The organism is Stenotrophomonas sp. NPDC077420 (assembly GCF_044543385.1).
Lineage (GTDB): Bacteria > Pseudomonadota > Gammaproteobacteria > Xanthomonadales > Xanthomonadaceae > Stenotrophomonas.
In genome coordinates this window covers 1-55,859 of sequence record NZ_JBITVZ010000022.1, presented here as the reverse complement: position 1 = coordinate 55,859, position 55,859 = coordinate 1, and the positions used below count along the sequence as shown (strand labels likewise).

Below are 55,859 nucleotides of genomic sequence, written 5' to 3'. Positions count from 1 at the left end.
CAGATCGGCCAGACCCAAGTTGTATGCCGCCAGTCGAGCGCTGTCGGGGTAGATGCCGTATTCCTTGACGTACCCACCCACCGTATCAACACCGGCCAGGCCGGGGCTGGAGCGCATCTGTGGTGCGATGATCCAGTCCTGGACAGTACGCAGGTACGTTGCGCGCTCCTGGGCGGTTCCAAGACGATCGCCCTCTGGTGTCAGGTAGACCTCACCCTCTTGCCAGCCAGCCTGGCCGGGCTTGGCCAGCTTCTTGGGGTCGAATGGCTTGAAGTCCACCGTCCACATGAGAACCTCGCCCAGCCCGGTTGTAACCGGGGAGAGCATGGGGGACACGCCCTCGGGCAGATCTCCGGCAGCCTCCCGCATCCGCTCTGCCACCTGCTGGCGGGCGAAATAGATGTCGGTCTGATCAGTGAAGATCGCGGTGACCTGAGAGAAGCCATTGCGTGATAGGGAGCGAGTGGTGTTCAGACCTGGGATGCCGGCCAAGGCCGTCTCCAGAGGATAGGTGACCTGGCGTTCAATCTGCTCCGGAGTAAGGGCAGGTGCGATGGTATTGATCTGAACCTGGCGGTTGGTGATATCTGGTACAGCATCGACTGGCAGCTTGCTCAGTTGGAACAAGCCAAAGCAGGCAATCGAAGCAGCCAGAAACACCACGAGCCAACGGAACTTGACCGCTGCTTCAATGATGATCTTGAACATGGTGTATGAGTTCCCTTAGTGGCCGTGCTCGGCTTCGCCCTTGGCCAGTTCGGCTTTGAGCAGGAAGGCATTGGCGCCTACGAGGCGCTCACTACCTGTCAGGCCGTTAAGGATTTCGATTCGATTACCTGCACGACGACCAGCGAGTACCGGCGTAGCCTGGAAACCACCCTGGACGGCAACGAAGACAACACTTCTGCCATCAACGCTTTGGACCGCATCCGCCGGCACACTCATACCTTCAGCGGCACTATCGGCGATGATGACGGCCGAAACGGGGGAGCCGGCCGGTGGCAACTTCTCCGAAATTGGTTTGGCGCGAATGGTCGCGGTGCCTCCCTGCTGCATCACATTCGCAGCGGCGGCAATCACCTCAGCTTCGAAGCTTCCGCCCGGGCCAGTCACTTCCAGCTTCATTCCGGGCACCGCGAGAGTGGCCAGTGCTGGCGGTGCAGTGAATACGAGTTCATTCATGTCCGGATTGGAAACCTCCGCAACAAGCGTTCCAGCTGAGACGACACCACCGGGCGTCACTTGGACGTTGCCAACCACGCCAGCGACAGGACTGGAGATTGTCACCCGGCCGGAACTGTCCGGAGATCCACTGGCCGCTACCTGTGCACGTGCAGCACTAGCGGCGGCATCAGCGGCCAAAGAGCGCGCGCGCGAGGCCTCCAGCTCCTGGCGAGCCACTACGCCCTGCTCGACAAGAGACTTGTCGCGGCCGTAGGCCAGGCGAATGGCTTCGGCCTCCGCCGCAGCGGCAGTGGCGGCGGCTTTGAAGGTCGCAGCTTCTCCACTGACAATGATCACCAGGGGCTGGTTGCTCTTGACGGCTGTACCCGGCGCAACAAGCACGCGCTCAACGCGGCCGGTGACCGTTGAGGCGATGGCAGCACGCCCCCCGATGGCCGGCTCGACGCGACCTGCAAGGCGGGTCGATGCGCCACCGCCGCGGCCGACAGCCACCACGCCGATGCCAGATGCCTTGATCTGGTCAGGCGTCAGCTTGACTACACCTTCCTCGGACTCCTCTTCGCCATGTTCGCCATCACCATCACCTTCACTGTGCGCCTCGGCGGAGCCCGGCTTTGCGTCAGCTGCGTGATCGTCGTGACCATCATCCTTTCCAGCCGGCTTTTCTGCCTCCGTACCGGTGGATTTGGCATCCTCCTGCGCCCCGCCACTGCATGAGGTCAGCGCGCCGGTCATCATCAAGGTAGCCAGCAGCGTCGCTCCGATGAGCGTCTTGTTTCCGTACTTGTTCATTTTGCCTCCACAAACGGTGCGCGCCCTTCAAGGCGGGCGAGGTCGATTTCTGCTGCCACCCGGCTAAGACGGGCATCCACAGCACTGCCACGCGCAGCGATCAGGGTTGATCGCGTGCTGCGCAGCTCCAATTGCGATATACGACCTGCCTCAAATCCGATGCGGGCCAGCCGATAGGCTTCATCTGCGGCCTGTACGCTTTCATCCGCTGCTCGTGCGCGGCTGTTGGATGCCTTGAGACTCGCTACCGCTCCCAAACGGGCCGCCTCACTGTCACGCCTCTGAGCCTCCAGAACCGCTTCGGCAGCACGTTGTTCCGCATAGGCCGCCTGGATCGCACCGCGGTTACGATCGAATAGGGGGATCGAAAGGCTGATGCCCACGTTGTAAGCTTGGTCGCCCGCTTGGCGGAAGCGCGTCTGAGCCACGGATGCACTCAGTTGTGGCAACGCACGCTTGCGCTCAACATCGATAAGGCGGCCGGAGGCGTCCGCTTCGGCTTGGGCGATACGAACGGCAAGCGGGGCGGCCTCATTGTCAATTGGGTGAGAGGGCACTCGGTCAAGCAGGCTTTCGCCGATGTCGGTCAGCGGGCTGTCCACTAAGGACACCCCGGCTAGGCGAGCAAGCGCCGCATCCCGGTAGGCCTCGGCCTCATCTAGGCTGGCCTTTGCATTGGCGACCTCGCTCCGTGCCTGCACACCGCGCAGGTTGGGCTCACGTCCCTCGCTGACCATCGCAGCTACCGCCTTGGCGTCCTGTTCAATCAAGGCCAATGCCTCGCTGGCCAACTCATATCGGCGCAGCGCAGCCTCTGCTTCGGCGTATGTCGCAGCCAGGCGACCCGCTGCGTCACTGCGCATCAGATCACCCCGCAAGCCTGCAGCCCCAGCCTCCGCACGCGCGGCGCGCACTCGGGCCCCTCGTTGACCCCAAATCTCCAGCGGCTGGGAGAGGGTGACAATGCTGTCAGCGTTTGAGAAACCTTTGTAGGGACCAGTGCCGTAGGCGTTCTCCGCTTCGATGGAGACCGTCGGATTGGGCAGTGCCCGAGCCTGTTGTACCCGCGCCTCGGCTGCCTCAGCCAGCGCGACGCCTTGGACCGTCGCAGGCATCTGGTTCAAGCGAGAAAGCAACGATTCGTAAGATGGTGCAGTTTGAGCAGCTACATGCCCGGTTGGCACCAACGCCAGCAGAACAGCGACAGCCAACCCGGTCGCTGAAAGCGACCGACCCGTCAAAATCGACATAAAAACTCCCGTAAATTATCTGAGCGAACTACCCGCAAATGCGGGGCAGAGCCAGATCAGATACGGGGGGGGCGCATGGGTCCGTCGAGTCGGAGGGCGTAGACGTCCCCGTGCTCGGTACTGTGCAGCGAAATCCGGCCATCGGCGAACAGATCGTCGTGACCGGCAGCTGGGAGGCTTGCCGTTGAATGGTGGCAATGCCCATGGCCACAGGCATCGGCACTGGACGAATCCTTGCTCTTGCTCGACTCGGAGTCTGAATCACTTTGCAAGGCGTGCACATCGCCCACGCTGACCGTCGCTTCTTGCGCGCACGCCAATGCCTCGGCCACAGGCACGACCACGAACGCCGCCAAAAGCAGCAGCATCAGGTATATACGAATAGCAGGCAGAGAGCGACGCATTGGGAAAGGTTAGCAACCTCTTTTGGACGGATACAATTACATAAAAACACTACGGTGGCTGTGCTTGAACGCACCCTAGCCCCGTTCAGGTCGGGACCCAGGGAATCAACCCACAAGGATAACGGCCCATGTGAGGGCGACATTGCAAAGAGCCACGAACACCGCAGCCGACCCCATGTCCTTCGCACGACCAGCCAGCTCATGGATTTCTGGGCCATACCGTTCGATCACTGCCTCGATAGCGGAGTTCAGCAGCTCGAATGCCAAAACGAACAGTACGCTCCCCATGAGAAGCACTCGCTCTACCCCTGAGTTGCCGAAAAAGATAGCTGTAGGTAATGCCACCGCGGCCATAACAACTTCCAACCGAAACGACGATTCATGCAGCCAAGCTGATCTCAGCCCCTGGAGAGACCAGCGAAGCGCCTCAAAGACGCGCGCAATGCTCCGCGGACGATGACCGTACATATCTGCCACTTCGATGTTTCCTTCTTTTGGGCCCAAGAGACGCTCACGGGTCTTCCAACAGCGATACTCGCCGTGGTCGGCTATAGGCTGTGACCGGCGTTGCTGGTACAGCCTGAGAACAGATTTAGGCTCTCGTCTAGCACCGTCGTCCTAACCTGCATCAGGCCAAGCACAGAATGGAAGAGGTTGTCGTGGCTGGACGGCTGCTTTGATCGGTCCCGGACACATTGAAGGTCCAGGTTGTTGCTGCTCTTCATACCATCAGACATCCACATCACCATCGGCACCTTGATCTGAGTATCAGGGGCGATAGCGTAGGGGAGCCCGTGAAGATAGACGTTCGCCTCCCCTAATGACTCGCCGTGGTCGGAGACATAGATCAGCCCGGTATCGTGACTCTTGTCCTGTTCAAGCATGCGAATTGTCTTTGCAAGGAAGTCATCTGTCGCAAGGACCGCGTTGTCATACGCATTGACGATTTCACCGCGTGTGCACTTGCCCAAGTCTGCGTTTCGGCAGTCGGGAGTAAATTTCGTCAGATCTTCCGGGTATCGCTTGAAGTAGCTGGGTCCGTGGTTCCCCAGCTGATGTAGAACGACAACGACATCACCAGGGTTGTCCTCGATCGAGTCATGCAGACCTTGCAGCATAATCTCGTCACGGCATGCTTGGTCGTCGCACAGAACATCCTTGACCGGCACGCGATAGGATTCAAATGCCAGATCAGAGCAGACGCCCTTGCATCCAGTCTGGTTGTCACGCCATAGGGTCCTGACCCCGGCACGCTCCAAAACATGCAGAAGCGACTCCGAACCTTTGATCTTGTCTCGATCGTAGTCTCGCCTCCCGTACGCAGAGAACATACAGGGCACCGACACTTCGGTGTTTGACCCGCAGGCGGTCACGTCTGAGAAATTGACGACGTCCAACGCTGCCAACTGTGGCGTTGTCTGTCTGCCGTATCCATTCAAACCCCAGTTCTGCGCACGAACCGTCTCACCTACAACGATGACCAAGAAGTGGGGCTTCGCGCCTGGCGGATGAGGCGTCATCATGGCATCGGGGCCAACCACTTGGATCGGACCGCGCTCCGCACGGGTGTCTTCTCGCACAACCTTCGCAATGGAAGCGATGTAGTTTCCAGGGTTTGCAAGGTATCTGACTTGCTTGTGATTGCGTATGAGTGATGAGAGGTCGTCGAATGACGCAATTGCCGCGCCAACGATTACAACAACCGCCATGCCAAGTAGAAGCACTCTTGCAAGTATCGCCCGCGTCACATTGGAAGAACGTTGGAGCCTTACCATGCATACCGCGATAGCTGGCACGACGCCTTTAATTAGTACCGCAAGAAAGAAGCCCCAGGTCAGCAACTCTCCGGCTTCAGCGCCGTCGGTCTTCAGCACATTTCGTACCATGCTGGCGTCGAAGTAGACGCTGTAATTGTCTGAATAGTAGGCAGCAGTAGCGGACACGACGAGAAGCAATGCAAGAACCGGCTTCACCGTCCATCGAACGCATAGCAATCCGAGAATGAGCACATTCAAGGCAGTGAGGATCGCTCCCGTAGAGATAACAAGTAGCGCACGAGCTGCTCCGTCCGCACCACTCTTCGCAATTACTTCTGCGAAGAACGCGCTGTTGAGAAAGAACGTGAAGTACATCGCCACGATGATAATCAACGTGTTGACGCCCAGCTGCGGGCCGCAGATGGGCTTGCCAAGACGGCCCAGTGGATCTGAGCCTAGGCCCCCGCGCGAACTGCCTCGGTTGAATTCTGTTTTCACGTAATGCATTGGTGATTCCTTTTTATTGACCACCGCGCGCGCCCCTAGCGCACACGGCCGCCATTGCGCGTTCCTAGATGGAAAGCCATCCACACATATGCAACGCCTGACACCAGCGAAGGGGCCAGGACCGCGGTCCGCAGGTTTTGGGTCAGTGACAGCAGTGCAGCCGAGATCCACATGAAGAGACGCTTGTCTGGGTGCAGCTCCGCTCCCCGACGCGGGAACAGCGAGCTTCCGGTTGCCACCATTTGGGTGGCAACCAAGGCAAATCTCGGTTCGTCGACAGGCCCAAAATCGCGCACACCAAGAGATGCGCCGATGGCAAGCACGGAGGTTGCCATCAGTAGTGCCGCTCGATCGCGTGCAGTTCGGAGATTGGTAGATGTTGAGAAGGGCATTCAGGTCGCCTTCTTCAAGGCGGCGCAGTACTGGCCGGCGACTGCACGTGCAGCCACGCGTCGGCCGAGCGCACGGAGCGCCCAGCAACAAGATGTGTTCATGGAAAGACCTACACAAAGGTGATCGCAGAAGGACTGACAGGCGCGTTGCGCCTGTTATGCGATCAAAGCCTGGGAGGTCTAATCAGCGTGTCCGGGATGTGGGACGTCATGGGCTGTTCGTAGAACGTGTGCCCGCCTTCATTTCTTGCGGCTTCGGCACTGGTGAAACCGTTGGACGCCACAAAAGTGCTGCTGTGGTGGCAGTGACCGTGACCACAAGCGGCATGCGCCTTATCGGGGTGGCCATCGCCTGGCCCTGCCACTTCCTGGTGTGACTGCTCCTCAGAGAAGCAGACCGAAGCATCAACGACAGGCACGATGATCATCACTGCGAGCAGCAGTGCCAGAGCGTAGCGCTTGGCATGGATGACAATGGAAGGCACGTGTGGCTAGGACTGATACATTTGAGGCCGGAAAGATACCTTGGGTCCCGCTCATCAGCAAGCTGACGCTTATTCATCAATCTCGCGGGCTCGAGTGGCCTCTGCGAGTCAGGTGGCCAGGCAAAAGCTGGCGCGGGAAATTGACGGAATCCGGCATCCGAAGAACAGAAAGTTAACGTTTTGCCTGAGCTTCCGCACGGTCACGCAGATTGAGCTGCGACGGATTAGGTCGGGGGCCAGCTGCGCCACGTGACAGTGCCGGGTTCAAGCGCAGCCGCCAGAGTCCGAGCTCAGTCGGCCAAGCCTGGTCATGCAGCCGTCTTGCGCGCGTCGGCACCTGCCCGGCGGGCATCACCTAAAATCTCGAAGGCTTCCTTGATCACATACAGGCCGATCAGGGCGCCGATCACGAAATCCGGGTACGGGCTGGCCAGCCACCACACCAACAGACCGGCCAGGATCACCCCAACATTGGCGACCACATCGGCCCGCGTGAACAGCCACGTCGCTCGCAGATGCACTTCGCCGGACTTTAGCGGTGCCAGCATGCGCAGCACCGCCATATTGACCGCCAGCGACAGCAGGGCGGTGCCAATCATCCAGCCGCTGACCGGCTCGGCGCCGTACATCACCCGGCGGCCCACCTCAACCAACACGCCCACACCCAGCACAAGCAGCACGCTGCCGCTGACCCAAGCGGCATTGGCCTTGAAGCGCGCCGTGCGCCCGATAGCGACCAGGCCAATGGCATAGGCGGTGGCATCGGACAGCATGTCCAGAGCGTCGGCCAGCAGGCCAGTGGAATGGGCAATCCAGCCGGCGATGCCGCCGATCACGGCCATCGCCGCGTTCAACGCTAGGGCGATCCAGAGGACGCGCCGCTCCTGCGCATTCTTGGCCTCGTGGTGGCAGCCGCAATCACTCATCGGAACATCTCCAGTCGCAGGGAAGCCGGGCCCGGGCGGGTCGCTGGCATGACACAGCAGGTGAGTGTAAAGTCCGTAGCTACTACGGAGTCAAGCGTACTACGAATGAAAATCAGTGAGGCTGCCGACGCCAGTGGATGCCACCTGGAGACGATCCGCTATTACGAGCGGATCGGCCTGTTGCCGCGCCCGGGGCGCTCGGGCAATGGCTACCGGGTCTATGGCCCGGCCGACATCGAGCGGCTGCGCTTCATTGCGCGCGGCCGGGACCTAGGCTTCAGCCTGGAGGAGGTCCGCAGCCTGCTGCAGCTGGCCGGCGATGAGGAGCTTTCGTGCGGGGACGTGGACCGGCTGGCACGCAGCCATCTGACCGACGTGCGGGCGCGCATGGCCGACCTGGAGCGCATGGCCACCGAGTTGGAACGGGTGATTGCCAGTTGCCACGGTGGGCAGCGGGCTGAATGCACCATCCTGTCGACCCTGCGGCAGCCGGTCGCTGTGGAGGCCACGCGTCAGTGACCGAACTGGACCGCTACCTCGATGCAGCCACGCGCCAGAACACGGTGCGCAGCTATGCGTCGGCGCTGCGGCACTTCGAGGTTGAATGGCAAGGCCACCTCCCAGCGACACCGGACAGCGTGGCGCGGTACCTGGCCGCGTATGCGCAGACCCTAGCCGCCAGCACGCTTCGCCACCGGCTGGCCGCCATTGCCTCTTGGCACCGCGACCACGGCTTTGTCGACCCGACCCGGTCGCCGCTGGTGCGCAAGGTGCTCAAAGGCATCCAGACCCTGCACCCGGGCCAGGTCAAGCAAGCCGCGCCGCTGCAGATTCGGCGGCTGGTCGAGCTCGATGACTGGTTGGCTGCCGCGATCGCGGCGGCGCATGCCCGGGGCGACGGAGCGGCGGCGCTGCGCCATCAACGCGACCGAGCGTTGGTGCTGCTCGGATTCTGGCGGGGCTTCCGTGGCGATGAACTGCTGCGTCTGGACGTGGCCCATCTCACGCTGGTGCCGGGACAGGGGATGACCTGTTTCCTGCCGCGCAGCAAGGGCGACCGCCAGGCCGCCGGCGTCACCTACAAGGTGCCGGCGTTGTCGCGGTTGTGCCCGGTGGAGGCGACCCAGGTGTGGCTGCAGGCGGCCGACCTGCACGAAGGGCCGGTGTTTCGGGCGGTTAACCAATGGGGCCAGGTGAGCGCCGAGGGCCTGCATCCCAACAGCTTGGTGCGCCTGCTACGCGAGTTGCTGACCAGTGCCGGCTTTGCCGATGCGGGGCTCCACAGCAGCCATTCGTTGCGCCGCGGCTTTGCCAGCTGGGCCAACGACCAAGGCTGGGACATGAAGGCGCTGATGGAGTACGTGGGCTGGCGCGATGTGCAGTCGGCCATGCGCTATCTGGACGGGCGTGACCCCTTTGCCCGTGACCGCATTGAAGCAAGCCTGCCCAGTCCAACCGCGCCGGTACCGGCGATGGCACTGCCGGCGCCCGAGGGCAAACCGGCCTTGCAGCTGCGCCTGCGCATGGTGCTGACCCCGTTTGCCCGCACGGGCCGCGGCGCGGCCAAGGCCCGAGGCCGGATCGAAGAGATCTGCTTGGCCCCGTTCCAGGCTGTGCGCCTGAACACTGCCAGCAGCGAGTACCAGTTGACTGTTCCCACCGATCCCGACCGGGATCTGGATGAAATCCTGGCCACGTTGCTCGATGACATGCACCGCATGGCCGATACGCACCAGTGTTTCCTGGAAGCGTCTCTCAATACAGACGACGGCCGGCACTGGGATTGATCCCCTCATAACCTCCGGATCCAATGGCTACCCTTCACGAGACCGCCTACCCGCGACTGAAGCCTGATCCCACCGCCAAGGAACTGGAGGAGATCTATACCCCCACCGCCGCTGAGATTGCATTCGCCAAGCAGCTGACCACCCAGCCGGGACCGCAGCTGGCGGTACTGATTCATCTCAAGCTCTTCCAGCGCCTGGGTTACTTCACGGTGTTAGCCGAAGTGCCCGAGCGGATCCGGAAGCACATCGCCAAGGCCGCCCGACTCGGGCGCGTATTGGACACCGACCAGCTCGAACGTTACGACGCTTCCGGTAGCCAGCGCCGCCATATGCCGCAGCTTCGGCAGTTCATCGGGGTACATCCCCTGGACAAATCAGGCTTGGCCTGGCTGGACACGGTGGCCACCGGAGCAGCCCAGACCAAGCACACCATCCCGGACATCGTGAACGTCCTGCTCGAAGAGCTGGTGCACCACCGCTACGAACTGCCAGGCTTCCGCACCCTGGAGCTGGCCGCCATCGGCGCACGTGAGCGGGTCAATCTGGGCTACTACCGCAGCATCAGTCACGCGCTGACGCCTGCCACGCGCACGCTCATTGACGAATTGCTGCGCGCACCGGAAGGCTCCAGATTTACTGGCTGGCAATCGCTCAAGCGCGAGCCTGGCCGACCGACCAACAAGGAGGTCCGGTTCTATCTGCAGCACATCCGCATGCTGCAGCAGTTGGCCGAGCAGCTGCCTCCCATCGATGTGCCGGTGCCCAAGCTCAAGCAATTCCGTGCAATGGCTCGCGCCTATGACGCCAGCGAGTTAGCCGAACTGGCTCCGGACAAGCGCTATGCGTTGGCCACCATCTTCATTCGCGCCCAGCATGCCAAGACGCTGGATGACGCAGCCGAGCTGTTCATCAAGCAGGTGCGCGGGCTGGAGAACACGGCCCAGCAAAAGCTGCTGGCCTACCAGCTCGAACATGCCAAGCGGGCCGACTTCCTGATCGGCCAGCTCAAGGAAATCCTGCAGGCCTATCAGCTCGACGGCAGCGATAGTCAGCGCGTGGATGCCATCGATAACAGTCTGGAAGCGGAAGTGTCGACCTTGTTGGCCGAATGCGAAGAACATATGGCATACGCAGGAAAGAACTATCTGCCTTTTATGCTGCAACCCTACGGCGCGGTCAGGCCGCTGCTGTTCAATGGGCTGGAGCTGATGAACTTGCGGGCAACCAGCCACGATGCCGGCATGGAGCCGTTGATTGCAGCGGTGCTGTCGCTGCGCAACCAACGCCGTGAGCTGATCGAGGTCGCATCCCTCGGCCTGGACCCGGAAAAGGACTTCGATTGGATGTCCAAGCTCTGGCGTCAGCACGTGTTTGGCAAGCGGGCCAGCGCGGCAGGCGCCGGCTGGATGCACCGTAAGTACTTCGAGCTGGCCGTGCTGGTGCAGGTCAAGGACGAACTGAAGTCGGGAGATCTCTTCATCCCGAGCAGCGAACGATTTGACGACTACCGCGAGCAGCTGGTCGATGAAGCCACCTTGGCCCAGGAACTGGAAGCCTATGGCCAGGTGTCAGGCTTGCCCACCGACGCTGCGACTTTCGTGGCCGGGTTGCGCGCACAACTGACCGACTTGGCCGACGAAGTTGACGAGCGTTTCCCCGAGAATGTTCATGCGGACATTCTGGAAGGACGCCTGGTACTGCGGAAGGGGCAACGCGCCGAGGTCTCAAGCGCCATTGCCACCGTGGACCGCCTCATCGCCGAACGGCTCCCGGAGTCCAGCATCGTCGATGTCCTGATCGACGCCAGCCAATGGCTGGATCTGCACCGATTCTTCCGTCCGATCGCCGGCACCGAGAGCCAGGTTGAAGATCTCCCTCGACGGGTGATCACCACGCTGTTTTGCTATGGCTGCAACTTGGGTCCGACGCAGACGGCGCGGTCGATCAAGGGCTTCAGCCGTCGCCAGGTCGCTTGGCTCAACCTCAAATACGTGACCGAAGATGTCCTTGAGAAGGCCATCGTGGAGGTCATCAATACCTACAACAAATTTGACCTGCCGGGCTATTGGGGCAGCGGCAAGAGCGCGTCAGCAGATGGCACCAAGTGGAGCGTGTACGAGGACAACCTGCTGTCGGAGTACCACATCCGCTACGGCGGCTACGGCGGCTACGGCGGCATCGGCTACTACCATGTGTCCGACAAATACGTGGCGCTGTTCAGCCACTTCATTCCCTGTGGCGTGCACGAGGGCATCTACATCCTCGATGGCCTGCTGGCCAACACGTCCGACATCCAGCCCGAGATCGTCCATGGCGACACGCAGGCCCAAAGCTATCCGGTCTTCGGTTTGGCCCACATGCTGGGCATCCAGCTGATGCCCAGGATACGAAACATCAAGGATCTCACATTCTTCCGGCCTGAACCTGGCAGGACCTATAAGAACATCCAGGCACTGTTCGGAGACAGCATCGACTGGCAACTGATCGCCACCCATCTCCACGACATGCTGCGGGTAGTGATCTCGATCCGATTGGGGAAGATCACCGCGTCCTCGATCCTGCGCCGGCTGGGCACCTACAGCCGGAAGAACAAGCTGTACTTCGCCTTCCGGGAACTTGGCAAGGCCGTCCGAACGCTGTTCTTGCTGCGCTACATCGATGACAACGAGATTCGGAAAACGATCCATGCTGCGACCAACAAGAGCGAGGAGTACAACGGCTTCGTAAAATGGGTGTTCTTTGGCAGCCAGGGGATCATTGCTGAGAACGTCCAACACGAGCAGCGCAAGATCATCAAGTACAGCCAGCTGGTCGCTAACATGATCATCCTCCACAACGTAGAAGGCATGAGCCGGACCTTGGCTGAGATGCGGAAGGAGGGAGTTGAACTGACGCCCGAGATCCTGGCCGGACTGTCGCCGTTTCGGACCAGCCACATCAACCGCTTCGGCGACTACCATCTCGACCTTGATAGGGAAGTGGCGCCGCTGAGCTATACAGCGAAAGTCCTTGAACAGGCCCCATAGACGGGGAGATGCGCTATCGGGACAAGGCAATTATCATTGCGTTTCAATCGCTTAGGTGGTTTTTGGCCCTGTACGTAACGATTCCCTGCCGACCCTCAAAATAGGAATGTTCTGAACAGTCCGCCCCGGACCCTGAACCCCCGGTCCCAAGCGGACCGTTTTAGAGCATCCTGAAGCGCGCGATTTTGACGGCAGATCGCGGAGGTGTAAATTTATCGATTACTAGGAATCCATTAGATTGCATGGGTTTACGAGACCCATTGATGACAGAGTGGGAATGAGTTGAATCGAAAGCGCGTCGCAAGGCGCCCGTGTCTTGAGCGCTCGGGGTGCCAACGTCACTCCGGCCAATGCCTGGCCAGATCGAATGAGAGCTGCTGGTGGTGGCGTAGCGAGAGGAAGTACACGGTGCCTTCGATCAACGCATACAGCAGCAAATAATCCTTCATCAGATACTCGCGTACTTCAGCACCTGCTGCAGCGCGAGCCAGCTCTGCACTCAATCGTGCGGTTGCCTGTGCGGTTTCAACCGAGCGGGTAGGGTGGGCGAGGAAGGATCGGCCCATCTTTGGGAACCGTTCGAGGTTGGGCACCACCAAGTCGGTAAGTTCTTCGAGCAACGTGTCGAATGCAGCCGATGCATCGCGCTCGCGGAATTGGATCTGGACTTCATCCAGATTGCGTTCGAAGTTCGGCGTCAGCTTGACAGTGCACAACTCGGTCATGATACCTGCCGCCCCTCTAGCCGGTTTCTTCAGCACGACGACGTTTGCGCGCGTCGAGAGCGCTGCGCGCGTCGTTTACGTTGCCCGCAGCCACATCGGCGAGCCCCTTCACGGCACCGTCGATCAGCAATAGATGGATACGCTCGCGCTCCAACTGGTGGTAGTAGTCCAGTCGTTGCGCATCGATGATCGCTACGTAGCTTTCGCCATTTTTGGTGACGATTTTTTCGGCGCCGGCCTTGACCTGATCGGCGAGGTCCGAAAGGTTGGCCCGTGCTTGCGATAGCGGGATAACGTCACGCGCTGAGACGGCCATGGCAACTCCAGGCTGAGGAATGATGTACGAAATAGTGTACAGAAAATGCGCTTCGCTGCGTCAACTCAATAGTTGACTGAATCCCTACTTACTAGTAGAGTGATGGCGTGAAGTCTGACCTCTCCCCCAAAGCCGCTGAAATCGTCGCCCATGCCCGGACGCTGCTGGAGGCCGGCGGCTACAACGGCTTCAGCTATGCCGATATCTCGGCCAGGGTGAACATCAGCAAGGCCAGCATCCATCACCATTTCCCCAGCAAGGCCGAGCTGGTTCGCACGGTGGTGGCGCTGTACCGCGCCGAGGCGCGGGCGGGCCTGGCCATGCTGGACCGGCAGCTGGGTGATCCGCTGAAAGAGCTCAATGCCTACGTCGACTACTGGTCCAGCTGTATCGCCGGTGGCACGGCCTCGTTCTGCATCTGCGCCATGCTGGCGGCGGAGTCGCCGATGATTCCGCCGGAAATCGCCGAAGAAGTGCGCGGACATTTCGAAGATCTCAGTGGCTGGCTGACCGCCACCTTGGAGAAGGGGGTAGCGCAGGGGCAGTTCCAACTGCAGGGCGCCCCGCCGGACGAGGCCAGGGCCTTCATGGCCTCCGTGCATGGGGCGATGCTCGCCGCGCGTGGGTTCGGCGACGCGCAGACGTTCGCCGCCCTGGCGCGGCTGTCGGTTGCGCGGGTGACTGCACAGCGTTGAACTATTTTTCGTAAGCCCGCCTTGTGCGGGCTTTTCCATGACCAGCACGTCTACCTACTAGTAGGTTTAATTGAGGATTGCTCCGATGACACACCCGCTCTCCGCACTCGGTGCACTGCATACCGCCATCAGCCTCATCCCGGTGCTCGCCGGCATCTACGGCTTCGTGCGCCATCGGAAAATCGACCTCGCCACCGGGGCCGGAAAGCTCTATCTGGTCGGCCTGGTGCTTGCCGTGGCGAGCTCTTTTACTGTCTCCAGCACCGGTGGCCTCAACCCTGGCCACGCCTTCGGTATCGTGGTGCTGCTGGTGGCGTTCGGCGGGGTGCTGGTGAACCGGATCGGCTTCCTTGGGCGACTGCGACCGTACCTGTCCGCGTTCGCGCTGTCCTTCAGTTTCCTGCTCGGGTTGGTGCCTGCCGTCAATGAATCGCTGACCCGACTGCCGGTGTCGCATCCGCTGGCCGCCGCACCGATGGCGCCGATAGTGCTGCAGACCCTGCTGGGTTGCTTTGTCGTGTTCCTCATCGGCATCGCCGCGCAGGGCTGGATGATCCATGCGCGCAACAGGCGCATGGAGTGACATGCACCCGGGGGGGCCGGCGCTACCAGACGGCTTCCAGCGTCCGGAACGGCTTGCTGATCAGAACCCCTTTCGCATCAAAGTCCTGCACATCCCGCCCATCCACCCGCACCAGGCTGGGCCGCGTGCGCGAAGGCCACCAGACCCGGACCGCAGCGTCCTTCCGCAGCCCCTTGCCCAACGTCACCTTGAGCGTGTTGCCACGCTGCACCGCATCCATCTGCAGCGTTCCGAACGCCGTTGGCAACCGCTCCACGGCCAACCCGTCGCCGGCCAGCCACGACGGCGGCGTACCCGGCAGCAGCGACAGCGCATCGTCGTCCTCGCGCATCAACATGCCGAACAACGTGCGCCCGTACTCGGCACCGATCCACGTGTGCGGCATGTCGCCCAGGTAGCGCGGGAAGCGCAGCCGCGAGTGCACGACTTCCGCCAGCACCTGCCATTCCAGCGGCCGGCGGTCGCGCAGCAGGCCCTGCAGCAGTTCGTCTGCGGCTTCGGGCTGGTCCAGGTGCACGTAGCTGAGCACGTTGCGGATTTCATACGGGGTGTAGGCATACAACGCGCCGGGTTGGTTGCGCTTGCGCACGTCTTCCAGATAGCGCGCGAAGGTGGTGCGCAGGGCCTGTTCGGGCAGCACGTCCTGCGCGCCGGTGGGGTCCAGCGCGATCGAAACGCCGGTAGGGTCGCCATCGCCCAGGTCGGCGGAGGAGGGGATGAAGTCGATGCCCTTCCACGCCATGGTGGCGCGGATCGAAGCGGCCAGCGCGTCGTGCAGCAAGCGGTACTGTTCACGCGCCCACGCGGCGGTTTCGTGATCACCCAGCGACTCGGCCAGCCACGCGCCGTCATGCCAGCCCTTCAGGCCCCAGTAGTCGTCCCAGTAACTGTGGGTCGGCGAAGGGTAGCCTTCGTGACTGATCGACGGTGCCAGGATGCCGGCGAACCGCTCCGGCGAGGGCTGGCTGGCCATGTAGCCGGGCACCAGCGTTCGCTCGCGCAGCTCCTGCAGGAAGCGCAGGGCTGCTTTCACCTTCGGCAGGTAGGCGCGCACCGATTCCGGGCCACCGTCCAGCCGCGCGACATCGGCCACCAACGCAACGTACTGGCCCTGGCTGTCGTATTCGATGTCCGACCCGAAGCCGGTGTTGACGCTGCCGTCGTTGTTGAGGATCGGCGAAACCAGGCCGTTGGCGTGCACGCCGTGCTCGGTGTACCACGCCAGGTAATCGCGCGCGATCTTCGACTCGCCCATGCGCAGCAGCACTGCCGAGGTGGCCATGCCGTCGCGGATGAAGGAGCGGTTGTAGTTGCGCGGTCCAGGCTGCATCGCCGGGCCGGTCTGGTTGATCAGCATGTACGCCGCCTGCGCGCGCAGCATGTCCACCAGCGACGGATCCGGCAGGCGCAGTCCGACCTGGCCGAGGCGGGCCTGCCAGTCGTTCGCGGCGACCGTGGCCAGGCGCTCGAAGGTGGCGTCGGCGTCGCGGCCGGCGAGTTCAAGCGCGGGCGGTTCGGGCAGCACGCCCTGGGTGTCGGCTGCGGCGTTGCCCAGCGGGAAGGCCACCACGACCGACTGCGTGGCGCCCGGTGCGAGCTGGATGGGGTAATCCAGCGCAGCGGCAGCCAAGCCGTCCGGATCCTCCGCATGCTGCGCGGGTGGCAACGTGCCCTCTGCGACGGATGCGGTGATTTCCGTGCTGCCATCGGGACCGAACGGGGCCGCGCCTGCGCGGCCGACCGGCGTCAGCGAGTGCAGCAGCGTGCGGCCGTTGACGCGCACCGTGCCGGCGTCCACCGCGATGCGGCGGATTGGCGAAAGGCCACCGTTCTGCCAGGGCGGATTCATCTGCATGGGACGCACCACCAGCGCAAGGCTGCCGGCTATCGGTGCGCTGCCGGTATTGCGCAGGCGATGACGTACGAAGGTCACCGGTTGCCCGTCCATCTCCACCGCGAACGCTTCGCTTTTCAGCTCCAGCCCGGGGTGCGGCTGCCACGTGGCGGACGGCATCGGCTTCCAGCCATCGCGCAGTGCATGCTGCACGCGCTGGTCGGCCGCACCTGCCGCTGCGCCGTCGGCACCGCGCCAGATCGGCTGCACCAGCGGTGCGCCCTTGAATGCTTCGATGTTGCCGTGTTCGTCGAAGATCGACTTCTGCAGGCCACCGTGGACGCCCACGGCGGTCCAGTAGGTCTGCTGCATGTGCAGCGAGGCCGGGAACAGCGCCTCGTGCGCGCCGCTGGCAGCGATCTGGTAGCGCTTCATCGGCGTCATCACGGCAGCCGGTCCGAGCAGGCGCAGGCGCGCGATCTGCGGCGCGTCGCCGTCCACCTGCAGGCGCAGGGCGTGCGCGGTTACTGGCTGGGTGCCGGCGAGCCAGCTCTGCGCGTGGCTCCCTGCCTGGGGATCGGTGGCCAGGTCGCTCCAGCGACCGGTTGCATCATGCACCTGCAATCGCGCTGCACCGTGCGCGCCGGCCCAGTCCACCGCCAGGCCGGTGGTGGAAACGGCCCGGGGAAGCGCGATCTCAAGCGTGTGCCTGTTCTGCGTGTCCGCCGGCATCGCGACCTTGCTGCCGCCCTGCCAGAGCGCTGCCGCCTGGCGTTCATCGAGGCCGGCAATGCGCGGGCCGGTGCGCGCGTCCAGCGGCTCCAGCTCGAAGATGGAGACGCCCCAGTCCGAGGTGCGTTCGGGACTGGCCAGACGCAGGTAGCGGGCCGGGCGGGGCGCGAAGGGCAGGGTTTCGATACCGCCAAGCGAATCGCGCATAGTATAGGCGGTCTGCCAGTGCGCACCGTCCAGCGAGGTCTGCAGGCTGTAGCCTTCGGGGTTGGACACGTCCCAGGTGATGCGTGCACCGGACAACGTGGACGGTTTGCCCAGATCGATCTGGAACCAGTGCCCGGGGCTGAAGGCGCCACCGGTGACCGTCTTCGGATCGCCATCGATCAGGTGCGAAACGGCCATCGCGGGAACCTGCTGCGATGAGCTGCTGGCCTTCCATTCACTGCGGGGCGGCATGCTCTGGGCGAAACCGGTTGTGGCCAGTACCAGGCCAAGTGTGGTGGCCAGCACCGCGCGCCGTTCGGCAAAGGCGAACATCAATGAGCTCCCTCGTCTTCAGAACGCCCCAGCGTTGAGGCCGGTAGCAACGCTACCAAGGGTTGTAAGCGTTTACATGCGGCGCCGCAGTATTTCCCGGAGGGTCGGCAAAACCCTCCACCCAGTCGGGGTCGAGTCTGATGGCCGAGAACTGCGGTGGGGTACAGGATTGAGGCTTGGTCGGACGTTGATTTTGTGTAGGTTGTCACTTGACAACCTTTTCGGTGTTTCTACAATGGAGACACTTCGTGGCTCGACCCAAGCACCCGAAACGCGAGGTAGAGGCGGCGCTTACCCATGCGGAGTGGATGGGTTGGCGCGTTGCGGTCGGCGGAAGTCACGCTTGGGGCCGGATTTACTGCCCTTGCAACGATAGCGAATGTCGATGTGGTGAGTTCTGCATTGTCAGTGTCTGGAGTACACCCAGAAGCCCAGGCAACCATGCCGACGCACTGCGGCGAGTGGTGGACAACTGCGTCCGGCGCAGGTGAATGGCTTGAGGAGGCAAACCATGAAATACATATTCACGTTGAAGTATCAGCTGGCCAACGCAGAAGAAGACATGCACGAGGTCGTCGAGCGTCTGGGGGCAACCGGCTGCGACGATGCAGTGGTCGGCATTGGATTGCCCGGACGCCTGGCACTCGAGTTCACACGCGAAGCAGGCAGCGCGTCCGCAGCCGTGCGCAGCGCACTGGGCGATGTCCATCGTGCCGTGCCCGACGCAACCTTGATCGAGGTCAGCCCGGATCTGGTGGGTTTGACCGACATTGCCGCCCTGGTCGGTGTGTCGCGTCAGAACATGCGCAAGCTGATGCTGGCCCATCCCGGAACGTTTCCCGCGCCTGTACACGATGGCAGTATCTCAATCTGGCACCTTGCAGATGTTCTGGGCTGGCTCCAGGCCAAGGGCGGATATGCGCTGACCGCTGAACTGCTGGACGTTGCGGGCGCGGCACTCGAGGCGAACCTCGCCAAGGAGGCGCGCAGGCGCTCGCACTGCCGTCCACTGCAGACGTCCACAATGCCTGCTTGACGAATCGTCAAGCATCGCCTGGCCCGGGTTGACAGGATGCCCGTTCAAGCGCCGCAGGCCTTTCCCCACACTGGTTCCCGAGGTCGCGGCCACCTGGCTGCCGACACCGTCGCACCATTACCGGGGAAACCAGATGATCAGCATTCCTGTTTCAGATTCGTCGCATGACCGACTGTCCCGCGCCTCGCGCTGGCTGTGCAGCATCGGCTACGCCGTGCTTGCCGTGTTCTTCGCGTGGTCCGCGCTGAGCGGGCACCGTGAGGCCGAAGCCATCCTCAAGGACGCGGTGACCGTGCAGGCGCCGGTCCAGGTCGACCACATCGAGGAAAAGCGCCGCAGGGGGCGGGTGTCCTACCAGTACCACTTCCGTTACGACTTCGAGGCCAACGGCGTTACCCACACCGGTCACTTCGCCACCTCCGAGGACAATGCCGCGCCGTACCTGGAAGAAGCACCGCAGGTGACCGTGGCCTATTCGCGGGCCTATCCCGCCCGGTTCGAGCGGCTGGAGCGGTTGCAAGGCCAGAAGAGCCTGGGGTCGGTGCTGGGGCGGGTGGTGGTTGCGCTGGGGATGCTGGCGATCCTGGCGTTCGTGGTCCACCTGCTGCTGACCCGCAAGCTGTTCGTGCGGCAGACGCCTGCGGCGGCGGCGGGCTGAGCCGGGAGCCCACCGTGACCGATGCGTACATGGTTGACAGTCCAAGCGGTCACGGTAGGGTGTGCGGCTCCCTCCCTTTCTGGTCGTTTCCCATGCCTGCGCTGGACTTCGCGGACCTGCTGTCCCGGCACATGCGGCGGATCCGGGCCAGCGCTGGGGGAGTGGCCGCGGAGATCGGCATCAGCCGCGAGGCGGTCAACAACTGGCGCGCCGGCACCTCGCGCCCCAGCCGCCGCCATCGCGACCGCGTCCTGGCCTGCGCCAATTACCTGCGGCTGACCGAGGTTGAGTGCAACGCACTGCTGCAGTCGGCCGGGTTCGAGCCGGAGTTCCCGGTCGAGGCGCCGACGGGTGAGCCCGTTGCGGGGCAGGCAGCACCGCCGACGCTAATACCGCCCACGGTCACCCGTCTGTTCGACCGCCTGCAGGCGTCGCGCCCGTACCCGGTCAGCCTGCTGCTGACCCAGGCGCATTGGGGCCAGCCGCCGGAGCGCGCCGCGATCCTCGCCGAGGCCGATGCGCGCTATGGCAGTGGGCGCGTCCTGCACCTGCAGCCGCCGTTCCGTGCCGGCGCAGGCGATCAGGACTACTTCGCGCTGCTCGCGGCGCAATGCGGGCTTGAAGGGGTGTCGTCGGACGCGGGGTTCGAAATGGCGCTGGCGCGACTGCTGCAGCAGCCCGGGCCGTTGTTCTGCCTGGTCAGCCGCTTCGAACAGGGGGCGCCGGAACCGCGCGACGTGCTGGCCGGGATCCTGCGCAGCCTCAGCGAAATGTACAGCGGCAAGCTGCACCTGCTGATCTGTGGCGGCGCGGCGCTGGCCGACCTCAAATACCAGGGCGGCGACCTGTCGCTGCTCAACATCGCGGCCACCGAGAGCTGGCCGGAGCTGGACGTGGATGACCTGCGACGCGGTGCCGGTGCCGGTGCGCTGCCGGATGCCACGCTGGCGCGTGCGCTGCACCTGTCCGGTGGCCATCCGCTGCTGGCCCAGGCCGCGTTGTCGCTGCTGGCCGACGCCTGCCTGGATGACGAGGCGGTCACCGAAACGCTCTCCACCCATCCGCGGTTGTGGGAGGCGCTGGTACCGCTGCTGCGCAATGCGGCGGCCCGCACCGCCGTCGAAGACTGGCTGCTGCGACCGACCCTGGGACCGGCGCGTCCTTACCTGGCCGACCCGCTGCTGCGCCAGCTGTACTGGGCCAACCTGCTGACGGCGCGGCCGCAACCGCAGGGCGCCTGCCTGGAATGGCGCTGCGACGCGATCCGGCGTGCCGTGAAGCAGGTGATCGACAGCCTGCAGGCGCAGCCGGCATGATCGCGCTGACACGCGGTCGGCTCGGGCTTGGCCTGCCGCTGTTGCTGGTGGTCGGATTGACCTGGTTCGTGGGCAGCTACCTGTTCGTCCCGTGGCTCAATCCGGTGCAGCTGTGGCGCATGCAGCGCGACGGCGAAAGCATGATGCTCATGCAGCGCGCCAACATCGACATGATGTTCCTGCGCGAGGAAGCGCTGTCGTACTGGCTGCAGCATGAAACGTGGCCTCGGCAGGTCGATGTCCCCGGCGTGCACGATCCCGCCGAGACGCTGGTGGACGCCGAACTTCCGCGGCCGTGGGTGCTGCGGCTGCGCTTTACCGACCGTTTCCCGGCCGCCAGTGGTCTGCGTGGCGCGGTGATCGAGCAGACCCTGGAACCCCAGACCCAGTACTGGCGATGCCGCCCGGGTACGCCCGCGCCGCCTGCGCGCTGGCTGCCGGCCAACTGCCGCGCGGAGACGCCGTGGACGCTGGTGCAGTGGTTGTCGCTGCTGCTCGGTGGGGCGGTGCTGGGCGTCGCCGGGTTGGGGCTGCTCTGGTACTGGGTGCGGCCGGCGGTGGCCGGGATCGTGGCCGAGCCGGTCCTCCTGTTCTCGCAGCCGTTGCAGGCGCTGCCGGCGATCGACCGGCAGCTGGGGTGGCTGCGCCTGCGCGGCCGGGTGCTGGCAGGCGCCGGTATTGCCAGCGTGCGCTGGCGCGATGCGCTGCGCCAGGTGCAGGCCGGTCCGGCCACCCGCGCGCAGCAGCTGGCAACACGGATCGGCGCGGGCGATGCGCCGGCGCCCGGGTGGGCACTGGCCGGATTGGTGCGTGAGTGGACGTTGCCGGACACGCTTCCACTGGCACTGGAGCGGCTGTGGCTGTACCAGCCGGACCCGGCCCTGGGGGCGGACGCGATCGTGCAGGCGCTGCGTGGCATGCCAAACGGCCAGGACGTGGTCCTGGTGGTCAGCCCGTCGCTGGCCGTGGAAGCCGAGCTGGTGGCGTATGCCAACGATCCGGGCAACCTGTGCGTGTGCCTGGAGCAGGCCGCGCAGACCCGCTGGCTGCTGCAGCCGGGTGCGCTGGACGGCCTGGTCGACCTGCTCGCGCGGCAGCTGCGGGTCACCCGCATTTCGCCCTACCAGACCCACGGTGGCATCACCCGCCCGGGTGCGTTCTTCGGGCGCGAGTCGGTGCTGGCGCGGGTGCTCAACCGCGAGCCGGGCAACTACCTGCTGGTGGGCGGCCGCCAGCTCGGCAAGACCAGCCTGATGAAGGCCATCGAACGCCGTTTCGTGGGCCATCCCTGCGTGCACTGCGTGTACCTGTCGCTGCGCGACCACCGCCTGACGATGCGCCTGGCGCTGGAGCTGGGCATGGCCGAAGACACCGGCATCGACGCGCTGGTAGCCGGGCTGTCGGCGCGCGCGGCTGGACGCGGCCTGTTGCTGCTGATCGACGAAACCGACCTGTTCCTGCGTGTCGAGGCTGCCCAGGGCTATCCGCAACTGGGCGCGCTGCGTGCGTTGAGCGAGGAAGGGCGCTGCCACTTCATGCTGGCCGGGTTCTGGGACCTGTACGAAGCGGTCACCCTGGATTTCGCTTCGCCGCTGCGCAATTTTGGCGAGGTCATCCATGTGGGCAGCCTGGAAGAGGACGCCTGCCGGGCCCTGGCCACCGAACCGATGGCGCGCCTGGGCGTGCATTTCGCCAACCCCGACCTGCCGCGGCGGCTGGTGGCCGCGTGCGGGCGGCGCGCCAACCTGGTGGCCCTGGCCTGCCAGCACCTGCTCGGCCAGCTGGACCGCGGCCAGCGCGTGCTGGATGCGGCGCAGGTGCATGCCGCGCTGGTGAGCGAGCCGGTGCTCGACGCACTCGCCGGCTGGGCACGCCTCAGCCCCGACGCGGTCGCGTGCCGGATCGACCGCATCGTGGTCTACCAGGTCGCGGCGGCGCAGCTTGCCGGCAGCGGCGAACGCGGCATTGCCCTGGTCGACCTGCTGGCCACCTTCGACGCCGCCGGCGTGCGGGTCGACCCCGAACAGCTGCGGCAGTCACTGGCGCGTCTGCAACTGGCCTACGTGATCCGGCGCGAGGCCGACGGGCTGCCGTTCGTGTTCGCGGTGCCGGTGTTCGCAACCCAGTTCCAGCGCGACGAAGTGCTGGCATTGCTGCAGCGGGAACTGCAGGCAATGTGTGCCGATGATGCGTCTGTGTGACGCGTTTGGCTGGGAGGTCGGCCGCTGTTCTGCAATAGTGACGCGACTTCCGCGTGCCATGGCTGAGTGATGCTGCATCCCCAGGAATTGTCGCCGTCGCAGATCGGTGCCGTGCTCTCACAGGCGTATGGCGTGCAGGTCGAGCATGTCATGCAGCGGCCCGCCGGCGCCGACGCCGGCGCGACGGTGTACCAGGTGACCGGCGTGGACGGTGCGCGCTGGTGGTTGAAATGCCGCCGCTACGCGGTGGCCGACGGGGTCTGGAACGTGCTGCGGCATCTGCGCGCTTCGCTTGGGCTGGAGGAGGTGGTCGCTCCGCAACCGGCGGTGGACGGTGCACCGGCAGTGCTGGCCGAGGGACTGCAGTGGACCCTGTTTGCCTACGTCGATGGCCATTCCGGGTTCGAAGGCGCGTTGTCGCAGGCGCAGTGGCAGCGGCTGGGGCAGGTGCTGCGCCGGGTACACGATGCGGTCCTGCCCGCCGGGCTGGCGGCGGGACTGGCACGGCCCGGCTTCGATGACGACACCGCGGTGGAGCGGGTCGGGGCGTGGCTGCAACGGGGCGACGCGCGCTGGCCGATGCCCGATGTACTGGCCCAGGACTACCGTCGTGCATGGCGGCAGCACCGCGAGCAGATCGACGGCATCTGGCAGCGTTGCGGCACCCTGCGGGAGCGGCTGGCCGATCAGCGCTGGTCGCGGGTGCTGTGTCACGGCGATCTGCATGCGGGCAACCTGTTGCTGCGTAGCGACGATGGGCTGGCCCTGATCGACTGGGACGACATGGTGCTGGCGCCGCGTGAGCGTGACCTGATGTTCGTCGGCGCCGGTGTCGGCGGGCGCTGGGGCCGCGACGATCCGCCGGGTTTCCAGGCCGGGTACGGGGCGGTGGTGCTGGATCCGGTGCGGCTGGCGTACTACCGCCACTGGCGCGTGCTGCACGACCTGCAGGAATTCCACGACCTGCTGCTGGAGCCCGGCGCCGCATCGCGTCCACCGAGCCAGCGGCGCCAGGCGCTGCGCTACATGGACGAACAGTTCGCGCCGGGCAACGTGGTGGACGCTGCCGCACGCAGCTGGTCGGTGGCGGCGCGTGCGTCCTGAGCCGTCGGCGGCCGGCTACTCGCCCGGCTTGGCCGCAGCGGTGGCAGCCTCGGAGGCCGCGCGCCGCACCAGCACCGCCTCGCGGTGGGCGATGTAGGCATTGGCGGCCAGGATGATGCCGGCGCCGATCACCGTCCAGCGGTCGAGGGTTTCATTGAACAGCAGCCAGCCCAGCAGGCTGACGAGTGGCAGCTGCATGAAGCTGATCGGGGTCAACGCCGACACTTCTCCGAGGCGCAGGGCGCGTGTCCACAGCAGCTGTCCCAGCGTGCCCAGCAGGCCGGTGGCGGCCAGCCAGGCCCAGCCGGTCGCACTCGGCCAGACCCACCCGAACAGTGCCGGGACCAGCGACATCGGGACCCAGAACACGTAGGTGTAGAACACCACGGTGTCGGCCCCGTCCACCCGGCTGAGCTGCTTGATCTGGATCGCGACCAGCGAACTCAGTACCGCGGCCAGCACCGCCACCAGCAGGCCGGGACTGAACGAGGCGGCGCCCGGGCGCACGATGATCAGTACGCCGATGAAACCAAAGATCACCGCGGCCCAGCGGCGCATGCGCACGGTTTCGCCCAGGAACAGCACGGCGGCGATGGTGACGAACAGCGGCGTGGAGTACGACAGCGAGATCGCCTGCGAGATCGGCAGGTGGCCGATGGCCCAGAACGCGCACAGCATCGAGGCCAGCCCGATCAGGCTGCGCACGAAGTAGCGCGGCAGCTGCCGGGTGCGGAACGGCGAGCTGCCCGGGCGCAGCAGGAACGGCAGCAGCGCCAGCAGGCCGAACGCGTTGCGGAAGAACGCCACTTCCTGGGTGGGCACATGGCCGGAGGCGTAGCGGATCGCGATCGCCATCAGCCCGAACGCCATCGTGCTGCCCAGCATCAACAGCGCCGCACGCATCGGCGTCGGCGCGGGCAGGGCAAGCGGCGGGGTCACCACTGCGCGCCGATCAGGCGCGGCTCCGGTTCGATCGGCACGCCGAACGTCTCCAGCACCGACGCGGAAATGCGCCGCGCCAGCGCCAGCAGCTCGGCGCCCGTGGCCGACCCGTGGTTGACCAGTACCAGGGCATGCTGCGCGGACACGCCCGCATCGCCTTCACGGAACCCCTTCCAGCCGCAGGCTTCGATCATCCACGCGGCCGACAGCTTGCGCCGGTCGTCGCGGTCGGCCGGGTACACCGGCAGCTCGGGGAACTGCTGCAGCAGCACCTCCACCTGTTCCAGCGGCAACACCGGATTCTTGAAGAAACTGCCGGCATTGCCCAGCACATCCGGGTCTGGCAGCTTGCGCCGGCGGATCGCGATGACCGCATTGGCAACATCTGCGGCCACCGGCAGTTCCACGCCCATGGCCTGCATTTCCTCGGCGATGCCGGCGTAGCCCAGGCGCAGGTCGTGCAGCAGCGGCAGGCGCAGTTCGATCGCGGTGATCAGGTAGCGGTCCGGCTCGCGCTTGAACACGCTGTCGCGGTAACCGAACGCGCAGGCTTCGTTGTCCAGGCGGACCCACTGGTTGGTGGCACGGTCCCACGCATCCACGGCCTGGATGAACTCATCGACCTGCACGCCATAGGCCCCGATGTTCTGGATCGGCGAGGCCCCGACGGTACCGGGAATGAGCGCCAGGTTTTCCAGGCCCGACAGACCGTTCTGCAACGACCACATCACCAACCCGTGCCAGTTCACGCCGGCCCCTGCGCGCACCACCGTGTGGTCTGCGCGATGTTCCAGTTCCTCGATGCTGCGGTTGGCAAACACCAGCACCGTACCGGGCACGTTGTCGGCCAGCAGCACGTTGCTGCCACTGCCCAGCACCAGCAGCGGCGTGCCGGCGACCTGTGGCAGGGCCAGCACGTCGGGCAGCAGGGTGGGGTCGTGCAGTTCCAGCAGCTGTTCGGCGCTGGCATCGACGCGGAAGGTGTTGAGGGCCTTCAGCGAGGCGTTTTCGGTCAGTGACCAGGCAGGCATTGCAGTACTCATAGGGGGGCCACGGCGCCGCGGCTGGGCGCTTCGCGGCGGCGGCGGATGGCCTCGACGCAGTCATGCACCAGCGCCGGGCCCTGGAAGATCAGGCCGCTGTAGCACTGCACCAGGGCCGCGCCAGCGGCCATCTTGGCCACCGCATCGGCACCGGACTGGATGCCACCGACGCCGATCAGCGGCATGGATTCGGGCAGGCGCGCGCGCAGGCGGCGCAGCACCAGGGTGGATTGGCCGAGCAGCGGCGCACCGGACAGGCCGCCGGCTTCGCTGGCGCGAGGATCACCCGCGACCGCGCTGCGGTCGATGGTGGTGTTGGTGGCGATCACGCCGTCGACCTGCAGTTCCCCCAGCACGCGCGCGGCCGCGTCGATGTCGCGGTCGCTCAGGTCGGGCGCGACCTTGACCAGCATCGGCACGCGCTTGCCATGCTGGGCCGCCAACGCTTCCTGGCTGTCGCGCAGCTGCGAGACCAGCTGGCGCAGCGCGGTTTCTTCCTGCAGCTCACGCAGCCCGGCGGTATTGGGCGAGGAGATGTTGACGGTGATGTAATCGGCCAGCGGATACACCTTCTGCAGGCAATGCTGGTAATCGTCGAACGCCTGCTCGTTGGGGGTGTCCTTGTTCTTGCCGATGTTGATGCCGAGCAGGCCGTTGCGGCGCTGCGCGCGCTCGACATTGCGTACCAGCGCATCCACGCCCAGGTTGTTGAACCCCATGCGATTGATGATGGCCTGGTGGGCCGGCAGGCGGAACAGGCGCGGCTTCGGATTGCCTTCCTGCGCGCGTGGGGTGATGGTGCCGATTTCCACGAAACCAAAGCCCAGCGCGAACAGCGCATCGATGTGCTCGCCGTTCTTGTCCAGGCCGGCGGCCAGGCCGACCGGGTTGGGGAAGCGCAGCCCCAGCGCGGTGGTCGGCAACGGCGCAGGGCGGCGCGCCAGCAGCGGCGTGGTGCCGGAACGGTAGGCGAGCTCCAGCGCACTCAGGCCCAGGCCGTGGGCGCGCTCGGCGTCCAGGGAAAACAGGAAGGGTCGGGCAAGCGAGTACATGGCGTCCAGTCAGTCCAGCGTGCCGACGAAGGCACGGGTGTGATATTCAAAAGCGATCCTGCCGTCCACCGCGTGCGCGTCGAACAGCTGCTGCAGCGCCTCCAGCATCGGTGCATGCCGGGGATGGCCCGCTGGCGGCGCGTACGAGGACGAAAGCAGTCGGCCGCGCAGGCCCTCGGCGTCCATGTACTGCGTGTTGGGGAACTGCGCGACACCCTTCAGGCCATTGCCGAACCAGGCCCGCATGGTGTCGTCGTCCTGGTAGCGTTCGGCGACCTCGGTGTAGTCGGTGCCGAATTCCAGCAGCAACTGCTCGTAGCCCACCAGGAACGGCGAGGCATCGAGCAGGCGCGAATTCCAGAACACCAGTGCCAGCCCGCCCGGGTGCAGGATGCGCGCCCATTCGCGGCGCACCGCCGTGGTGTCGAACCAGTGGAAGGCCTGCGCGGCACTGACCAGGCCAACGCTGTCGTCGGCCAGGGTCGTGGCCTCGGCGGTGCCGTCCACCAGCTTGAGGCGCAGGTACTCCTGGCCCAGCAGCGCTTCGGCCGCTTCACGCATCGGCGCATTCGGTTCCACCGCGATCACCGGGTGGCCACTGGCCAGGAACAGCCGGGTGGAAATGCCGGTGCCGGCGCCGATGTCGGCTACCAGCGTCTCGGTGGGTACACCGATCTCGCGGTGCAGCCAATCCAGCAGCGCCGGGGGGTAATCGGGCCGGTAGCGCACGTAATCGGCTACGCGGTTGCTGAAACGTCCGGTCGGGTCCGATCCGCTCATGGGCACCTCACGACTGCAGGGAAACGAACCAGGCCAGGCCGCCGAAGAAGAGCAGGATGGCCAGCAATGCCAGCAGGCTGCCGATCACCACGACCCAGCCCATGATCAGGCCGGCCAGCGCCAGCCCGTCGCCTTCCAGTTCCAGCGGGCGGCGGCGGATCTCGGCACGGGCCATGTGCCCGGTGATGATCGCCACCACGCTGCCGATGAAGGGCAGGGCGGTCCAGCCCAGGATCCCGGCGATCAGGCTGATCAGCGCCATCGGGCTGGTTTGACGGGGCGGAAGGCTCATGTGGCTCCGGGGGACGGGGGAGGACAGGTGCATGATAGGGCCAGCGCCGGGTTTATCCCATCAGGACCTGGCCGCCGTCGACGTTCAAGGTGTGGCCGGTGATCCAGCGGGCCAGCGGCGAGCACAGGAACAGGGCCGCGTCGGCGACTTCCTGCGGCTGCCCGAAGCGCCCGAACGGAATCCTGGCCAGGGTCCCGTGGTACAGCGCGGGGTCTTCGCTGCGGCGGCGGGCCCAGAGGCCGTCCTCGAATTCGATCGAGCCCGGGGCGATGGCGTTGACCCGGATCCGGTGCGGGGCCAGGGCCAGCGCCTGCGAGGTGGTGTAGTGCATCAGCGCGGCCTTGGCCGCGCCGTAGGGGGCCGCGCCCGGACGCGGCTGCTGCGCGGCAATCGAGGCCAGGTTGAGGATGCAGGCATCGGCGGACTGCTGCAGCCAGGGCAGCGCCAGCCGCGACGCCCGCACCGCCGCCATCAGGTCCACGCCGAGACTGGCGTTCCAGCCGTCCTCGTCGTCGGACATGCCGTAACCGGTGGCGTTGTTGACCAGGATGTCGATCCCGCCCAGCGCCTCGGCGGCGCTGGCCAGCCAGCGGGCGATGTCGTCCGGCTGCGAGAGATCGGCCACCGCGGTATGCACGTCACGTCCGAGCGCGGCGGCGTCACCACGCAACGCCGCCAGCCCGGCTTCACCACGGGCGCAGACCGAGACCGCGGCACCGGCCTGGGCAAAGGCCAGCGCCATGGCGCGGCCGATGCCCTTGCTGCCGCCAGCCACCAGCACCCGACGCCCCGAAAAGTCCAGGACGCGGCGGCCATCGGCCGTCTCCGGCAGGTGCCGACCGCTGGTCGGCACGCTCTGGCTCGCGCCCGTCACAGGTCGAACTTGATGCCCTGGGCCAGCGGCAGCGAGTCGGAGTAGTTGATGGTGTTGGTCTGGCGGCGCATGTAGACCTTCCATGCATCCGAACCCGACTCGCGACCACCGCCGGTGTCCTTCTCACCACCGAACGCACCACCGATTTCCGCACCGGAGGTGCCGATGTTGACGTTGGCGATGCCGCAGTCCGAACCAGCCGCCGACAGGAAACGCTCGGCCGCCTTCAGGTTCTGGGTGAAGATCGACGAGGACAGGCCCTGCGGTACGCCGTTCTGCATGTCGATGGCCTCGTCCAGGGTGCTGTACTTCATCACGTACAGGATCGGCGCGAAGGTCTCGTGCTGCACCACTTCATCGCTGTTCTTCAGCCCGGTCACGATGGCCGGCAGTACGAAGTTGCCGGCGCGGTCGATGCGGGTGCCGCCGGTTTCGACGGTGCCACCGCTGGCCTTGGCTTTCTCGATGGAGGCCAGGAACTGCTGCACGGCGCCGTCGCTGTTGAGCGGGCCCATCAGGTTGGCCGCATCGGTCGGGTCGCCGATCTTGCCTTCCACCTGCTTGTAGGCCTTGACCAGCGTGGCCAGCACGTTGTCGTAGATGGATTCATGCACGATCAGCCGGCGCGTGGTGGTGCAGCGCTGGCCGGCGGTACCCACCGCACCGAACACGATGCCGGGGATGGCCAGCTTCAGGTCGGCGGTTTCGTCGAGGATGATCGCGTTGTTGCCACCCAGCTCCAGCAGGCAGCGACCCAGGCGGTGCGCGACTTTTTCGGCGACCGTGCGGCCAACCTGGGTGGAGCCGGTGAAGCTGATCAGCGGCACGCGCTTGTCGGCCACCATCTTTTCCGACAGCGCCGTGCCGGCATCGTTGATCAGGAAGAAGATGTCCGGGAAACCCGCGCCGCGCAGCGCGTCGTTGCAGATCTTCATCGAGGCGATCGCGGTCAGCGGCGTCTTGTTGGACGGCTTCCACAGGCACACGTCGCCGCAGATCGCGGCCAGGAACGAATTCCACGCCCACACCGCGACCGGGAAGTTGAATGCGCTGATGATGCCGACCAGGCCCAGCGGCTGGTACTGCTCGTACATGCGGTGGCCGGGGCGCTCCGAATGCATGGTGTAGCCGTACAGCATGCGGCTCTGGCCCACGGCAAAGTCGGCGATGTCGATCATTTCCTGCACTTCGCCGTCGCCTTCCGGCTTGCTCTTGCCCATCTCCAGCGCGACCAGCGAACCCAGCGCATCCTTGTGCGCGCGCAGTGCTTCGCCGCACAGGCGCACGGCTTCGCCACGGCGCGGGGCCGGGGTGGTGCGCCACACCTTGAAGGCTTCCTGGGCGCGGGCGACGATGGTTTCGTAGTCGGCGTCGGTGGTGGCGTACACCTGGGCGATGGCTTCACCGGTGGTCGGGTTGACCGGGGTGATCACGCCGGCGTCGGTGGCCTTGGACCACTCCCCGTTGCCGAGGTAGGTGCCAGCGTTGGTCGCGTCGAGGCCCAGCGCCTTGAGCAGGTCAGAGGACATGCAAACTCCTGTTGCGAATCAAAAAGGGCGCAGCCGCTGGCAGGGTGGGGGGCGGCATGCAGAACGACAATTCTAACCCGTCGCCGACCGCCGGGACCGTCCCACGGTCGGCACCGGCCGCGGTTGCGCCTCAACTGCCCGATCGCCTTGCCGGTAGCGCCCGACCGTTGGTCGGGCCACCCAACCCGGTAGAATGGCCACCATTGTTCGCCCCCAGGAATCTGAATGAACGTTACCGTTGCAGAAGGCGTCGTCGTTGGGAACCGTCTCCCGTTCGTGCTGTTTGGCGGCCTGAATGTGCTGGAAGACCTCGATTCGACCCTGCATGCGGCCGAGCACTTCACCACGGTGACCCGCAAGCTGGGCATTCCGTACGTGTTCAAGGCCTCGTTCGACAAGGCCAACCGCTCGTCGATCAAATCCTTCCGCGGCGTCGGCCTGGACGAAGGGTTGCGCATCTTCGAAGAGGTCAAGCGCCGCTTCGGCATCCCGGTCATCACCGACGTGCATGAAGTCGCCCAGGCCGCACCGGTCGCCGAAGTGGTCGACGTGCTGCAGATTCCGGCGTTCCTGGCCCGGCAGACCGACCTGGTGGTGGCCATCGCCGAGACCGGCCGTGCGGTCAACATCAAGAAGCCGCAGTTCCTGAGCCCCACGCAGATCAAGCACATCGTGTCCAAGATCCGCGAAGCGGGCAACGAGAACATCATCCTGTGCGAGCGCGGGTCGCAGTTCGGCTACGACAACCTGGTCGTGGACATGCTGGGCTTCCGCGAAATGATCGAATCCACCGGCGGCCTGCCGGCGATCTTCGACGTCACCCACAGCCTGCAGCGCCGCGATGCCGGCAGCGAAGCCTCCGGCGGCCGCCGCCGCCAGGTGGCCGAACTGGCCCGTTCGGGCATGGCGCTGGGCCTGGCCGGCCTTTTCCTGGAAGCGCACCGCGACCCCGACCACGCCCGCTGCGACGGCCCGAGCGCCCTGCCGCTGAGCGCGCTCGAACCGTTCCTGGCCCAGATCAAGGCCGTGGACGAACTGGTCAAGGGCTTTGCGGAGCTGGATATCCGCTGAGTCCGCACCGTTCGCGGCGGGATCGGCCTTGGTCCCGTCGCTGAATATGGGTATCCTTCACAGCTGCCCGCATGCAATGTGCGGGCGGCCAGCGGGCAGGGCGACATCCCCGCACCGCACATCGGCCCCGTAGCTCAGCTGGATAGAGCGTCCCCCTCCTAAGGGGAAGGTCGCCCGTTCGAATCGGGCCGGGGTCACCATCGATGGACCTACCATCGAAAACACGCCGTGCACACGTTCCTCGCCGTGGTTTGACGAGGAAGCTGTCACCGTGACTGCAACACCCCCGTTGCAGGAACCGCCCATGGCACTTGTCGCCACCTCCCTCGAATTCCCGTGGCAGCCCACAGCGCAGGTGCCGGCGCCGGAGCCCGAACCCGCCGCGCCGGAACCGCCGGTGGAGGCGCCGCCACCGTCCGAGCCGCCGGTGACCGAACCGCCGGGCGAGGTTCCGCCCGAACGCGATCCGCCGCCGGAGCGGCCGCCGCTTGAAGCGCCGGTGCCGCCGAAGCCGCGCTGATCGACCCGATGAAACGTCGCACCTGGTGCGGCGTTTTTTTTTGCGGCACTTGCATTGGCACGCACGTGATGGCGCCGTCTGCACGTCAACACGCCACGAGAACATCGCGTTTCCACGGCAAACACATCGCTTAACACTGCGGATTGAAGGTCACGCCGACTTCATTGCAACTGCGGAAAAGTGGATTCACCCCGACACGGGTCATCCAGAATCTTTTTCCAGGAGTAGAAATCAGTGAGTACCGAATCCAAGACCGCGCACACCCTCAACGACCTCATCGAGATCGCCCGTGATGGCAAGGACTTCTACACCGAAGCTGCCGGAAAGGTGAAGGACGCCGAGCTGTCGCAGTTGTTCACCCGCATTGCCGGCGTCAAGGCGGATATCGTTTCCGCGCTGAGCAGCACGGTGGCCGCCACCGGTGCCAAGCCGGCCGAGCACGGCACCATGGTGGGCTCCATGCAGCAGTTCTACGGCAAGGTCCGCGCCACCTTGGGCGACACCCAGTACGGCTATGTGGCCGAGCTGGAGGAATCCGAGGATCGCCTGCTGAAGGCTTTCCGTGACGCCCTGACCGACAATGACACCCCGCCGGCCGCGCGCGCTGAAGTCACCCGCCTGCTGCCGCAGGTGGAAGAGACCCACAACGTGATGCGCAACCGCAAGCACGCCATGAAGTCGTAACGGTCGCGGCGGCGCCAGCCGCTTTACCGTACTGCAGACGCCCCGGTTCATCCGGGGCGTCTGCGTTTCGGGGAGGGCGGGTCCAGACCCCGCCGTACGGCCGTCCCGGATATGGTGCATACTCGAACACACGTACCGCTGGGATTGCTCATGGAACACATGCGTTGGCTCACGCTTCGTCTTGGCAACAACCAGTCCATTGGACCGCAGGTGTTGTTGAACCTGTGGTCGAATGCATGCGAGACGAACCAGTCCTCGGTTACCCGTGACATGCAGGGGGGACGCTCCACCGCTTATGCGCTGCACGCACCTACCTCATTGGCGTATCCCAAGCGGGCAGAGCTGCGCATGCGCAAGCTGCTGGAAGAGGCCGGCTACACCTTTACCATGGGCTCCCTGGCCGATCGCCCGGCGCCGCAGCCGGTTCGTTTCCGCTGAGCTGGATCGGCCACGCATAAGCACAGCGCTCACCGGGGAAGCGGCAGCACGCGCCGCATGATGCGTACCGGCACGCCGGTGCGATGGGTCTGCCGCTCCAGCGGCTCCCAGCCAAGCCGTGCATACAACCCTCCATCGTCGTGCTCGGTCTGCAGGAACACTTCGCGCACGCCATAGCCGCGCGCTTTCTGCATGAGCGTTTCAATCATCGCGCTTGCCAGCGCACGACCCCGGTGGTCCGGCGTGACGAAGACACCGCCCAGCCAATGCAGCCGTTCGGGATGCTCGGTCCGTTCGTGGAATTTCAGCTGCGCGGCAGCGATGGGTACGTCGTTCTGCATGGCCATGAGCAGCATCGGCAGCTCGTTGTCGTGAAGGAACACCTCGAGGCGCTGCTCTTCGTCATCGTAGGTGTGACCGGGAACGCGCGCGCCCCAGGTATCGAAATACCATTGGGCGACTGTCGGCAGCAGGTGCGGAGCCTGGCTCAGCGTGAGGTATGGCATCGAGTACTCCCTGTACAGAACGTCGGTACGTCCGGCGCGACACCCTTCTTATACCACCCACCCCTTGCACCATTGCCGTGACGCGTTGCAGGTTTCTGCAACCGCGCGCAGACTTGCGCGCATGTCTTCACCTGCTTTCAACGTTCGCCGCTATGGCCGGGATTCCAGCGTCGACCGCCATGCGTTCGCGCAGTGGGTGCTGCCGGTGCGTGGCGAACTGGCGTTCGAGCTGGAAGGGCAGGGCGCGCGGCTGGATCGGCTGCAGGGGGCCTTTGTCGCGCCACATGCAGGGCACGCCCAAGCTGCCTGCGATGACGACCGTTTCCTGATCGTTGATTGTCCGGCCGACATGTTCGATGACGACACCCTCGAACGCCTGCGACGACAGCCCGTATTGGCGCTTCCGGCCCAGGTGCGGCGGATGGCACAGCGGGTGGGCACGGTACCGGACGAGCGTGTAGAGGCCGACGTGGTGGCACTGGAGCTGCCTGTGCTTCTGGAGGCATTTTCTCTGGCGGGCAGCGCCACCCGGCTGCAGGCAGTCTGTGCGCGCATCGAGGCGTCGCCGGGGCAGGCATGGTCGGTTGAGCGGATTGCCGGCGCGGTAGGGTTGAGTGGCAGCCGCGTGCACGCGCTGTTCCAGCAGGTGTTCGGGCTCAGTCCGCAGGCCTGGTTGAGCGGCAGCCGGCTGCGCTGGGCGCGTGGACAGCTGGTCGATAGCGACGCGTCCATCGCGTCCATCGCCCAGCACGCCGGTTATTCCGAACAGAGTGCGTTGACCCGTGCGCTGCGGCGCGAATGGGGCATGACACCGGCCGACTACCGGCGCCGCTACCGGTCCGCGCAGTAGCCTGGGTCAAGATCGGCGGCGCCGGCGCACCTACACTGGCGCGGACTTTCCGTTGCCGGGTGCAGACGTAGATGAATCGTTCGATGGGCGTGGGCATCGCCAACGGCATTGCCGCCGGCGCGCTCTGGGGCGTGGTGTTCCTGGCGCCAGCGGTGTTGAGCCAGTTCAGCCCGGTGCAGTTGTCGGCGGGGCGCTACCTGGTCTATGGCCTGATTGCCGTGGCCCTGCTGGCGCCGCGCTGGCGTGACCTGCACCAGCGCATCGGCATGGCCGAATGGCGTGGACTGTTGTGGTTGAGCCTGGCCGGCAACCTGGTGTACTTCGTGCTGCTGGCCAAGGCCGTGCAGTGGGCCGGTGGGGCGGCGGCGTCGCTGATCGTGGGCTTGATCCCGGTGGTGGTGACCGTGGTCGGCGTGCGCGAGGAAGGGGCGGTGCCGTTTCGCACGTTGGCGCCGGCCTTGGTGCTGTGCCTAATTGGAGTGGCGCTGGTCGGCTACGAGGCCATGGCGTCCGAGCATGCGCAGGGGTCGACCCAGCAACGCCTGCTGGGCCTGTTGTGCGCGGTGGGCGCGCTGTTTTCCTGGGCGCTTTACTCGATCGGCAACAGCCGCTGGCTGGCGCGGCGCCCGGATCTGTCCGGCCACGACTGGTCGCTGCTGACCGGGGTCACCACCGGCGCGCTGGCGGTGCTGCTGGTGCCCAGTGCGTTCGTCTTCCCGGGCAGCGAACATGCCACCGGAAGCTGGGCCTGGTTCTGGGTGATCAGCGCCGGCGTGGCCGTGGTGGCGTCGGTGGTCGGCAACGCCTGCTGGAATCGTGCCAGCCGCAACCTGCCGCTGACCCTGACCGGCCAGATGATCGTGTTCGAGACCCTGTTTGCCCTGCTGTACGGGTTCGCCTGGCAGCAGCGCTGGCCGACCGCGATGGAGATCGTGGCGATCGCGTGCCTGGTCTCGGGGGTGGTGCTGTGCGCCCATGCGCACCGCCCACCGCGCGCGGTGGCCGAACATGCCGGCTGATCGGCATCGGCGGCGAGTTGGTCACATTCGCAACTTTTTTGCCGAACATGCCAGCCGTTCGCTGCACGGCTTTTCTGCAATGCAGCACTTGACAAGCAGTGCTGCGCCGTAGTTTTCTTGCGCCATGGTCCTGCCCGCCGCCACCGCCACGCTTCGCATCACCGCCGTCCACGGCGGCCGTGCCGATGCTGGCCTGGCCATGGGTACCACCACCATTACCACCGTCACCACTCGCCCGGTGCGGCCCGTCGTCTTCGCGTAATTTCCGAAAACCACGGCCCCGCACCAGACCAGGTTGCGGGGAGTCTCCTTCAGCCTGAATGACGCGGGGCCTCGAATCGAGGTCAGCATGTCCCACGTTGCCGTTTCTCCCGATACCGCGTCACCTGCTGCCGCGTCCCCGGCCGGCGTTTCTTCTCCGTTGCGCGCCGCCACCGCCACGGTCGTGCACAAGTTCGGCGGCACCTCGGTGGCCGACGCCGATCGCTACCGCCATGTGGCGCAGTTGCTGCTCGCCCGCGGGGAGGCGCTGCAGGTCACCGTGGTGTCGGCGATGAAGGGCGTGACCGACGCGCTGATCGCCCTGGCCGGCGCCGCGGCCGACAACGCGCCGCACTGGCGCGAGGACTGGCACGCGCTGCGCGCGCGCCACCGCGGCGCGGCGGTGGCGCTGCTGGGCGAGCACGTTGGCGATACCGTGGACTGGCTGGATGCGCGCTTCGATCACCTGGCCGACGTGCTGGGGGCGCTGGCGGTGATCGGCGAGCTGCCGGCCGAAGTGCTGGACCGCGTGCAGGGCCTGGGCGAGGTGTATTCGGCGCAGCTGCTGGGCGACTACCTGCGCAGCCTCGGTGAAGACTGCGCGGTGCTGGACGCACGCGACGTCCTGGTGGTGGATCGCGGCGAGCTTGGCGTGGACGTGGACTGGGTGCAGAGCGCCCAACGCCTGGCCGGCTGGCGCGAGGCGCATGCCACGGCGCGGGTGGTGGCAACCGGGTTCGTGGCCCGCGACCGGCGCGGCCGGGTGACCACGCTGGGGCGCAACGGCAGCGACTACTCCGGGGCGATCTTCGCCGCACTGTTCAATGCCGACGAACTGCATATCTGGACCGACGTGGACGGCGTGCTGTCGGCCGACCCGCGGGTGGTGCCCGAAGCGGTGCAGCTGGAGGCGCTCAGCTATGACGAAGCCTGCGAGCTGGCGTACTTCGGCGCCAAGGTGGTGCACCCGCAGACGATGTCGCCGGCGATCGAACGTGGCCTGCCGATCATCATCCGCAATACCTTCCACCCCGATCACCCGGGCACCCGGATCACCGCTGAGCGCACCGCGTCCGGCCCGATCAAGGGGCTGACCCTCAGCGCTGAGCTGGCCCTGCTCAATCTGGAAGGCACCGGCCTGATCGGCGTGCCGGGAACGGCCGAGCGGGTATTTGCGGCGCTGCGCAACGCGCATGTATCGGTGGTGATGATTTCGCAGGGCTCGTCCGAGCATTCTATCTGCTGCGTGGTACGCCAGGCCGAAGCCGAACGCGCGCGCGACGCACTGCTGCACGCCTTCGCGCACGAGCTCGGCCTGGGCCAGGTGCAGCGTGTACAGCTCACCGACAACGTCAGCGTGCTGGCTGCAGTGGGCGACGGCATGGCGGGGCAGCCCGGCGTGGCGGCGCGGCTGTTCGAATCGCTGGGCCGTGCGCAGGTGAACATCCTGGCGATCGCCCAGGGCTCGTCCGAGCGCAACATTTCGGTGGCGGTGGACAGCCGCCATGCGACCAAGGCGCTGCGTGCCGCGCACGCCGGCTTCTGGCTGTCGCCGCAGACCTTCTCGGTGGGGGTGATCGGCCCGGGCAACGTCGGTGCCGCGCTGCTGGACCAGTTGCTGGCTGCGCAGCCGACGTTGCTGACCCGTGCCAATGTCGACCTGCGGCTGCGCGCGGTGGCCTCGCGCAGCCGCATGCACCTGGACGCGCGCGGAGTAGCGGGCGACTGGCGCGCCGCGCTGGGCGGCGGCGCGCAGGCGACCGACCTGGATGCGTTCACTGACCACCTGCTGTCGGCGCACCTGCCGCATGCGCTGATCATCGACTGCAGTGGGAGTGCGGAGGTGGCCGACCGCTATGCAGGCTGGTTGCAGGCCGGCATCCACGTGGTCACGCCCAACAAGCAGGCCGGTGCCGGTCCGTTGCCGCGCTATCGCGCCATCCGCGAGGCGGCAGCGGCAAGCGGTGCGCGTTTCCGTTACGAAGCGACGGTGGGCGCCGGTCTGCCGGTGATCACCACGCTGCGCGACCTGGTCGACACCGGCGATGAAGTCCTGGCCATCGACGGCATTTTTTCCGGCACGCTGGCCTGGCTGTTCAACAAGTACGACGGACAGGTGCCGTTCTCCGAACTGGTCACGCAGGCGCGCGGCATGGGGTACACCGAGCCGGACCCGCGCGATGACCTGTCCGGCGTTGACGTGGCCCGCAAGCTGGTGATCCTGGCCCGCGAGGCCGGGCGCGAGCTGAGCCTGGACCAGGTCACGGTGGAAAGCCTGGTACCCGAAGCGCTGCGCGACAGCAGCGTGGACGCGTTCATGGCCGGGCTCGACACGGTCGATGCGGCGTTCGCCCAGCGCCTGTCGCAGGCCCGCGCCCGCGGTGCGGTGCTGCGTTACGTGGCGCGCCTGTCGGCCGACGCCGCCCAGGTAGGCCTGGTCGAGCTGCCGGGCGACCATGCCTTCGCCAACCTGCGCCTGACCGACAACGTGGTGCAGTTCACCACGCGCCGCTACTGCGACAACCCGTTGGTGGTGCAGGGCCCGGGCGCGGGACCGGAGGTGACCGCGGCAGGCGTGTTCGCCGATGTGCTGCGGGTGGCCGCCGGTGAAGGAGCGCGCCTGTGAGCGAGGCCCCGGCACGCATGCAGGCACGTGCGTTCTCGCCGGCGTCGGTGGGCAATGTCGCGGTGGGGTTCGACATCCTCGGGCATGTCATCGCCGGCGCCGGCGACACGGTAACGGTGCGGCGCACCGCGTCGCCTGGGGTCCGCATCCTGGCAATCCGTGGCACCACGGTGGACCTGCCCCTGGCGGCCGCCGACAACACCGCGGGTGCGGCGCTGCTGGCGATGTCCGACGCGCTGGCGCTGCCGTTCGGTTTCGAGGTGGAGATCGACAAGGGCATCGCGCTCGGTTCGGGCATGGGCGGTTCGGCGGCCTCGTGCGTGGGCGCGCTGGTGGCGGCGAACGCGTTGCTGGACACGCCGCTGCCGCGCGAGGCGCTGTATCCGTTCGCGTTGGCGGGCGAGGCGGTGGCCAGCGGCGGCCGGCATGGCGACAACCTGGGCCCGATGCTGCTGGGTGGGCTGGTGCTGAGTACGGCGGACCGACTGGTGTCGATTCCGGTGCCGGCGCACTGGCACAGCCTGCTGGTACATCCCGACGCGGTGCTGGAAACGCGCCGCGCCCGCGCCGCGCTGCAGGGCAGTTACGCGTTGTCCGACTTCGTCGCACAGAGCGCGAACCTGGCGCTGGTGCTCAGCGGTTGCTTCCGTGGCGATGCGGGGCTGGTCCGCGAGGGGCTGCGCGATGTGCTGGTCGAGCCGCGCCGGGCCGGGCTGATCGTGGGCTTCCCTGCGGCGCGCGAGGCGGCGCTGCAGGCGGGCGCACTGGGCGCCAGCATCTCCGGTGCCGGACCGAGCGTGTTTGCGTGGTTCGACAGTGACGCGGCCGCGCGCGCCGCGCAGCCGGCGGTACAGCGCGCCTTCGCCGAGGCGGGCTTCGACAGCCAGGCCTGGGTATCGCCCTTGAATGCACCCGGTGCGCAGCTGCTGTAAACGCCGATGACCTTCCTTTCCCCTTCAGGATCCGACATGCAATTCGTTTCGACCCGACACGCGGCACCGCCCGCCACGCTCAGCGCTGCGATTGCCGCGGGGCTCGCGCCCGACGGCGGGCTGTACGTTCCCGAGCATCGTCCGCAGGCACGGCAGTGGCAGGGGCAGGGCAGCCTCGTCGGCGATGCCGCGGCGGTGCTGGCACCGTTCTTTGCCGGGGATGCGCCCGCGCCGCACCTGCCGGCGCTGTGCGAACAGGCGTTCAATTTCCCGGCGCCGCTGCGGGCGTTGTCCACCCCGGGCGACCATGTGCTGGAGCTGTTCCATGGACCCACCGCGGCGTTCAAGGACTTCGGTGCACGCTTCCTGGCAGCAAGCCTGGCCCGGTTGCAGGGCCAGCGCGATCGTCCGTTGACCATCGTGGTGGCCACCTCGGGCGATACCGGCGCGGCGGTGGCGGCGGCGTTCCATCGCCAGCCTGGCATCCGGGTGGTGGTGCTGTACCCGGACGGCCGGGTGTCGCCGCGGCAGGCGCACCAGCTGGGCTGCTTCGGCGACAACATCCACGCGCTGCGGGTGGCCGGATCGTTCGACGACTGCCAGGCGATGGTCAAGCAGGCGCTGGGCGACCGTGAGCTGCAGGACCGGGTGCCGCTGAGTTCGGCCAACAGCATCAGCCTGGGGCGGTGGCTGCCGCAGATGAGTTATTACGCACACGCGGCGCTGACCCACCACGGCGACCATGGGCGGCCGCTGAACCTGGTGATCCCCACCGGCAACCTGGGCAATGCGATGGCAGCCGTGCTGGCGCGCGCGATGGGCCTGCCGATCGGTCAGATCGCCCTGGCGACCAATGCCAATGACGTGCTGCCGCGCTTTTTCCAGGGCGAGGCCTACCGTCCGCGGCATAGCGTGGCGACGCTGGCCAACGCCATGGACGTGGGCGCGCCCAGCAACTTCGAGCGCCTGCGCTGGCTGTATGCGGAGGACGACGAGGCCTTGCGCGCGGCGTTCCGCACGGCGGCGGTGGATGATGCGGCGATCGGCGAGGTGATCGCGCGGCGCCATGCGGCCGCTGGGGACGTGTTCTGCCCGCACACGGCAACGGCGGTGGCGCTGCTTGAACAGCTGCGCAGCGAGGGCGTGCAGGGCGACTGGGCGGTGGCGGCCACGGCGCACCCGGCGAAGTTCGACGCGGTGGTGGAGCCGCTGATCGGCCGCGCCATCGAGGTACCCCCGGCACTGGCTGCGTTGCTGCAAAGGCCCGCGCATGCCGAATCCTGCCCACCCCATTACGCCGCGCTCCGCGACTTCCTGCTGGCATAGCACCGTAGTGCCGGGCTCTGCCCGGCAACCACGCCACCCCTCACACCCCGCAAAGCTCCCGCAATGCGGCTTCGTCAAGAATCTCGACGGTATTCAGGTGGGGCAGGGCGATCAGGCCCTGCTGGCGCAGCTTGGTGAAGGTGCGGCTGACCGTTTCCATGGTCAGGCCGAGGTGGTCGGCGATGTCGCTGCGGCCCATCGGCAGGGTCACGCGCAGGCCGGGGTCGCCCAGCCGCGCTTCGCGTGCGGCCAGGCGCAGCAGGAAGTCGGCGAGCTTCTCGGCCGGTTGCAGCCGGCCCAGCGCCAGCGCAGCGTCGGCGGCATCGTCCAACGCCTGGCAGGCACGCTGCAGCAGCTTGCGCTCCAGGTGCGGATAGCGCGCGCGCAGGTCTTTCATCTGCGGCAGAGCGACGCGGCAGACCCGGCTGTCGGCAATGGCCTCGATGTCATGGCGGTGGTGGTCGCTGCCGGTCAGCCCCAGGTAGTCGCCCGGCAGCACGAAACCGCTGATCTGGCGCCGGCCGTCGGCGAGGGTGCGGACCAGGCGCAAGGCGCCGGCGGTCAAGGTATAGACATGTTGGCGGGGTTCGCCGGCCCGGGCCAGGGTCGCGCCCAGCGGCAGTGGCTGGGAGACGGTGACCTGTTCCAGCGCCTGCACTTCGTCGGGCGACAGGGCCGAGCAGACGGCCAGATGGCGCACCGAGCAATGCAGGCAGTCGCGCAGGGTCGAACAGCCCGGGGCGGGTTCGTCTGCGGCGGCAATGGCGGTTCCGGAGTGGGGCCGGGTCATGTCGAACCAGGAAGCGGGGCCTGTCCATGATACGTCATGCGGCGGTTGGCCCGGCTGCGGCTAGAATAAGCAGCTCGCACATCCCCACGTTCCGCAGGAGTCCCGCAAGTGATCAAGCCCCGTACGCCGCCCGGCATCATGGAATTGCTGCCGCGCGAGCAGATCGCGTTCCAGCGCATGCTGGACGTCATCCGCCGCAATTACGAGCGGTTCGGGTTCCTGCCGGTGGAAACACCGGTGTTCGAGCTGTCCGACGTGCTGCTGACCAAGTCCGGGGGCGAGACCGAACGCCAGGTGTATTTCGTGCAGTCGACGGGCGCGTTGGCCAATGCGGCCGAGGCGGGCGACAGGAGCCTGCCGGAGCTGGCGCTGCGTTTCGACCTGACGGTGCCGCTGGCACGTTACGTGGCCGAGCACGAGCATGACCTCACCTTCCCGTTCCGTCGTTACCAGATGCAGCGGGTGTACCGGGGCGAGCGCGCGCAGCGCGGTCGTTTCCGCGAGTTCTACCAGTGCGACATCGATGTGATCGGCAAGGACAGCCTGAGCACGCGGTATGACGCGGAAGTGCTGGCGGTGATCCACGCGGTGTTCGCGGAGCTGCGCATCGGTGATTTCTCGGTGCAGTTGAACAACCGCAAGCTGATGCGCGGGTTCTTCGAGAGCCTGGGCGTGGCCGACGGCGAGCGCCAGATGGCGGTTCTGCGCGAGGTCGACAAGCTGGACAAGCGCGGCCCGGACTACGTGCGCGAGACGCTGACCGGGGAGGGCTTTGCGATTCCGGCAGAGCAGGTGGACCGGATCCTGGCGTTCGTGGCGGTGCGCTCGAGCAGCCATGCCGATGCGCTGGCGCAGCTGGACGCGCTGGTGGCTGACGGCGCTGCCAGCGACACGCTGAAGGTGGGTGTGTCGGAGCTGCGCGAGGTGCTGCAGCTGGTCAAGGCACTTGGGGTGCCGGAGACGGCGTACTGCCTGAATTTCTCCATCGCGCGTGGCCTGGATTACTACACGGGCACGGTGTACGAAACCACGTTGACCGACCATCCGCAGATCGGGTCGATCTGTTCGGGCGGCCGTTACGAGGACCTGGCCAGCCATTACAGCAAGTCGAAGCTGCCGGGGGTGGGCATTTCGATCGGGCTGACCCGTCTGTTCTGGCAGCTGCGCGAGGCGGGGCTGATCGCGGGCATCGAGGACAGCAGCGTGCATGCGCTGGTGGCATTGATGGACGACGCCGGTCTGGCCGATTCGCTGGATATCGCGCGTCGCCTGCGCGTAGGAGGCATCAACGCCGAGGTGCAGATGGAGCCGAAGAAGGTCGGCAAGCAGTTCCAGTACGCGGCCAAGGCCGGCATCCGTTTCGTGGTGCTGGCGGGCGAGGACGAACTGGCACGCGGGGTGGTGGCGGTGAAGGACCTGCTGCGCGAGCAGCAGTTCGAGGTCGCCCGCGACGAGCTGGCCAGCGCGCTGCAGGTGGAACTGGAGCAGACCCGCGCCATGGCGTAACGGGCTGCTGCGTTTGTGTATCCCACAATGGCACCTACGGGTGCCATTGTTGTTTCTACGGTCCGGCTGACCGCGGGCCGGCCTTGGGGACCGTGATCGCCCGTCGTCGCCGGACCTTGGAACCCCGGACATTCGGTTCATTTCCCGGTAGCGCCGACCGTTGGTCGGCCTTGGGAACCCCTGTGCGTTCGTGGACGTTCCGCGCCATCGGCAACCGCAACCGCAACGGCGCACGTCCAGCGTCTCTTTGCCGCCCTCACACCGTGTCGTGCGCGGAGGGGGAGGGCATCCGGGCAGAGCCCTGCTTTACGTGGCCAGCCTCTGGCAGATGAATGGACAGCGCTCCGGATTTGGCATTTCGACCTGGTTGCGCTAATGTAATAGCACGCTATTACGTTGATACGATGAAAATCCGTCCTGTCCCCGTTGAGAAAGACCCCCAGGCCGACCTGGCCTGCCTGGCGCGAGCTTTTGCCGGCCTGGCCAGTGCCGAGCAGGTGACCGCATTCCTGCGCGACCTGTGCACGCCGGCCGAGCTGGAAGCGTTGTCGGACCGGTGGAAGGTGGTGCCGCTGCTCAAGCAGGGCGTGCCGTATCGCGAAATCCATGAATTGACCGGCGTCAGCGTGACCACCACCGGGCGCGTGGCGCGCTCGCTGGACCATGGCCACGGCGGCTATGCCGCCGCCATTGCCGCGACCGCCACGCCCGCGTCCCCCGAATCCGAGTAGAGATCTCCCCCATGAGTGCAACCCAGACCGCCCCGGCCCGCGACCGGCTGCGTATCGCCATCCAGAAAAGCGGGCGGCTGGCCGAACCCGCACGCAGCCTGCTTACCGCCTGCGGGCTGAGCTGGCGGCAGAGCCGCGACAAACTGTTCTGCTATGGCGAGTCGCTGCCGGTCGACCTGCTGCTGGTCCGCGATGACGACATTCCCGGTCTGATCGCCGACGGCGTCTGCGACTTCGGCATCGTCGGTCGCAACGAACTGGACGAGCAGGGCGCCGCGCGCCGCCGCATCGGACTTCCGGATGCGTATCAGGCGCTGCGCGGGCTGAACTTCGGGCAGTGCCGGCTGATGCTTGCCGTGCCGGAGGAATGGGACTGGCAGGGTGTGGAGCAACTGGCCGGCAAGCGCATCGCCACCAGCTATCCCGCGATCCTGGCCGACTGGCTGGCCGAGCGCGGGGTGGATGCCCAGGTGGTGGAACTGTCCGGTTCGGTGGAGATCGCGCCGCGGCTGGGCACCGCCGACCTGATCTGCGACCTGGTCTCGAGTGGCGCCACGCTCGCCGCCAACCAGCTCAAGCCGGTGGAAACCCTGCTTGAAAGCGAAGCCGTACTGGCTGGACCGGTGAAAACCCCCGACGACGCCCGCGCCGGCCTGATGGCCATGCTGCTGCGCCGCCTCGACGGCGTGGTGAAGGTGAAAGACAGCAAACTGCTGATGTTCCGGGCCGAACTGGACCGCGTGTCCGACCTGGCCCGCCTGTTGCCGGACGCCGACCCGCTGGTGCAGCTGCCCGACGACGGCGGCCAGCTCCGCCTGCAGACCATGTGCCATGGCGCACTGACCTGGCAGCGGCTGGAGGAACTGGAGCGCGCCGGCGCGCAGGGGCTGATGGTCCTGAGCGTGGAGCGGTCGCTGGCATGAACCGTCTGCAATGGTCCCAACTCGACGCCGCCGCCCAGGCCCAGGCCCTTCAGCGCCCGGTGCAGGCAGTCGCCGCGCGCACCCGCGAATCGGTCGCGGCATTGATCGCCGCGGTCCGCGAAGACGGCGACGCCGCGCTGCGTGAAATCAGCCTGCGCTTCGATGGCGTCGCGCCGGCGTCGTTCGAGGTGGACGACGGTGAATTCGCCGCTGCCGAGCGCGCCGTCCCCGCCGAACTGCGCCAGGCCATGATCGACGCCGCCGCGCGCATCCGCCAGTTCCACAAGGCCGGCATGAGCCAGGGCTACGCGGTGGAAACCGCACCGGGCGTACGCTGCGAACGGATGGTGCGGCCGATCAGCCGGGTCGGGCTGTATGTGCCCGCCGGCAGCGCGCCGCTGCCATCCACCGCGCTCATGCTTGGCGTTCCGGCGCAGCTGGCCGGGTGCCGCGAAATCGTGCTGTGCACCCCGCCGCGCCGCGACGGTAGTGCCGATCCGGCCGTGCTGGTAGCTGCGCGGCTCACCGGCGTGCACCGCGTGTTCAAGCTCGGCGGCGCCCAGGCCATCGCCGCGATGGCCTATGGCACCGGCAGCGTGCCGGCGTGCGACAAACTGTTCGGGCCGGGGAACAGCTATGTGACCGAAGCCAAGCAACAGGTTGCCCAGGACGGCGCCGCCGCGATCGACATGCCGGCCGGTCCCTCCGAAGTGCTGGTGATTGCCGACGCCGGCGCCAATCCCGCCTTCGTTGCCGCCGACCTGCTGTCGCAGGCCGAGCATGGTCCGGACTCGCAGGTGCTGCTGCTCACCGACGATGCCGGTCTGCTGGAACGGGTCGAGGCGCAGGTGCAGGCGCAGCTGAAGCAGCTGTCGCGTGCCGATATCGCCGCGCAGGCGCTGCAGTCCTCGCGGCTGGTGCTGGTGGACTCGCTGGTGCAGGCGTTCCAGATCAGCAACCGTTACGCGCCGGAGCACCTCATCCTGGCCCTGCGCGAGCCGCGCGACTGGCTGGCCCAGGTCGAGGCCGCCGGCTCGGTGTTCCTTGGCGACTACACCCCCGAAGCACTGGGCGACTACTGCAGCGGCACCAACCACGTGCTGCCCACCGCCGGTGCGGCGCGCGCGTACAGCGGCGTGAGCGTGGCCAGCTTCCAGAACATGATCAGCGTGCAGGCCGCCACCGCACAGGGCATCGCCGGTATCGGCAACTGTGCGCGCGTGCTGGCGCGGGCCGAAGGCCTGGACGCGCACGAAAACGCGGTCGCGCTGCGCATGGAGACCGCCGCATGAGCGCCGCCGTGCTTGACCTGGTGCGCAGCGACCTGCGCGCGTTCAGTGGCTATTCCTCGGCGCGCAGCAGCGCGCTGGTCGGCGATGTGTGGCTCAACGCGAACGAATCGGCCTGGGCCAATCCCGGCGACCCGCACGGCGTGGCGCGCCGCTATCCCGAACCGCAGCCGGAAGCGCTGCGCGACCGGCTGGCCGCGCTGTACGGCTGCGAGCCCGCACAGCTGCTGATCGGCCGTGGTAGCGACGAGGCGATCGACCTGCTGGTGCGTGCGCTGTGCGAACCGGGCCGCGATGCGGTGCTGGTCACCCCGCCGGTGTTCGGCATGTATGCGGTGTGCGCGCGCCTGCAGAACGCGCCGCTGCTGGAAGTGCCGCTGCGCGATTCGGGCCAGGCGCTGGATGCCGACATCGACGCGATCATCGCCGCTGCACTGGCGGGCAACGCCAAGCTGGTGTTCCTGTGCAGCCCGTCCAATCCTGCCGGCAGCAGCATTGCCCTGGGCGCGATCGAACGTGTCGCCCAGGCGCTGCATGGCAGGGCGCTGGTGGTGGTCGACGAAGCCTACGGCGAGTATGCCGAACAGGCATCGGCGGCGATCCTGCTGCCGCGCTACGAGAACGTGGCGGTGCTGCGCACCTTGTCCAAGGCGCATGCGCTGGCGGCCGCGCGGATCGGCAGCCTGATCGCCACGCCGGCGCTGATCCAGGTGCTGCGCCGCTGCCAGGCCCCGTACCCGGTGCCGGCGCCCTGCACGGCGCTGGCGCTGGCCGCATTGGAGGTCGATGCGCTGGCGGTGACCGAGGCGCGCGTGGCCCAGGTCAAAGCCGAGCGGGAGCGCCTGTACCAGGCCCTGCAGCAGGCGCCCGGCGTGCTGCGCGTATACCCGTCGCAGGGCAATTACCTGCTGGCGCGTTTCAACGACGCCCAGGCCGCGTTCGACGCGCTGCTGGCCGCCGGCATCGTGGTGCGCGACCAGCGCGCCGCACCGCAACTCCACGATGCACTGCGCATCACCGTCGGCAGCCCGGAAGAGAACGACCGCGTGCTCCAGGTACTCACTGCCCGGAGGGCCGCCGCATGACCCCCATCCTGTTCGTCGACCGCGACGGCACCCTGATCGAAGAGCCCGCCGATTTCCAGATCGACGCCTACGAGAAGATCCGCTTCGTCCGCGACGTGATTCCGGCGATGCTCAAGCTGCGCGACGCGGGCTACCAGTTCGTGATCGTCAGCAACCAGGACGGGCTGGGCAGCGAAGGCTACCCGCAGGCCGCCTTCGACGGTCCCAACGACCTGATGCTGCAGATCTTCGCCAGCCAGGGGATCGTGTTCCGTGACGTGCTCATCGATGGCACCTGGCCGCACGACAATGCGCCGACCCGCAAGCCGGGTATCGGTATGATGCTGCCCTACCTGCAGGACCGCAGCATCGACTGGGCACGGTCGGCGATGGTCGGCGACCGCCCGACCGACATCCAGTTCGCGCAGAACCTGAAGATCCGCGGGTTCCAGTTGCGTACCGAACCGTTCGGCGGCGAGTGGGACTGGACCGGCATCGCCCACGAGCTGGCCGATGCGCCGCGCCGGGCCAGCGTGCAGCGCAATACCAAGGAAACCCGCATCCGCGTCGAGGTCGACCTGGACCGCACCGCCGAGCCGCAGACCCACACCGGCCTGCCGTTCTTCGACCACATGCTGGAGCAGATCGGCAAGCACGGCGGCTTCGCCCTGAGCGTGCAGGCCGAGGGCGACCTGCACATCGACGAACACCACACCATCGAAGACACCGGCCTGGCCCTGGGCCAGGCCCTGCGCGAGGCGCTCGGCGACAAGCGGGGAATCGGCCGCTACGGCTTCACCCTGCCGATGGACGAAACCCTGGCCAGTGCCGCACTGGATTTCAGTGGCCGTCCGTACTTCGTGTTCGAAGGTGACTTCAAGCGCGAACGCGTGGGCGACATGCCCACCGAACTGGTGCCGCACTTCTTCCGTTCACTGTGCGATGCCGCCGGCCTGAACCTGCACCTGAGCGTGCGCGGCGACAACGACCACCACAAGGTCGAAGCCTGCTTCAAGGCGCTGGCCCGCGCGCTGCGCCAGGCCTTGCCCCGCCAGGGCACCGCGCTGCCCAGCACCAAGGGGGCGCTGTGACCGACATTGCGCTGATCGATGCCGGCGGAGCCAACCTGGGCTCGGTGCGCTACGCACTGGAGCGGCTGGGCGCGCGCGTGCAGCTGGTGCGCGACGCGGACGGGCTGCAGGGCGCGCGCCGGGTGATCCTGCCCGGGGTCGGCGCGGCGCGACCGGCCATGCAGCGCCTGCATGCGCAGGGCCTGGTCGAGCCGCTGCGACGCCTGCAGGTGCCGCTGATGGGCATCTGCCTGGGCATGCAGCTGCTGTTCGACCGTTCCGAAGAGGCGGATGTGGAAACGCTGGGGCTGATTCCCGGAACGGTACGCAAACTGGTGCCGGCTACCGGGATCCGCGTTCCGCACATGGGCTGGAACCGGCTGTTGCCGCTGAAGCCGTCGGTGCTGCTGCGTGACATTCCCGAGCGCGCCAGCGCCTACTTCGTGCACAGCTACGCCGCGCCCCTCAATGCCTACACCGTGGCGGCCTGTGACCACGGCGGGCTGTTCACCGCCATGGTGGAGCAGGGTCGCTACTTCGGCGCCCAGTTCCACCCGGAGCGTTCCGGCGATACCGGCGCGCTGATGCTGCGCAACTTCCTCGAGGACACCGCTGTATGAGTTTCATCGTCTATCCCGCGCTGGATATCCGGGGTGGCCGCGTGGTGCGGCTGCGCCAGGGCGACTATGCGCAGGAAACCCATTACGGCGACGACCCGCTGCCGCGCGCGCAGGCCTTCGAAGCGCAGGGCGCGAGCTGGATGCACCTGGTCGACCTGGACGCGGCGCGCGCCGGCGGCTACACGCTGGCACCGCTGCTGTCGGCGATCCGCGCCCACACCGGCCTGCAGGTGCAGACCGGGGGGGGCGTGCGCGGCCGCGACGACGTGTCGCGCATCCTCGACGCCGGCGCCAGCCGCGTGGTGGTTGGCTCGCTGGCGGTGCGTGAACCGGCGCAGGTGATCGGCTGGCTGGAGGAATTCGGCGCCGAACGCATCACCATCGCGCTGGACGCGCGCCAGGATGCCGAGGGGCGGTGGCAGCTGCCGGTGCACGGCTGGACCGAGAACGCCGGGGTTACCCTGGATGCGCTGGCTGATCGCTACGCGCAGGCGGGCCTGCGCCACCTGCTGTGCACCGATATCGCCCGCGACGGCATGCTGGCCGGCCCCAACCTTGCGCTGTACCGGCATCTCGCCGCGCGCCTGCCGGGCGTGGCGGTGCAGGCCTCCGGCGGGGTGCGCGACGTTGCCGACGTGGCCGCGGCGCGCGCCGCGGGCTGCGCCGGCGCGGTGCTGGGCAAGGCGCTGCTGGAGCAGCGCATGGACCTGGCCGAGGCACTGGCATGTTGAGCCGGCGCATCATTCCGTGCCTGGACGTGCGCGATGGCCGCGTGGTCAAGGGCGTGCGCTTCCGCGACCACGTGGACATGGGCGACATCGTCGAACTGTCCCAGCGCTACCGCGACCAGGGGGCGGACGAGCTGGTGTTCTATGACATCGGCGCCAGCCCGGAGGCGCGCTCGGTGGACGTGGCGTGGATCGAGCGCATCGCGCGCCTGATCGACATTCCGTTCTGCGTGGCCGGCGGCATTGACAGCGTGGAGACCGCGCGCCGGGTGCTGTTCGCCGGGGCCGACAAGATCTCGATCAATTCACCCGCGCTGGGCCGCCCGGACCTGATCACCGAGCTGGCCGACGAGTTCGGCGTGCAGTGCGTGGTGGTGGGCATCGATTCGGTGCGCGAGCCGGACGGCCAGTGGCGCGTGCGCCGTTTCAGCGGCGATCCGGACAAAACCCAGGCGGTGGCGGTGCGTACCCTGGACTGGGTGCGCGAGGTACAGCGGCGCGGCGCCGGCGAGATCGTGCTCAACTGCATGGACAGCGACGGCGTGCGCCGCGGCTACGATGTCGAACAGCTGCGCCAGGCACGTGCGGCCTGCCAGGTCCCGCTGATCGCCTCCGGCGGCGCCGGGGAGATGCAGCACTTTGCCGATGTCTTCGACCAGGCCGATGTCGATGGCGCGCTGGCCGCCAGCGTCTTCCACAGTGGCGCCATTGCCATTCCCGCGCTGAAGCAGTTCCTGCGCACGCAGCAGATCGAGGTTCGAGATGTCTATTGAGGTGTTGCCTTCCCGCGAAGCCCTGCAGACATTGGACTGGGGCAAGGGCGACGGGCTGTTGCCGGTGGTGGTGCAGGACGCCGACAGCCTGGCGGTGTTGATGCTGGGCTATGCCAACGCCGAATCGCTGGCATTGACCCTGGAGACGGGGCACATGACCTTCTACAGCCGCAGCAAGAAGCGGCTGTGGACCAAGGGCGAGTCGTCCGGCAACGTGCTGGCGGTGGTCGCGGTGCGCGTGGACTGCGACCGTGACACCCTGCTGGTCAGCGCCCGCCCGGCCGGGCCGACCTGCCACACCGGCAGCGAGAGCTGCTTCGCGCAGGCGCCCGGCAACTTCCTGGGCCGCCTGGACGCACTGGTGCGCGAACGCGAAGCACGGCGTCCGTCCAACAGCTACACCACCTCGCTGTTCGAGCAGGGCCTGCGCCGCATCGCCCAGAAGGTGGGCGAGGAAGGGGTGGAAACCGCGCTGGCCGGCGTGGTGCAGGACGACGACGCGCTGCTGGGGGAATCGGCCGACCTGCTGTTCCACCTGACCGTGCTGCTGCGCGCGCGCGGCCTGTCGCTGCAGGACGCGGTCGAGGTACTGGTCGCGCGCCACGCGAAGTGAGCGCGGCCGCGGCCATTTAACGTTGCTGAAACGGGCCACCCGCGATGATGTGCGGCTTTACACTGCCCACCTTCTACGGAACGCCTCGATGACCCGCACTTCTGCCTGGCTGGCCTGCCTGCTGTTGATGTCCGCACCTGCCTGGGCCAGCGAGGCCAGCGTGACCGGCAAGGTCTACCAGGAACGCGACGGCAAGCCCGGCCGCGGCCCCACCGATCCGGCACTGGCGGGGGTGCAGGTCTCCAACGGCGAGGTCATCGTGCGCACCGCGGCCGATGGCAGCTACAGCCTGCCGGTGCGCGATGGCCAGACCGTGTTCGTGATCAAGCCCGACGAGTTCCGGTTCCCGGTCGCGGCCAACGGCATGCCCGGTTACTGGCGGCACTATGCCCCGCAAGGCTCGCCGCGGCTGAAGTACGACGGCATCGCCGCCACCGGCAGCAACCTGCGCAACTGGGATTTCGCGCTGGAGCCGTCCAAGGACGCCGACGCGGCCCGCGATGGCTTCGAGATGCTGGTGTTCACCGATTCGCAGACCGCCAGCCGCCAGGACGTCGGGTATTACCAGCGCGCCATCGTCGAACCGATCATCGGCAAGCACCCGGCACGGCTGGGCACCACGCTGGGCGACATCGTCAATGACGACCTGTCGCTCTATCCGCAGATCAACAAGGTCACCGCGCAGCTGCAGGTGCCGTGGTTCCATGTGCCCGGCAACCACGACCTGGACATGGATGCCGGCGAGGACCGGCATTCGCTGGACAGCTGGCGCGCGGTCTATGGCCCGGACACCTATGCGGTGGAAGAGGGGGGCGCAAGCTTCGTGTTCCTCGACGATGTGGTCTACGATCCTGCCGCGACGCCGAAATACGTCGGCGGCCTGCGCCCGGACCAGTTCACCTTCCTGGCCAATTACCTGAAGGGCGTGCCGCGCGACCGCCTGCTGGTGCTGGGCATGCATATTCCGCTGTTCGACGCCGCACCCGGTCGCGAAACCTTCCGCCATGCCGATCGTGCGCGCCTGTTCGCGCTGCTGAAGAATTTCCCGAACGTGCTGGTGCTGAGCGGGCACAGCCACACCCAGCAGCACTACTACCACGGCGCAGCCGACGGCTGGCAGGGCAGCAGCCCGCTGCATGAGTACAACGTCGGTGCCGCCTGTGGTGCATTCTGGTCCGGTGTGAAGGACGAAAGCGGCATTCCCGATGCGACGATGAGCGACGGTACCCCGAACGGGTATGCGGTGCTGTCGGTGAAGCCGGGCGGCGAGTACGCGCTGCGCTACTACGTGGCGCGCGCGCCCGATGACTACCAGATTGCCCTGCACGCGCCCAAGGTACTGCGCAAGGATGCCTACCCGGCATGGGGGGTGTATGCCAATGTGTTCATGGGCCAGGCTGATACGCAGGTGGAGTACCGGGTCGACGACGGCGCGTGGCAGCGCATGAAGCGGGTGGAGCAGCCGGACCCGCGCCTGTTGGCCGAAAACGTCGCCGACGACAGCGCCGAGCGCCTGCGCGGTTTCGACCGCTCGCCGGAGGCCACCCCCTCGCCGCACCTCTGGCGCGGCGCGCTGCCCACCGACCTGGCGGTCGGTGCACACAAGGTCGAAGTACGCGCCATGCATGCCGATGGCCCGACCGCAACCGCCAGCACCACCTACCGCCTGCAGACGGCAAAACCGTAGTGCCAGGCCCTGCCTGGCAACCCAGCGGTGCAATACGCCCCGGTACGGCCCGCCACTGCTTTGCAAAGCAGACCCGATCACCGAAAATCCCGGTGATGGATTCCACCCAACCCAAGGCCTGCGAGTGAGCGTTGCAACACCGTTTCCAGACGCCCCTCCGGTCCATCCCGAGGGTTCGACCGCGCCGCTGCCACGCCTTGGTTCGCACGGCGACACGCTGATCGTTGCCGATGTCGGCGGGACCTATGCACGAGTGGCCCTGGCGGAGGGAGTGCCGGGCCAGCCGCCGCGCATCCGCCACCTGCGCCGCTATGCTTGTGCCGAGTTCGCCAGCCTGGCCGCCATCCTTGGCGCCTTCCGCGCGTCGCACGCGCCTGCGCCGGGCACCGCGGTGGTGGCCATTGCGGGGGTGCTGGAAGGCGACCATCTGGTCAATACCAATCTGCCGTGGCCGGTGTCGTTGGCGGCCACCCGGCGTGAGGCGGGACTGGCCACGCTCGATCTGATCAATGATTTCGAGGCGGTTGCGTACGCGATTCCGCATGTCGCCGCGAAAACGCTGGTGTCGTTGAACGGCGACCCGGCCGCCGGTGCTCGATGGCCGGCGCTGGTGCTGGGGCCGGGCACGGGACTGGGCGCTGCGTTGCGCTTCGAGGCAGGCGCCCGTGCGGTGCTGGCCAGCGAAGCCGGCCATGCGGCATTGGGCGCAGGCACTGCACTGGAACTGCAGGTGCTGCAGCAGATGCTGGCGCGCTGGGAGCATGTGGACAACGAGCGCATCCTGTCGGGCAGCGGCCTGATGAATCTGTATCCCGCGCTGTGCGCGATCCGCGGCGTGGCCCCGCAGTGGACCTCCACCGAAGCGCTGATCGCCGCTGCGCACGCGGGCGAGGACGCTCTGGCGGTGGAAACGCTGGAAGTATTCTGCGGATGGCTGGGCAGCCTGGCCGGCGACCTGGCGGTGACCTTCGGGGCGCGCTCGGTCTATCTGGCAGGCGGCATCTCCAGCCACGTCGCCCGATTCCTCGAGGAGGGTCCGTTCGGCAGCCGTTTCCTGGCCAAGGGGGTGATGCGGCGGGTCCTGGAACAGGTACCGGTATGGCGGGTCGAGCATGGCGAGCTGGGCGTGATCGGCGCGGCGGTATGGCACGCCGAGCACCGCTGCGCGGCGGCGTAAGCATTCTTTCCCGGCCTTCCCGGGCCGGTTCATGGCAGTGGGAGAGCAACGAGTGACTGATCGCAGGCAATTCCTTCAGGCCGGTGCGCTGGCGGCGGGTGTGATGGCATTTCCGCGGGTGCAGGCCAGCAGCAGCGGACGCGCGCGGGTGGTATCCACCTGGGATTTCGGCGTGGGCGCCAACCAGGCGGCGTGGAAGGTGCTGTCGTCCGGCGGCAGTGCGCTGGATGCGGTGGAAACCGGCGCACGCTGGGCGGAAAGCGAGCTGTGCAACCCGACGGTGGGGCGCTGCGGCAATCCGGACCGTGACGGGGTGCTGAGCCTGGATGCGAGCATCATGGCCGGCAACGGGCAGTGTGGCTCGGTGGCGGCGTTGACCGACATCCTGCATCCGGTGTCGGTGGCGCGGAAGGTGATGGAACAGACGCCGCACGTGATGCTGGTGGGCGAGGGCGCGCAGCAGTTTGCCGTGCAGCAGGGCTTCACCCGCGAGAAGCTGCTGACCCCGGCGGCGGAAAAAGCGTGGCGGGAGTGGCTGAAGACGGCGCAGTACACCCCTGAGATCAATGCCGAGCGGCGTACCCGTCCCGGCGACAGCAGCAATCACGACACCCTGGGCATCCTGGCCATCGACGCGCAGGGCCAGCTGGCCGGGGCCTGCACCACCAGCGGCATGGCGTGGAAGCTGCACGGCCGCGTGGGTGACAGCCCGATCATCGGTGCCGGTCTGTACGTGGACAACGAGGTGGGCGCGGCGACCGCGTCGGGCGTGGGCGAGGAGATGATCCGCAATGCGGCGTCGTTCCTGGTGGTGGAACTGATGCGGCAGGGGCGCTCGCCGGCAGAGGCGTGTCGTGAAGCGATCGCCCGTGTGGTGCGCAAGCGGCCGGAGGCCAGCAAGACCCTGCAGGTGTGCTTCCTTGCGCTGGGTCGCGACGGCGAGGTCGGCGCCTACGCGCTGCACCGTGGCTTCGTCTATGCGGTGTGCGACAAGGACCGCCAGGACGACCTGCGCGATTCCGCCTCGGTCTACACCAGCGAGCAGACCTGAGCATGGCGAGGCCTACCCTGGAGATTGCGTCGAACTCGGTTGCATCGGCCCTGGCGGCGCAGCGGGGCGGTGCCGACCGCATCGAGCTGTTCGACAACCTCGCGGAGGGCGGCACCACGCCGTCCCATGGCAGCATCGCCGTGGCAAGGGAGCGCCTGCAGATCCCGCTGTTCGTGCTGATCCGGCCCCGCCCTGGCGATTTCCGTTACGACGCGCTGGAGACGGAGATCATGCTGCGCGACATCGCGCAGTGCCGGCAGCTGGGCTGCGACGGCGTGGTGATCGGGGCATTGGATGCCGCGGGCGACATCGACGTGGCACTGTGCCGCGATCTGGTGGCGGCGGCCGGCCCATTGGGCGTGACCTTCCACCGCGCCTTCGACGCCGCGCGCGACCTGCCGGTGGCGCTGGAGCAGGTGATCGCACTGGGCTGCCAGCGGGTGCTGAGTTCCGGCGGCCAGGCCAGCGCGCAGGCGGGCAGCGGCATGCTGGCGCAGCTGGTCGCGCAGGCAGGTGATCGCCTCTCGGTGATGGCCGGCGCGGGCATCGGCCCGGACACCATCACGGACGTCGCGACAACCACCGGCTGCCGCGAATTGCACGCCTCTGCCAAGGCGGTCCGGGTCTCGGGGATGCGTTACCGCAATGCCGACCTGCGAGGCCTGGACAACGACTGGACGCAGACCGACGCCAACACGGTCGCCGCGTTGCGCGCCGCATTGGATGCAGCCGATCGGGACTGAAAAGCGGTTGCCGGTGGGGCGAGTGCGGGGCCGCCGTGCCCTTGTGGGCGAATTTCCCCCGGCGTCGGCCTGCGGCCGCCCCCTTCCTCCTTTTAATT

General features: G+C 66.7%; 55 protein-coding genes and 1 tRNA gene (1 of these 56 running past the window's edge). 35 read left to right on the top strand and 21 right to left on the bottom strand.

Going from position 1 to position 55,859, the window contains the following annotated elements; genetic code table 11:
- The 8 genes from ACIGII_RS17625 to ACIGII_RS17590 all read right to left on the bottom strand — a co-directional run.
- Positions 1 to 708 carry the 5' end (the start) of an efflux RND transporter permease subunit gene (locus tag ACIGII_RS17625; RefSeq protein ID WP_027080081.1) on the bottom strand. Its footprint begins 2,529 nt before the window's first position, so 708 of the gene's 3,237 nt are visible here — the first part of the coding sequence; its start codon is at positions 706 to 708; its stop codon lies beyond the left edge, outside the window.
- Between the two features lie 15 nt (positions 709 to 723).
- Complete coding sequence (locus ACIGII_RS17620) at positions 724 to 1,977, bottom strand: efflux RND transporter periplasmic adaptor subunit (protein ID WP_062171269.1); 1,254 nt, start codon at positions 1,975 to 1,977, stop codon at positions 724 to 726.
- Positions 1,974 to 3,227, bottom strand: coding sequence for a TolC family protein (locus ACIGII_RS17615; RefSeq protein ID WP_062167469.1), 1,254 nt, complete (start codon positions 3,225 to 3,227; stop codon positions 1,974 to 1,976). The genes ACIGII_RS17620 and ACIGII_RS17615 overlap by 4 nt, the downstream gene beginning before the upstream one ends.
- A 56-nt stretch (positions 3,228 to 3,283) precedes the next feature.
- Positions 3,284 to 3,595: a hypothetical protein gene (locus tag ACIGII_RS17610; protein ID WP_126941536.1), complete on the bottom strand. Its 312-nt coding sequence runs from the start codon at positions 3,593 to 3,595 to the stop codon at positions 3,284 to 3,286.
- Between the two features lie 141 nt (positions 3,596 to 3,736).
- A complete protein-coding gene (locus ACIGII_RS17605) occupies positions 3,737 to 4,108 on the bottom strand; it encodes a diacylglycerol kinase (protein WP_027080084.1) in 372 nt (123 codons plus the stop codon).
- Between the two features lie 71 nt (positions 4,109 to 4,179).
- Positions 4,180 to 5,895, bottom strand: coding sequence for a phosphoethanolamine transferase (locus ACIGII_RS17600; RefSeq protein WP_055765228.1), 1,716 nt, complete (start codon positions 5,893 to 5,895; stop codon positions 4,180 to 4,182).
- A gap of 556 nt (positions 5,896 to 6,451) precedes the next feature.
- Entirely contained in the window at positions 6,452 to 6,772 is a 321-nt protein-coding gene (locus ACIGII_RS17595; RefSeq protein WP_062167471.1) for a hypothetical protein, read from the bottom strand.
- Positions 6,773 to 7,080: 308 nt separating this feature from the next.
- The gene (locus ACIGII_RS17590) at positions 7,081 to 7,698 is read right to left on the bottom strand and encodes a cation transporter (protein ID WP_014159605.1); all 618 of its coding nucleotides are present in this window, start codon (positions 7,696 to 7,698) and stop codon (positions 7,081 to 7,083) included.
- 105 nt (positions 7,699 to 7,803) lie between these two features.
- Between ACIGII_RS17590 and ACIGII_RS17585 the strand changes: the two genes are divergently transcribed.
- Genes ACIGII_RS17585 through ACIGII_RS17575 form a run of 3 tightly spaced genes read left to right on the top strand, consistent with a single transcriptional unit; the run spans position 7,804 to position 12,511 of the window.
- Positions 7,804 to 8,217, top strand: coding sequence for a helix-turn-helix domain-containing protein (locus tag ACIGII_RS17585; protein WP_014159604.1), 414 nt, complete (start codon positions 7,804 to 7,806; stop codon positions 8,215 to 8,217).
- Positions 8,214 to 9,485 (top strand): site-specific integrase, encoded by a 1,272-nt coding sequence (locus ACIGII_RS17580; protein WP_017355000.1) that lies wholly within the window; start codon positions 8,214 to 8,216, stop codon positions 9,483 to 9,485. The genes ACIGII_RS17585 and ACIGII_RS17580 overlap by 4 nt, the downstream gene beginning before the upstream one ends.
- 23 nt (positions 9,486 to 9,508) lie before the next feature.
- Positions 9,509 to 12,511 (top strand): Tn3 family transposase, encoded by a 3,003-nt coding sequence (locus ACIGII_RS17575; RefSeq protein WP_399640530.1) that lies wholly within the window; start codon positions 9,509 to 9,511, stop codon positions 12,509 to 12,511.
- A gap of 338 nt (positions 12,512 to 12,849) precedes the next feature.
- Here the strand turns inward: ACIGII_RS17575 and ACIGII_RS17570 are convergent, their stop codons facing one another.
- Complete coding sequence (locus ACIGII_RS17570) at positions 12,850 to 13,236, bottom strand: type II toxin-antitoxin system RelE/ParE family toxin (protein ID WP_399640533.1); 387 nt, start codon at positions 13,234 to 13,236, stop codon at positions 12,850 to 12,852.
- Between the two features lie 16 nt (positions 13,237 to 13,252).
- Entirely contained in the window at positions 13,253 to 13,552 is a 300-nt protein-coding gene (locus tag ACIGII_RS17565; RefSeq protein WP_399640536.1) for a type II toxin-antitoxin system Phd/YefM family antitoxin, read from the bottom strand.
- A gap of 107 nt (positions 13,553 to 13,659) precedes the next feature.
- Between ACIGII_RS17565 and ACIGII_RS17560 the strand changes: the two genes are divergently transcribed.
- Positions 13,660 to 14,247 (top strand): TetR/AcrR family transcriptional regulator, encoded by a 588-nt coding sequence (locus tag ACIGII_RS17560; RefSeq protein WP_399640539.1) that lies wholly within the window; start codon positions 13,660 to 13,662, stop codon positions 14,245 to 14,247.
- Positions 14,248 to 14,332: 85 nt separating this feature from the next.
- A complete protein-coding gene (locus ACIGII_RS17555; RefSeq protein WP_399640542.1) occupies positions 14,333 to 14,830 on the top strand; it encodes a hypothetical protein in 498 nt (165 codons plus the stop codon).
- A 22-nt stretch (positions 14,831 to 14,852) separates the two neighbouring features.
- Here ACIGII_RS17555 and ACIGII_RS17550 read toward each other — a convergent pair whose 3' ends face one another.
- Positions 14,853 to 17,855 (bottom strand): discoidin domain-containing protein, encoded by a 3,003-nt coding sequence (locus ACIGII_RS17550; protein ID WP_399640631.1) that lies wholly within the window; start codon positions 17,853 to 17,855, stop codon positions 14,853 to 14,855.
- Between the two features lie 329 nt (positions 17,856 to 18,184).
- Between ACIGII_RS17550 and ACIGII_RS17545 the strand changes: the two genes are divergently transcribed.
- The 6 genes from ACIGII_RS17545 (at position 18,185) to ACIGII_RS17520 (ending at position 24,251) form a co-directional block, all read left to right on the top strand.
- Positions 18,185 to 18,427 (top strand): hypothetical protein, encoded by a 243-nt coding sequence (locus ACIGII_RS17545; protein WP_399640544.1) that lies wholly within the window; start codon positions 18,185 to 18,187, stop codon positions 18,425 to 18,427.
- A gap of 20 nt (positions 18,428 to 18,447) precedes the next feature.
- Positions 18,448 to 18,972: a helix-turn-helix transcriptional regulator gene (locus tag ACIGII_RS17540; RefSeq protein WP_399640546.1), complete on the top strand. Its 525-nt coding sequence runs from the start codon at positions 18,448 to 18,450 to the stop codon at positions 18,970 to 18,972.
- A 133-nt stretch (positions 18,973 to 19,105) separates the two neighbouring features.
- Positions 19,106 to 19,630 (top strand): hypothetical protein, encoded by a 525-nt coding sequence (locus tag ACIGII_RS17535; RefSeq protein WP_399640549.1) that lies wholly within the window; start codon positions 19,106 to 19,108, stop codon positions 19,628 to 19,630.
- Positions 19,631 to 19,722: 92 nt separating this feature from the next.
- Complete coding sequence (locus ACIGII_RS17530; protein ID WP_399640551.1) at positions 19,723 to 20,946, top strand: hypothetical protein; 1,224 nt, start codon at positions 19,723 to 19,725, stop codon at positions 20,944 to 20,946.
- Entirely contained in the window at positions 20,943 to 23,147 is a 2,205-nt protein-coding gene (locus ACIGII_RS17525; RefSeq protein ID WP_399640553.1) for a hypothetical protein, read from the top strand. The genes ACIGII_RS17530 and ACIGII_RS17525 overlap by 4 nt, the downstream gene beginning before the upstream one ends.
- Before the next feature lie 69 nt (positions 23,148 to 23,216).
- Positions 23,217 to 24,251, top strand: a complete 1,035-nt coding sequence (locus tag ACIGII_RS17520) for a phosphotransferase enzyme family protein (protein WP_399640555.1) — start codon at positions 23,217 to 23,219, stop codon at positions 24,249 to 24,251.
- Between the two features lie 15 nt (positions 24,252 to 24,266).
- Here the strand turns inward: ACIGII_RS17520 and ACIGII_RS17515 are convergent, their stop codons facing one another.
- From ACIGII_RS17515 to ACIGII_RS17485, 7 genes are read right to left on the bottom strand one after another with little or no spacing between them, the layout of a single operon-like run.
- Complete coding sequence (locus tag ACIGII_RS17515; RefSeq protein WP_399640634.1) at positions 24,267 to 25,154, bottom strand: DMT family transporter; 888 nt, start codon at positions 25,152 to 25,154, stop codon at positions 24,267 to 24,269.
- A 32-nt stretch (positions 25,155 to 25,186) separates the two neighbouring features.
- Positions 25,187 to 26,236: a UDP-N-acetylmuramate dehydrogenase gene (murB, locus tag ACIGII_RS17510; RefSeq protein ID WP_399640558.1), complete on the bottom strand. Its 1,050-nt coding sequence runs from the start codon at positions 26,234 to 26,236 to the stop codon at positions 25,187 to 25,189.
- A complete protein-coding gene (locus tag ACIGII_RS17505; RefSeq protein WP_145477844.1) occupies positions 26,233 to 27,288 on the bottom strand; it encodes a quinone-dependent dihydroorotate dehydrogenase in 1,056 nt (351 codons plus the stop codon). The genes murB and ACIGII_RS17505 overlap by 4 nt, the downstream gene beginning before the upstream one ends.
- Positions 27,289 to 27,297: 9 nt before the next feature.
- Positions 27,298 to 28,068 carry a class I SAM-dependent methyltransferase gene (locus tag ACIGII_RS17500; RefSeq protein WP_399640561.1) on the bottom strand — a complete coding sequence of 257 codons (771 nt, stop codon included), beginning with the start codon at positions 28,066 to 28,068 and terminating at the stop codon, positions 27,298 to 27,300.
- A gap of 7 nt (positions 28,069 to 28,075) precedes the next feature.
- Complete coding sequence (locus tag ACIGII_RS17495; protein WP_399640564.1) at positions 28,076 to 28,360, bottom strand: DUF4190 domain-containing protein; 285 nt, start codon at positions 28,358 to 28,360, stop codon at positions 28,076 to 28,078.
- Positions 28,361 to 28,412: 52 nt separating this feature from the next.
- Positions 28,413 to 29,213, bottom strand: coding sequence for an SDR family NAD(P)-dependent oxidoreductase (locus ACIGII_RS17490; RefSeq protein WP_399657596.1), 801 nt, complete (start codon positions 29,211 to 29,213; stop codon positions 28,413 to 28,415).
- Positions 29,214 to 29,230: 17 nt separating this feature from the next.
- The gene (locus ACIGII_RS17485) at positions 29,231 to 30,763 is read right to left on the bottom strand and encodes an aldehyde dehydrogenase family protein (protein WP_399640566.1); all 1,533 of its coding nucleotides are present in this window, start codon (positions 30,761 to 30,763) and stop codon (positions 29,231 to 29,233) included.
- A gap of 225 nt (positions 30,764 to 30,988) precedes the next feature.
- Here ACIGII_RS17485 and kdsA point away from each other — a divergent pair, with 225 nt between their 5' ends.
- From kdsA to ACIGII_RS17460, 5 genes are all read left to right on the top strand, one after another.
- Positions 30,989 to 31,834 (top strand): 3-deoxy-8-phosphooctulonate synthase, encoded by an 846-nt coding sequence (gene kdsA, locus ACIGII_RS17480; protein ID WP_145477839.1) that lies wholly within the window; start codon positions 30,989 to 30,991, stop codon positions 31,832 to 31,834.
- A gap of 123 nt (positions 31,835 to 31,957) precedes the next feature.
- Positions 31,958 to 32,034: transfer RNA gene (locus ACIGII_RS17475), tRNA-Arg, on the top strand.
- A gap of 104 nt (positions 32,035 to 32,138) precedes the next feature.
- Positions 32,139 to 32,354, top strand: coding sequence for a hypothetical protein (locus tag ACIGII_RS17470; RefSeq protein ID WP_399640570.1), 216 nt, complete (start codon positions 32,139 to 32,141; stop codon positions 32,352 to 32,354).
- Between the two features lie 234 nt (positions 32,355 to 32,588).
- Positions 32,589 to 33,038 (top strand): PA2169 family four-helix-bundle protein, encoded by a 450-nt coding sequence (locus ACIGII_RS17465; protein ID WP_399640573.1) that lies wholly within the window; start codon positions 32,589 to 32,591, stop codon positions 33,036 to 33,038.
- Between the two features lie 150 nt (positions 33,039 to 33,188).
- Positions 33,189 to 33,476, top strand: coding sequence for a hypothetical protein (locus ACIGII_RS17460; protein ID WP_145477833.1), 288 nt, complete (start codon positions 33,189 to 33,191; stop codon positions 33,474 to 33,476).
- Between the two features lie 29 nt (positions 33,477 to 33,505).
- On the opposite strand, the gene ACIGII_RS17455 is transcribed toward ACIGII_RS17460, so the two are convergent.
- A complete protein-coding gene (locus tag ACIGII_RS17455) occupies positions 33,506 to 33,982 on the bottom strand; it encodes a GNAT family N-acetyltransferase (protein WP_399640575.1) in 477 nt (158 codons plus the stop codon).
- A gap of 121 nt (positions 33,983 to 34,103) precedes the next feature.
- Here ACIGII_RS17455 and ACIGII_RS17450 point away from each other — a divergent pair, with 121 nt between their 5' ends.
- A complete protein-coding gene (locus ACIGII_RS17450) occupies positions 34,104 to 34,832 on the top strand; it encodes an AraC family transcriptional regulator (protein ID WP_399640577.1) in 729 nt (242 codons plus the stop codon).
- A gap of 71 nt (positions 34,833 to 34,903) precedes the next feature.
- Positions 34,904 to 35,851: a DMT family transporter gene (locus ACIGII_RS17445; RefSeq protein ID WP_399640579.1), complete on the top strand. Its 948-nt coding sequence runs from the start codon at positions 34,904 to 34,906 to the stop codon at positions 35,849 to 35,851.
- A gap of 21 nt (positions 35,852 to 35,872) precedes the next feature.
- Here ACIGII_RS17445 and ACIGII_RS17440 read toward each other — a convergent pair whose 3' ends face one another.
- Complete coding sequence (locus tag ACIGII_RS17440; RefSeq protein ID WP_399640642.1) at positions 35,873 to 36,202, bottom strand: hypothetical protein; 330 nt, start codon at positions 36,200 to 36,202, stop codon at positions 35,873 to 35,875.
- Between ACIGII_RS17440 and thrA the strand changes: the two genes are divergently transcribed.
- Genes thrA through thrC form a run of 3 tightly spaced genes read left to right on the top strand, consistent with a single transcriptional unit; the run spans position 36,201 to position 40,996 of the window.
- On the top strand, positions 36,201 to 38,738 hold the full coding sequence (thrA, locus tag ACIGII_RS17435) for a bifunctional aspartate kinase/homoserine dehydrogenase I (protein ID WP_399640582.1): 2,538 nt from the start codon (positions 36,201 to 36,203) through the stop codon (positions 38,736 to 38,738). The two genes, ACIGII_RS17440 and thrA, sit on opposite strands and share 2 nt — an antisense overlap.
- A 17-nt stretch (positions 38,739 to 38,755) precedes the next feature.
- Complete coding sequence (locus ACIGII_RS17430; protein WP_399640640.1) at positions 38,756 to 39,670, top strand: homoserine kinase; 915 nt, start codon at positions 38,756 to 38,758, stop codon at positions 39,668 to 39,670.
- A gap of 36 nt (positions 39,671 to 39,706) precedes the next feature.
- Positions 39,707 to 40,996, top strand: a complete 1,290-nt coding sequence (gene thrC, locus ACIGII_RS17425; RefSeq protein ID WP_399640585.1) for a threonine synthase — start codon at positions 39,707 to 39,709, stop codon at positions 40,994 to 40,996.
- 40 nt (positions 40,997 to 41,036) lie between these two features.
- On the opposite strand, the gene ACIGII_RS17420 is transcribed toward thrC, so the two are convergent.
- Positions 41,037 to 41,786, bottom strand: a complete 750-nt coding sequence (locus ACIGII_RS17420; RefSeq protein WP_399640588.1) for a Crp/Fnr family transcriptional regulator — start codon at positions 41,784 to 41,786, stop codon at positions 41,037 to 41,039.
- Between the two features lie 108 nt (positions 41,787 to 41,894).
- On the opposite strand from ACIGII_RS17420, the gene hisS reads away from it, so the two are divergent.
- The 14 genes from hisS to ACIGII_RS17350 all read left to right on the top strand — a co-directional run bounded on the left by hisS (position 41,895) and on the right by ACIGII_RS17350 (position 55,761).
- Positions 41,895 to 43,292 carry a histidine--tRNA ligase gene (gene hisS, locus ACIGII_RS17415; protein WP_399640590.1) on the top strand — a complete coding sequence of 466 codons (1,398 nt, stop codon included), beginning with the start codon at positions 41,895 to 41,897 and terminating at the stop codon, positions 43,290 to 43,292.
- A 404-nt stretch (positions 43,293 to 43,696) separates the two neighbouring features.
- Complete coding sequence (locus tag ACIGII_RS17410; RefSeq protein WP_399640593.1) at positions 43,697 to 44,023, top strand: YerC/YecD family TrpR-related protein; 327 nt, start codon at positions 43,697 to 43,699, stop codon at positions 44,021 to 44,023.
- 11 nt (positions 44,024 to 44,034) lie between these two features.
- Positions 44,035 to 44,946 carry an ATP phosphoribosyltransferase gene (gene hisG, locus ACIGII_RS17405; RefSeq protein ID WP_399640596.1) on the top strand — a complete coding sequence of 304 codons (912 nt, stop codon included), beginning with the start codon at positions 44,035 to 44,037 and terminating at the stop codon, positions 44,944 to 44,946.
- The gene (gene hisD / locus ACIGII_RS17400) at positions 44,943 to 46,238 is read left to right on the top strand and encodes a histidinol dehydrogenase (protein WP_399640599.1); all 1,296 of its coding nucleotides are present in this window, start codon (positions 44,943 to 44,945) and stop codon (positions 46,236 to 46,238) included. The genes hisG and hisD overlap by 4 nt, the downstream gene beginning before the upstream one ends.
- The gene (gene hisC / locus ACIGII_RS17395; protein ID WP_399640602.1) at positions 46,235 to 47,320 is read left to right on the top strand and encodes a histidinol-phosphate transaminase; all 1,086 of its coding nucleotides are present in this window, start codon (positions 46,235 to 46,237) and stop codon (positions 47,318 to 47,320) included. Before hisD ends, hisC begins: the two co-directional genes overlap by 4 nt.
- Positions 47,317 to 48,390, top strand: coding sequence for a bifunctional histidinol-phosphatase/imidazoleglycerol-phosphate dehydratase HisB (gene hisB / locus ACIGII_RS17390; protein WP_399640605.1), 1,074 nt, complete (start codon positions 47,317 to 47,319; stop codon positions 48,388 to 48,390). The genes hisC and hisB overlap by 4 nt, the downstream gene beginning before the upstream one ends.
- A complete protein-coding gene (gene hisH, locus ACIGII_RS17385; protein WP_399640608.1) occupies positions 48,387 to 48,989 on the top strand; it encodes an imidazole glycerol phosphate synthase subunit HisH in 603 nt (200 codons plus the stop codon). Before hisB ends, hisH begins: the two co-directional genes overlap by 4 nt.
- Entirely contained in the window at positions 48,986 to 49,720 is a 735-nt protein-coding gene (gene hisA / locus ACIGII_RS17380) for a 1-(5-phosphoribosyl)-5-[(5-phosphoribosylamino)methylideneamino]imidazole-4-carboxamide isomerase (protein ID WP_399640611.1), read from the top strand. Before hisH ends, hisA begins: the two co-directional genes overlap by 4 nt.
- Positions 49,714 to 50,490, top strand: coding sequence for an imidazole glycerol phosphate synthase subunit HisF (gene hisF, locus ACIGII_RS17375; RefSeq protein WP_399640614.1), 777 nt, complete (start codon positions 49,714 to 49,716; stop codon positions 50,488 to 50,490). Before hisA ends, hisF begins: the two co-directional genes overlap by 7 nt.
- Positions 50,480 to 51,103, top strand: coding sequence for a bifunctional phosphoribosyl-AMP cyclohydrolase/phosphoribosyl-ATP diphosphatase HisIE (gene hisIE, locus ACIGII_RS17370; protein ID WP_399640616.1), 624 nt, complete (start codon positions 50,480 to 50,482; stop codon positions 51,101 to 51,103). The genes hisF and hisIE overlap by 11 nt, the downstream gene beginning before the upstream one ends.
- Positions 51,104 to 51,191: 88 nt before the next feature.
- Complete coding sequence (locus tag ACIGII_RS17365; protein WP_399640619.1) at positions 51,192 to 52,790, top strand: calcineurin-like phosphoesterase C-terminal domain-containing protein; 1,599 nt, start codon at positions 51,192 to 51,194, stop codon at positions 52,788 to 52,790.
- Positions 52,791 to 52,914: 124 nt separating this feature from the next.
- Positions 52,915 to 53,967, top strand: a complete 1,053-nt coding sequence (locus ACIGII_RS17360) for a glucokinase (RefSeq protein ID WP_399640622.1) — start codon at positions 52,915 to 52,917, stop codon at positions 53,965 to 53,967.
- Positions 53,968 to 54,019: 52 nt separating this feature from the next.
- Positions 54,020 to 55,018 (top strand): N(4)-(beta-N-acetylglucosaminyl)-L-asparaginase, encoded by a 999-nt coding sequence (locus ACIGII_RS17355; protein WP_399640624.1) that lies wholly within the window; start codon positions 54,020 to 54,022, stop codon positions 55,016 to 55,018.
- A gap of 2 nt (positions 55,019 to 55,020) precedes the next feature.
- The gene (locus ACIGII_RS17350; RefSeq protein ID WP_399640627.1) at positions 55,021 to 55,761 is read left to right on the top strand and encodes a copper homeostasis protein CutC; all 741 of its coding nucleotides are present in this window, start codon (positions 55,021 to 55,023) and stop codon (positions 55,759 to 55,761) included.
- Positions 55,762 to 55,859: the final 98 nt, after the last annotated feature.

Coding starts and splice junctions, on each gene's coding strand:
- ACIGII_RS17620 (WP_062171269.1), bottom strand. CDS start 1,977: ATGAACAAGTACGGAAACAAGACGCTCATCGGAGCGACGCTGCTGGCT.
- ACIGII_RS17615 (WP_062167469.1), bottom strand. CDS start 3,227: ATGTCGATTTTGACGGGTCGGTCGCTTTCAGCGACCGGGTTGGCTGTC.
- ACIGII_RS17610 (WP_126941536.1), bottom strand. CDS start 3,595: ATGCTGCTGCTTTTGGCGGCGTTCGTGGTCGTGCCTGTGGCCGAGGCA.
- ACIGII_RS17600 (WP_055765228.1), bottom strand. CDS start 5,895: ATGCATTACGTGAAAACAGAATTCAACCGAGGCAGTTCGCGCGGGGGC.
- ACIGII_RS17590 (WP_014159605.1), bottom strand. CDS start 7,698: ATGAGTGATTGCGGCTGCCACCACGAGGCCAAGAATGCGCAGGAGCGG.
- ACIGII_RS17585 (WP_014159604.1), top strand. CDS start 7,804: ATGAAAATCAGTGAGGCTGCCGACGCCAGTGGATGCCACCTGGAGACG.
- ACIGII_RS17575 (WP_399640530.1), top strand. CDS start 9,509: ATGGCTACCCTTCACGAGACCGCCTACCCGCGACTGAAGCCTGATCCC.
- ACIGII_RS17570 (WP_399640533.1), bottom strand. CDS start 13,236: ATGACCGAGTTGTGCACTGTCAAGCTGACGCCGAACTTCGAACGCAAT.
- ACIGII_RS17565 (WP_399640536.1), bottom strand. CDS start 13,552: ATGGCCGTCTCAGCGCGTGACGTTATCCCGCTATCGCAAGCACGGGCC.
- ACIGII_RS17555 (WP_399640542.1), top strand. CDS start 14,333: ATGACACACCCGCTCTCCGCACTCGGTGCACTGCATACCGCCATCAGC.
- ACIGII_RS17550 (WP_399640631.1), bottom strand. CDS start 17,855: ATGCCGCCCCGCAGTGAATGGAAGGCCAGCAGCTCATCGCAGCAGGTT.
- ACIGII_RS17540 (WP_399640546.1), top strand. CDS start 18,448: ATGAAATACATATTCACGTTGAAGTATCAGCTGGCCAACGCAGAAGAA.
- ACIGII_RS17535 (WP_399640549.1), top strand. CDS start 19,106: ATGATCAGCATTCCTGTTTCAGATTCGTCGCATGACCGACTGTCCCGC.
- ACIGII_RS17530 (WP_399640551.1), top strand. CDS start 19,723: ATGCCTGCGCTGGACTTCGCGGACCTGCTGTCCCGGCACATGCGGCGG.
- ACIGII_RS17525 (WP_399640553.1), top strand. CDS start 20,943: ATGATCGCGCTGACACGCGGTCGGCTCGGGCTTGGCCTGCCGCTGTTG.
- ACIGII_RS17520 (WP_399640555.1), top strand. CDS start 23,217: ATGCTGCATCCCCAGGAATTGTCGCCGTCGCAGATCGGTGCCGTGCTC.
- ACIGII_RS17515 (WP_399640634.1), bottom strand. CDS start 25,154: ATGCGTGCGGCGCTGTTGATGCTGGGCAGCACGATGGCGTTCGGGCTG.
- murB (WP_399640558.1), bottom strand. CDS start 26,236: ATGAGTACTGCAATGCCTGCCTGGTCACTGACCGAAAACGCCTCGCTG.
- ACIGII_RS17505 (WP_145477844.1), bottom strand. CDS start 27,288: ATGTACTCGCTTGCCCGACCCTTCCTGTTTTCCCTGGACGCCGAGCGC.
- ACIGII_RS17500 (WP_399640561.1), bottom strand. CDS start 28,068: ATGAGCGGATCGGACCCGACCGGACGTTTCAGCAACCGCGTAGCCGAT.
- ACIGII_RS17495 (WP_399640564.1), bottom strand. CDS start 28,360: ATGAGCCTTCCGCCCCGTCAAACCAGCCCGATGGCGCTGATCAGCCTG.
- ACIGII_RS17485 (WP_399640566.1), bottom strand. CDS start 30,763: ATGTCCTCTGACCTGCTCAAGGCGCTGGGCCTCGACGCGACCAACGCT.
- kdsA (WP_145477839.1), top strand. CDS start 30,989: ATGAACGTTACCGTTGCAGAAGGCGTCGTCGTTGGGAACCGTCTCCCG.
- ACIGII_RS17470 (WP_399640570.1), top strand. CDS start 32,139: ATGGCACTTGTCGCCACCTCCCTCGAATTCCCGTGGCAGCCCACAGCG.
- ACIGII_RS17460 (WP_145477833.1), top strand. CDS start 33,189: ATGGAACACATGCGTTGGCTCACGCTTCGTCTTGGCAACAACCAGTCC.
- ACIGII_RS17455 (WP_399640575.1), bottom strand. CDS start 33,982: ATGCCATACCTCACGCTGAGCCAGGCTCCGCACCTGCTGCCGACAGTC.
- ACIGII_RS17450 (WP_399640577.1), top strand. CDS start 34,104: ATGTCTTCACCTGCTTTCAACGTTCGCCGCTATGGCCGGGATTCCAGC.
- ACIGII_RS17445 (WP_399640579.1), top strand. CDS start 34,904: ATGAATCGTTCGATGGGCGTGGGCATCGCCAACGGCATTGCCGCCGGC.
- thrA (WP_399640582.1), top strand. CDS start 36,201: ATGTCCCACGTTGCCGTTTCTCCCGATACCGCGTCACCTGCTGCCGCG.
- ACIGII_RS17440 (WP_399640642.1), bottom strand. CDS start 36,202: ATGCTGACCTCGATTCGAGGCCCCGCGTCATTCAGGCTGAAGGAGACT.
- ACIGII_RS17430 (WP_399640640.1), top strand. CDS start 38,756: ATGCAGGCACGTGCGTTCTCGCCGGCGTCGGTGGGCAATGTCGCGGTG.
- thrC (WP_399640585.1), top strand. CDS start 39,707: ATGCAATTCGTTTCGACCCGACACGCGGCACCGCCCGCCACGCTCAGC.
- ACIGII_RS17420 (WP_399640588.1), bottom strand. CDS start 41,786: ATGACCCGGCCCCACTCCGGAACCGCCATTGCCGCCGCAGACGAACCC.
- ACIGII_RS17410 (WP_399640593.1), top strand. CDS start 43,697: ATGAAAATCCGTCCTGTCCCCGTTGAGAAAGACCCCCAGGCCGACCTG.
- hisG (WP_399640596.1), top strand. CDS start 44,035: ATGAGTGCAACCCAGACCGCCCCGGCCCGCGACCGGCTGCGTATCGCC.
- hisD (WP_399640599.1), top strand. CDS start 44,943: ATGAACCGTCTGCAATGGTCCCAACTCGACGCCGCCGCCCAGGCCCAG.
- hisC (WP_399640602.1), top strand. CDS start 46,235: ATGAGCGCCGCCGTGCTTGACCTGGTGCGCAGCGACCTGCGCGCGTTC.
- hisB (WP_399640605.1), top strand. CDS start 47,317: ATGACCCCCATCCTGTTCGTCGACCGCGACGGCACCCTGATCGAAGAG.
- hisA (WP_399640611.1), top strand. CDS start 48,986: ATGAGTTTCATCGTCTATCCCGCGCTGGATATCCGGGGTGGCCGCGTG.
- hisF (WP_399640614.1), top strand. CDS start 49,714: ATGTTGAGCCGGCGCATCATTCCGTGCCTGGACGTGCGCGATGGCCGC.
- hisIE (WP_399640616.1), top strand. CDS start 50,480: ATGTCTATTGAGGTGTTGCCTTCCCGCGAAGCCCTGCAGACATTGGAC.
- ACIGII_RS17365 (WP_399640619.1), top strand. CDS start 51,192: ATGACCCGCACTTCTGCCTGGCTGGCCTGCCTGCTGTTGATGTCCGCA.
- ACIGII_RS17350 (WP_399640627.1), top strand. CDS start 55,021: ATGGCGAGGCCTACCCTGGAGATTGCGTCGAACTCGGTTGCATCGGCC.